The organism is Bacterioplanoides sp., assembly GCF_965219715.1.
Lineage (GTDB): Bacteria > Pseudomonadota > Gammaproteobacteria > Pseudomonadales > Oceanobacteraceae > Bacterioplanoides.
In genome coordinates this window covers 4,588,765-4,646,435 of record NZ_OZ244785.1, presented here as the reverse complement: position 1 = coordinate 4,646,435, position 57,671 = coordinate 4,588,765, and the positions used below count along the sequence as shown (strand labels likewise).

General features: G+C 48.7%; 50 protein-coding genes (2 of these 50 only partly in view). 22 read left to right on the top strand and 28 right to left on the bottom strand.

Going from position 1 to position 57,671, the window contains the following annotated elements; all coding sequences use genetic code 11:
- A protein-coding gene (gene clpB, locus ACOQOZ_RS21450; protein WP_420590196.1) for an ATP-dependent chaperone ClpB crosses the window boundary here: on the bottom strand, nt 1-615 show its 5' portion. Its footprint begins 1,989 nt before the window's first position; 615 of the gene's 2,604 nt are visible here — the first part of the coding sequence; the start codon lies at nt 613-615; the stop codon falls past the left edge of the window.
- A gap of 408 nt (nt 616-1,023) precedes the next feature.
- Between clpB and ACOQOZ_RS21445 the strand changes: the two genes are divergently transcribed.
- The gene (locus ACOQOZ_RS21445) at nt 1,024-1,920 is read left to right on the top strand and encodes a DMT family transporter (RefSeq protein ID WP_420590195.1); all 897 of its coding nucleotides are present in this window, start codon (nt 1,024-1,026) and stop codon (nt 1,918-1,920) included.
- 145 nt (nt 1,921-2,065) lie between these two features.
- Nucleotides 2,066-2,959 carry a LysR family transcriptional regulator gene (locus ACOQOZ_RS21440; RefSeq protein ID WP_420590194.1) on the top strand — a complete coding sequence of 298 codons (894 nt, stop codon included), beginning with the start codon at nt 2,066-2,068 and terminating at the stop codon, nt 2,957-2,959.
- A 64-nt stretch (nt 2,960-3,023) separates the two neighbouring features.
- Here ACOQOZ_RS21440 and ACOQOZ_RS21435 read toward each other — a convergent pair whose 3' ends face one another.
- Nucleotides 3,024-3,488, bottom strand: a complete 465-nt coding sequence (locus ACOQOZ_RS21435; RefSeq protein ID WP_420590193.1) for an acyl-CoA thioesterase — start codon at nt 3,486-3,488, stop codon at nt 3,024-3,026.
- Between the two features lie 241 nt (nt 3,489-3,729).
- Here ACOQOZ_RS21435 and ACOQOZ_RS21430 point away from each other — a divergent pair, with 241 nt between their 5' ends.
- The 4 genes from ACOQOZ_RS21430 (at nt 3,730) to ACOQOZ_RS21415 (ending at nt 8,685) form a co-directional block, all read left to right on the top strand.
- Nucleotides 3,730-5,958 carry a carboxy terminal-processing peptidase gene (locus ACOQOZ_RS21430; protein WP_420590192.1) on the top strand — a complete coding sequence of 743 codons (2,229 nt, stop codon included), beginning with the start codon at nt 3,730-3,732 and terminating at the stop codon, nt 5,956-5,958.
- A gap of 165 nt (nt 5,959-6,123) precedes the next feature.
- Nucleotides 6,124-6,879, top strand: a complete 756-nt coding sequence (locus ACOQOZ_RS21425; RefSeq protein WP_420590191.1) for an enoyl-CoA hydratase/isomerase family protein — start codon at nt 6,124-6,126, stop codon at nt 6,877-6,879.
- Nucleotides 6,880-7,161: 282 nt separating this feature from the next.
- Nucleotides 7,162-7,500, top strand: coding sequence for an HPF/RaiA family ribosome-associated protein (locus tag ACOQOZ_RS21420; protein WP_420590190.1), 339 nt, complete (start codon nt 7,162-7,164; stop codon nt 7,498-7,500).
- A gap of 144 nt (nt 7,501-7,644) precedes the next feature.
- Entirely contained in the window at nt 7,645-8,685 is a 1,041-nt protein-coding gene (locus ACOQOZ_RS21415) for a CNNM domain-containing protein (protein ID WP_420590189.1), read from the top strand.
- A gap of 24 nt (nt 8,686-8,709) precedes the next feature.
- Here ACOQOZ_RS21415 and ACOQOZ_RS21410 read toward each other — a convergent pair whose 3' ends face one another.
- From ACOQOZ_RS21410 to yaaA, 3 genes are read right to left on the bottom strand one after another with little or no spacing between them, the layout of a single operon-like run.
- Complete coding sequence (locus tag ACOQOZ_RS21410; protein WP_420590188.1) at nt 8,710-9,123, bottom strand: hypothetical protein; 414 nt, start codon at nt 9,121-9,123, stop codon at nt 8,710-8,712.
- A gap of 41 nt (nt 9,124-9,164) precedes the next feature.
- Nucleotides 9,165-9,743 (bottom strand): YajG family lipoprotein, encoded by a 579-nt coding sequence (locus ACOQOZ_RS21405; protein WP_420590187.1) that lies wholly within the window; start codon nt 9,741-9,743, stop codon nt 9,165-9,167.
- Complete coding sequence (gene yaaA / locus ACOQOZ_RS21400; RefSeq protein WP_420590186.1) at nt 9,736-10,524, bottom strand: peroxide stress protein YaaA; 789 nt, start codon at nt 10,522-10,524, stop codon at nt 9,736-9,738. The genes ACOQOZ_RS21405 and yaaA overlap by 8 nt, the downstream gene beginning before the upstream one ends.
- A gap of 106 nt (nt 10,525-10,630) precedes the next feature.
- Here yaaA and ACOQOZ_RS21395 point away from each other — a divergent pair, with 106 nt between their 5' ends.
- The 4 genes from ACOQOZ_RS21395 (at nt 10,631) to ACOQOZ_RS21380 (ending at nt 16,092) form a co-directional block, all read left to right on the top strand.
- Nucleotides 10,631-11,317, top strand: coding sequence for an adenosylcobinamide amidohydrolase (locus tag ACOQOZ_RS21395; protein ID WP_420590185.1), 687 nt, complete (start codon nt 10,631-10,633; stop codon nt 11,315-11,317).
- A 257-nt stretch (nt 11,318-11,574) separates the two neighbouring features.
- A complete protein-coding gene (locus tag ACOQOZ_RS21390; protein WP_420590184.1) occupies nt 11,575-12,882 on the top strand; it encodes an acyl-CoA dehydrogenase family protein in 1,308 nt (435 codons plus the stop codon).
- Between the two features lie 12 nt (nt 12,883-12,894).
- On the top strand, nt 12,895-14,115 hold the full coding sequence (locus tag ACOQOZ_RS21385; RefSeq protein WP_420590183.1) for an acyl-CoA dehydrogenase family protein: 1,221 nt from the start codon (nt 12,895-12,897) through the stop codon (nt 14,113-14,115).
- A gap of 153 nt (nt 14,116-14,268) precedes the next feature.
- The gene (locus tag ACOQOZ_RS21380; RefSeq protein WP_420590182.1) at nt 14,269-16,092 is read left to right on the top strand and encodes a long-chain-acyl-CoA synthetase; all 1,824 of its coding nucleotides are present in this window, start codon (nt 14,269-14,271) and stop codon (nt 16,090-16,092) included.
- Nucleotides 16,093-16,265: 173 nt separating this feature from the next.
- Here the strand turns inward: ACOQOZ_RS21380 and ACOQOZ_RS21375 are convergent, their stop codons facing one another.
- Nucleotides 16,266-18,527: a PAS domain-containing hybrid sensor histidine kinase/response regulator gene (locus ACOQOZ_RS21375; RefSeq protein ID WP_420590181.1), complete on the bottom strand. Its 2,262-nt coding sequence runs from the start codon at nt 18,525-18,527 to the stop codon at nt 16,266-16,268.
- A gap of 574 nt (nt 18,528-19,101) precedes the next feature.
- On the opposite strand from ACOQOZ_RS21375, the gene purE reads away from it, so the two are divergent.
- The 4 genes from purE to sufT all read left to right on the top strand — a co-directional run bounded on the left by purE (nt 19,102) and on the right by sufT (nt 21,917).
- On the top strand, nt 19,102-19,596 hold the full coding sequence (gene purE, locus ACOQOZ_RS21370) for a 5-(carboxyamino)imidazole ribonucleotide mutase (RefSeq protein ID WP_420590180.1): 495 nt from the start codon (nt 19,102-19,104) through the stop codon (nt 19,594-19,596).
- A gap of 101 nt (nt 19,597-19,697) precedes the next feature.
- Nucleotides 19,698-20,771, top strand: a complete 1,074-nt coding sequence (locus ACOQOZ_RS21365) for a 5-(carboxyamino)imidazole ribonucleotide synthase (protein ID WP_420590179.1) — start codon at nt 19,698-19,700, stop codon at nt 20,769-20,771.
- Nucleotides 20,772-20,830: 59 nt separating this feature from the next.
- Entirely contained in the window at nt 20,831-21,376 is a 546-nt protein-coding gene (locus ACOQOZ_RS21360) for a DUF2058 domain-containing protein (protein ID WP_420590178.1), read from the top strand.
- 13 nt (nt 21,377-21,389) lie between these two features.
- Nucleotides 21,390-21,917, top strand: coding sequence for a putative Fe-S cluster assembly protein SufT (sufT, locus tag ACOQOZ_RS21355; RefSeq protein ID WP_420590177.1), 528 nt, complete (start codon nt 21,390-21,392; stop codon nt 21,915-21,917).
- A 31-nt stretch (nt 21,918-21,948) separates the two neighbouring features.
- On the opposite strand, the gene ACOQOZ_RS21350 is transcribed toward sufT, so the two are convergent.
- Both ACOQOZ_RS21350 and ACOQOZ_RS21345 read right to left on the bottom strand, forming a co-directional pair.
- Nucleotides 21,949-22,821 carry a hypothetical protein gene (locus ACOQOZ_RS21350; RefSeq protein ID WP_420590176.1) on the bottom strand — a complete coding sequence of 291 codons (873 nt, stop codon included), beginning with the start codon at nt 22,819-22,821 and terminating at the stop codon, nt 21,949-21,951.
- A gap of 111 nt (nt 22,822-22,932) precedes the next feature.
- On the bottom strand, nt 22,933-23,889 hold the full coding sequence (locus tag ACOQOZ_RS21345) for a fatty acid desaturase family protein (protein ID WP_420590175.1): 957 nt from the start codon (nt 23,887-23,889) through the stop codon (nt 22,933-22,935).
- A 147-nt stretch (nt 23,890-24,036) separates the two neighbouring features.
- Between ACOQOZ_RS21345 and ACOQOZ_RS21340 the strand changes: the two genes are divergently transcribed.
- Entirely contained in the window at nt 24,037-25,158 is a 1,122-nt protein-coding gene (locus tag ACOQOZ_RS21340; RefSeq protein WP_420590174.1) for a GlxA family transcriptional regulator, read from the top strand.
- A 68-nt stretch (nt 25,159-25,226) separates the two neighbouring features.
- Nucleotides 25,227-26,252, top strand: a complete 1,026-nt coding sequence (locus ACOQOZ_RS21335) for an AraC family transcriptional regulator (protein ID WP_420590173.1) — start codon at nt 25,227-25,229, stop codon at nt 26,250-26,252.
- Between the two features lie 39 nt (nt 26,253-26,291).
- Here ACOQOZ_RS21335 and ACOQOZ_RS21330 read toward each other — a convergent pair whose 3' ends face one another.
- The 10 genes from ACOQOZ_RS21330 to ACOQOZ_RS21285 all read right to left on the bottom strand — a co-directional run bounded on the left by ACOQOZ_RS21330 (nt 26,292) and on the right by ACOQOZ_RS21285 (nt 35,536).
- Nucleotides 26,292-27,116, bottom strand: a complete 825-nt coding sequence (locus tag ACOQOZ_RS21330) for a hypothetical protein (protein WP_420590172.1) — start codon at nt 27,114-27,116, stop codon at nt 26,292-26,294.
- A gap of 80 nt (nt 27,117-27,196) precedes the next feature.
- Nucleotides 27,197-27,412 carry a TIGR02450 family Trp-rich protein gene (locus ACOQOZ_RS21325; protein ID WP_420590171.1) on the bottom strand — a complete coding sequence of 72 codons (216 nt, stop codon included), beginning with the start codon at nt 27,410-27,412 and terminating at the stop codon, nt 27,197-27,199.
- 53 nt (nt 27,413-27,465) lie between these two features.
- The gene (locus ACOQOZ_RS21320; protein WP_420590170.1) at nt 27,466-27,729 is read right to left on the bottom strand and encodes a Txe/YoeB family addiction module toxin; all 264 of its coding nucleotides are present in this window, start codon (nt 27,727-27,729) and stop codon (nt 27,466-27,468) included.
- Nucleotides 27,722-27,976, bottom strand: coding sequence for a type II toxin-antitoxin system Phd/YefM family antitoxin (locus ACOQOZ_RS21315; protein ID WP_420590169.1), 255 nt, complete (start codon nt 27,974-27,976; stop codon nt 27,722-27,724). The genes ACOQOZ_RS21320 and ACOQOZ_RS21315 overlap by 8 nt, the downstream gene beginning before the upstream one ends.
- A gap of 392 nt (nt 27,977-28,368) precedes the next feature.
- Nucleotides 28,369-30,438 carry a phosphatidylinositol-specific phospholipase C domain-containing protein gene (locus ACOQOZ_RS21310; RefSeq protein ID WP_420590168.1) on the bottom strand — a complete coding sequence of 690 codons (2,070 nt, stop codon included), beginning with the start codon at nt 30,436-30,438 and terminating at the stop codon, nt 28,369-28,371.
- 233 nt (nt 30,439-30,671) lie between these two features.
- Nucleotides 30,672-31,205 carry a ClbS/DfsB family four-helix bundle protein gene (locus ACOQOZ_RS21305; RefSeq protein ID WP_420590167.1) on the bottom strand — a complete coding sequence of 178 codons (534 nt, stop codon included), beginning with the start codon at nt 31,203-31,205 and terminating at the stop codon, nt 30,672-30,674.
- Nucleotides 31,206-31,344: 139 nt separating this feature from the next.
- A complete protein-coding gene (locus tag ACOQOZ_RS21300) occupies nt 31,345-31,782 on the bottom strand; it encodes a hypothetical protein (protein ID WP_420590166.1) in 438 nt (145 codons plus the stop codon).
- A 588-nt stretch (nt 31,783-32,370) separates the two neighbouring features.
- The gene (locus ACOQOZ_RS21295; RefSeq protein ID WP_420590165.1) at nt 32,371-32,646 is read right to left on the bottom strand and encodes a hypothetical protein; all 276 of its coding nucleotides are present in this window, start codon (nt 32,644-32,646) and stop codon (nt 32,371-32,373) included.
- Nucleotides 32,647-32,725: 79 nt separating this feature from the next.
- The gene (locus ACOQOZ_RS21290) at nt 32,726-33,472 is read right to left on the bottom strand and encodes a hypothetical protein (RefSeq protein ID WP_420590164.1); all 747 of its coding nucleotides are present in this window, start codon (nt 33,470-33,472) and stop codon (nt 32,726-32,728) included.
- A 90-nt stretch (nt 33,473-33,562) separates the two neighbouring features.
- Nucleotides 33,563-35,536 carry an AAA family ATPase gene (locus ACOQOZ_RS21285; protein WP_420590163.1) on the bottom strand — a complete coding sequence of 658 codons (1,974 nt, stop codon included), beginning with the start codon at nt 35,534-35,536 and terminating at the stop codon, nt 33,563-33,565.
- Between the two features lie 460 nt (nt 35,537-35,996).
- On the opposite strand from ACOQOZ_RS21285, the gene ACOQOZ_RS21280 reads away from it, so the two are divergent.
- On the top strand, nt 35,997-37,316 hold the full coding sequence (locus ACOQOZ_RS21280) for an aspartate aminotransferase family protein (RefSeq protein ID WP_420590162.1): 1,320 nt from the start codon (nt 35,997-35,999) through the stop codon (nt 37,314-37,316).
- A 107-nt stretch (nt 37,317-37,423) separates the two neighbouring features.
- On the opposite strand, the gene ACOQOZ_RS21275 is transcribed toward ACOQOZ_RS21280, so the two are convergent.
- Nucleotides 37,424-38,101 (bottom strand): glycine-rich domain-containing protein, encoded by a 678-nt coding sequence (locus ACOQOZ_RS21275; RefSeq protein ID WP_420590161.1) that lies wholly within the window; start codon nt 38,099-38,101, stop codon nt 37,424-37,426.
- Nucleotides 38,102-38,182: 81 nt separating this feature from the next.
- Here ACOQOZ_RS21275 and ACOQOZ_RS21270 point away from each other — a divergent pair, with 81 nt between their 5' ends.
- On the top strand, nt 38,183-38,836 hold the full coding sequence (locus tag ACOQOZ_RS21270; RefSeq protein WP_420590160.1) for a cyclic nucleotide-binding domain-containing protein: 654 nt from the start codon (nt 38,183-38,185) through the stop codon (nt 38,834-38,836).
- Between the two features lie 190 nt (nt 38,837-39,026).
- On the top strand, nt 39,027-40,886 hold the full coding sequence (locus ACOQOZ_RS21265; protein ID WP_420590159.1) for a hypothetical protein: 1,860 nt from the start codon (nt 39,027-39,029) through the stop codon (nt 40,884-40,886).
- A gap of 80 nt (nt 40,887-40,966) precedes the next feature.
- On the opposite strand, the gene ACOQOZ_RS21260 is transcribed toward ACOQOZ_RS21265, so the two are convergent.
- The 3 genes from ACOQOZ_RS21260 to ACOQOZ_RS21250 all read right to left on the bottom strand — a co-directional run bounded on the left by ACOQOZ_RS21260 (nt 40,967) and on the right by ACOQOZ_RS21250 (nt 48,649).
- A complete protein-coding gene (locus ACOQOZ_RS21260) occupies nt 40,967-46,015 on the bottom strand; it encodes a ricin-type beta-trefoil lectin domain protein (protein WP_420590158.1) in 5,049 nt (1,682 codons plus the stop codon).
- A 293-nt stretch (nt 46,016-46,308) separates the two neighbouring features.
- Nucleotides 46,309-47,475, bottom strand: a complete 1,167-nt coding sequence (locus ACOQOZ_RS21255; RefSeq protein ID WP_420590157.1) for a fatty acid desaturase family protein — start codon at nt 47,473-47,475, stop codon at nt 46,309-46,311.
- A 22-nt stretch (nt 47,476-47,497) separates the two neighbouring features.
- The gene (locus tag ACOQOZ_RS21250) at nt 47,498-48,649 is read right to left on the bottom strand and encodes a flavin reductase family protein (protein ID WP_420590156.1); all 1,152 of its coding nucleotides are present in this window, start codon (nt 48,647-48,649) and stop codon (nt 47,498-47,500) included.
- Between the two features lie 397 nt (nt 48,650-49,046).
- Between ACOQOZ_RS21250 and ACOQOZ_RS21245 the strand changes: the two genes are divergently transcribed.
- Nucleotides 49,047-49,949, top strand: coding sequence for an alpha/beta fold hydrolase (locus ACOQOZ_RS21245; RefSeq protein ID WP_420590155.1), 903 nt, complete (start codon nt 49,047-49,049; stop codon nt 49,947-49,949).
- Between the two features lie 399 nt (nt 49,950-50,348).
- A complete protein-coding gene (locus tag ACOQOZ_RS21240) occupies nt 50,349-51,281 on the top strand; it encodes a fructosamine kinase family protein (protein WP_420590154.1) in 933 nt (310 codons plus the stop codon).
- A 5-nt stretch (nt 51,282-51,286) separates the two neighbouring features.
- Here ACOQOZ_RS21240 and ACOQOZ_RS21235 read toward each other — a convergent pair whose 3' ends face one another.
- From ACOQOZ_RS21235 to ACOQOZ_RS21225, 3 genes are all read right to left on the bottom strand, one after another.
- Complete coding sequence (locus tag ACOQOZ_RS21235; protein ID WP_420590153.1) at nt 51,287-51,823, bottom strand: isochorismatase family protein; 537 nt, start codon at nt 51,821-51,823, stop codon at nt 51,287-51,289.
- Nucleotides 51,824-51,941: 118 nt separating this feature from the next.
- On the bottom strand, nt 51,942-52,892 hold the full coding sequence (locus ACOQOZ_RS21230; RefSeq protein WP_420590152.1) for a Dyp-type peroxidase: 951 nt from the start codon (nt 52,890-52,892) through the stop codon (nt 51,942-51,944).
- Nucleotides 52,893-53,057: 165 nt separating this feature from the next.
- On the bottom strand, nt 53,058-53,453 hold the full coding sequence (locus tag ACOQOZ_RS21225) for a helix-turn-helix domain-containing protein (RefSeq protein ID WP_420590151.1): 396 nt from the start codon (nt 53,451-53,453) through the stop codon (nt 53,058-53,060).
- A gap of 126 nt (nt 53,454-53,579) precedes the next feature.
- Here ACOQOZ_RS21225 and tmpT point away from each other — a divergent pair, with 126 nt between their 5' ends.
- Nucleotides 53,580-54,227, top strand: coding sequence for a thiopurine S-methyltransferase (gene tmpT, locus ACOQOZ_RS21220; protein WP_420590150.1), 648 nt, complete (start codon nt 53,580-53,582; stop codon nt 54,225-54,227).
- 166 nt (nt 54,228-54,393) lie between these two features.
- On the opposite strand, the gene dld is transcribed toward tmpT, so the two are convergent.
- From dld to ACOQOZ_RS21205, 3 genes are all read right to left on the bottom strand, one after another.
- Nucleotides 54,394-56,088: a D-lactate dehydrogenase gene (gene dld, locus ACOQOZ_RS21215; protein ID WP_420590149.1), complete on the bottom strand. Its 1,695-nt coding sequence runs from the start codon at nt 56,086-56,088 to the stop codon at nt 54,394-54,396.
- A 64-nt stretch (nt 56,089-56,152) separates the two neighbouring features.
- Nucleotides 56,153-56,827: a LutC/YkgG family protein gene (locus ACOQOZ_RS21210; RefSeq protein WP_420590148.1), complete on the bottom strand. Its 675-nt coding sequence runs from the start codon at nt 56,825-56,827 to the stop codon at nt 56,153-56,155.
- On the bottom strand, nt 56,824-57,671 hold the 3' portion of the coding sequence (locus ACOQOZ_RS21205; protein ID WP_420590147.1) for a LutB/LldF family L-lactate oxidation iron-sulfur protein. 784 nt of this gene lie beyond the right edge of the window; only the last 848 of its 1,632 coding nucleotides appear in the window; the start codon falls outside the window, past its right edge; it ends in the stop codon at nt 56,824-56,826. Before ACOQOZ_RS21205 ends, ACOQOZ_RS21210 begins: the two co-directional genes overlap by 4 nt.

Below are 57,671 nucleotides of genomic sequence, written 5' to 3'. Positions count from 1 at the left end.
AATGAGCACCGGGTTATTTTTGGTACGACGCTGCAGAACCTGCACGGTACGACGGATCTCATCATCCCGGCCAATCACCGGGTCGAGTTTGCCCTGCTCGGCTCGTTCGGTCAGATCAATGCAATATTTATCCAGCGACTGGCGGTTATCTTCAGCATTGGCATCGTTTACCGCTTCGCCGCCACGCATGTCTTTAATCGCGTTTTCCAGAGCGTCAGCTTTCAGGCCAACATCAGCCAGCGCTTTACCCGCCGCACCTTTGTCCTGCAGCGCAACCAACAAGAAAATTTCACTGGAAACAAACTGATCACCGCGTTTCTGCGCATCTTTATCGGCCAGGTTTAATAACCGACCCAACTCCTGTGCCAGCTGCACATTACCATCCGGCGAGCTGACGGTTGGCTGGTCGGTTAATACCGCGCGCAGCGCACGTTCCAGTTCCGATACATTAACGCCGGCGCGACGAATCACGTCTTTAATTGAGCTGTTGGTTTGCTCCAGCAGCGCCAGCAGCACGTGTACCGTATCAATCTGATTGTGGTCCTGGCCCAACGCCAGGCTCTGACTCTCGGCCAGGGCATTCTGTAAACTGGTAGTCAAACGATCCATACGCATAATTCACACACTCCTCTTATCGATCGACTCAATCGTTATCTCAATCTCTGATACGTATCTGCGGCTTGATTAATTTATTTCAAGTCTTTTTATGAAAACTTTATTTTTTTTAATCCATGAAGAAAAATTGATGAATTGTGAGGCGTTAAAAGCAGCAACAGGATCATTCAGCACATCCCTGTGCTTCTCCCTTCGGGCAGCTAGGTTGTGCAAAATTGCTCCTGCATTTTGTGTTGCTGCTATTGAAAGTATTCCATTCCACAAACACGGCCGACACAGATTTAATCGGGCCCTGGATGTTTTATAATCCCGGCTCTTTATTCTTTACCTACCTCTTATATAGTCCCGCTTTAGTGAATTTAAAGACCCAACGGCCGTATTCAAGAGGTAAATCATCCGGAGTCCTCTGTGTCCGCCAACCCAGCCAGCCATTCCATCATCAACGCCCAGGCAATGTCCCGCCGCGATGCTATACGCACCGGTGCTTTGTTTCTGATTGGTGGTGAAGCCTTACTGGCCATTATGGGCGCGCTGATCAAATACGTATCGGATGAACTGTCGACTGAGCAAATCGTTTTTTTCCGCAATCTGGCCGGGCTGATCATTCTGATTCCGATGATTCTGCGCCAGGGACCATCACTATTAAAAACCAGCGTCTGGCACTGGCACCTGATGCGTGGTCTGGTCGGCGTAACCGCGATGTATTGCTACTTCTGGGCGATTGGCAATATGCCGCTGACCGAAGCGTTTCTGGTGAAACTCTCCAGTCCGCTGTTTATGCCTTTAATCGCCTGGGTATGGTTGTCGGAAAAGTCCGGTAAGAACAGTCTGCTCGCCCTGCTTGTGGGTTTTACCGGAGTTGCGTTTATCCTGCGCCCCGGCGGTGATGAAGCCTTCACCTATGTTGCCCTGGTGGGCTTGTTAGGCGCCTTTCTCGCCGCTCTGGCCAAGGTCACCATCCGCAAGTTGTCGGTGACCCAGGAGCCCAGCCAACGAATTGTGTTTTATTTTGGTGTGATTGCCGCCACGGTGTCCTTCCCCGCGGCACTGGCGAATTGGAATCCGGTGCCGCCATCCTACTGGGGATTGCTATTACTGCTTGGCGCGGTTGCCACCTTTGGCCAGCTGGCACTGACCAAAGCCTATAAGATTGCACCAACCGGCAGTGTTGGTGTCTATGCCTACAGCGCAGTGGTCTACGGCGCGTTAATGGGTTGGCTGTTCTGGGATGAAATTCCGCTATGGAGTACCTGGGTTGGCGCGGCGCTGATCATCAGTTCGGGCTTTATTAACCTGCGAAAATAGCGGCAATTTCGCGCGATTGTTGCCTTTAAATTAATACTGAATTGTTAGACATAAGTCGGTAATTAACAAAAAACAACGTCATTGTTTCCTGGAAATACAATATAGTAGGGCTAATCACAACTTTTATTTGAATGAGTCAATAATCATGTCTCGTATCGATTCCCTGCAAACCTTCGTCTCCGTCGTGCGTTCGCGCAACTTTACTTCGGCGGCCGATTCACTGGGTGTAACCCCATCTGCCGTCAGTAAGCAGATCAGCGGCCTGGAAGAACGCCTGGGGGTTCGCTTGCTGAACCGTACCACCCGCTCGGTCAGCCCGACGGAAGCGGGTCAGATGTTTTATCAGCATTGTGAAAACATTCTTGAGTCCATTACCGAAGCTGAAAAGCTGGTCACCGACTTTGATGTGACGCCACGAGGCCGACTGCGGATTACCGCTATGTCGAACTTCGGCCGCCGCGAACTGGCGCGTATCTTCAATGACTTCTCCGAGCAGTATCCGGATATCAGCTTTGAGCTGCATATCTCTGACCGCCCGCTGGATATTGTTAAAGAAGGTTATGACTTCGCTTTACGGATCGGCACGCTGGAAGATTCACGCTTAATCGCCAAACCTGTGGCAGAGCAGAAGATTGCCGTGTGTGCGTCGCCGGAATACCTGAAACGCTGGGGAACACCTCAGAGCTTCGAAGACATTAATAACCACCGCATTCTGGTGGTGGCGAATGCCGAATACGCACGTATTAACTGGTTACGCCAGTTCGAGAAAGATCACGGTTTTACCCTGCAGAACATCGAGCGTAAGTTAACCGTGAACGATATCGACCTGGTTTATGAGGCCTGCCTGAAAGGTATGGGCATTACCGCCCTGCCGACCTACATTGCCGAACGTCATCTGGAAAACGGTGAACTGGTGCAGCTGTTTACCGAAGTGGATATTCCGGTAAGAACCATCAAGGTGGTGTTCCCGCAAAACCGCTATCTGGCGAATAAGAGCCGGGCATTTCTGGACTTTATTACCAATTACTTCAGCGATTAATCGCAACCATAAAAAAACCCGCCAGCGTTTTTCAACGGGCGGGTTTATTTATATTCATTGTCAGTTATTCAGCTTCACTGACCTGCTCTAACAAATCCAGCTGCTCCGGTGCACAACGCTCCAGGAAGATCTTCGGAATACGGGCGATCTTACGTTCGTCGTAATCAAAGAAAACAATACCGGTTTTTGCTTTAGCGACAATTTTGTCTTCGGCGTGATTCTCAACCTGATAAGCCACATCACAACCGTATTTGTTGAAATCGTGCAGACCCACACGGATCGTCAGATGTTCGCCAACAAAGGATTCCGCCATAAAGGAAACCACGACGTCCGTTACCATGATTCCCAAACCGGCAATATTAAACTCGCCGAAATCATGCTCACGCATAAAGCGCAGACGTGCCTCGTGTAACAAAGACACCATCCGGTCATTACCGACATGATTTCCATAATTGATATCTGACACCCGAACATCCAGCTCTGTACTGAAGCTGAAACAATCCGGTAAATCGAGTTTAACTCGCGCCACAAGCTACTCCGCTATTTGAATTAATCTTTCTGATGCCGGTCAAAGCTGGGCTACTCTATCTTTATTCGGTGATTTGTCTGCAGGACCTAAGTCAATACGATGTGTAAGGCTTTGTAAAAGGCCTGACAGTAACATGAAGCAAAGATGACAGCCCTGTCGAGATACCGTAGCATCAAGGGGCGGCATGATACCCGTGCTCAGGTGTCAGCACAAACAACAATAAGGAATTATGGCGACAACTATGCGTTTTACTTTTACCAGCAAAGCATCAGCCTTTTTACTGACAAGTCTTTTGTCACTGAGTGCATCAGCCACCATTGAAACCATCGAACCCGGAACGCCGTTCCAGGATCTCGAACCGAGTCGCAATCATTCCCTGACCAGCCAGCAAATCATGCAGAACCTGTTGCGCAACCATTACGCGCATCAGCGTCTGGACGACAAAATGTCATCCAAGGTTCTGGATATTCTGCTTGAAGACATCGACAGCACCCGCAGTTATTTTCTCGCCAGCGATGTGCAGGAATTCGAAAAATACCGTAAAGAACTGGACGATGCCCTCGCCCGCAGTGATATGAGCCCGGGCTTTTTGATTTTTAACCGTTTTCAGCAACGCGTTTCCGAGCGTTTATCGTTTTTACTGACGGAATTAAAAGCCAACGCCAAAGATTACAAATTTGATCAGGACGAATCGCTGGAGCTTGATCGGGAAGAAGCTCAATGGGCAACCAGCCAGTCAGAACTCAACGAGTTATGGCGCAAGCGTCTTAAAAACTCCATGCTGAATTTAAAGCTGGCCGGCAAAGAAAAAGACAACATTATTGAACTGCTGACCAAGCGTTATCAGAATCAGCTGAACCGGGTACACCAATCCAAACCGGAAGACGCTTATCAAACCTTTATGAACGCAGTCACCCGTTCATTCGATCCACACACACAGTATTTTTCCCCACGTAATACCGAAAACTTTAATATCAATATGAGCCTGTCATTACAGGGCATTGGTGCGGTATTACAAACCGAAGACGAACACACCAAAGTGGTGCGTCTGGTTCCGGCAGGCCCGGCTGATAAAGCAGGAAATCTGGAACCTGCGGATAAAATTGTTGGTGTCGGCCAGAATGCCGATGGCGAAATTGTTGATGTTATTGGCTGGCGTCTGGATGAAGTGGTGGATTTAATTCGCGGCACCAAAGGCACCACAGTACGACTGGAAATCCTACCATCCAGTGGCAACGGCAGTGAAAGCAAAGTCATTTCCATTGTCCGTGATGAAGTAAAACTGGAAGAACAGTCGGCTCAGAAAGATATTATTGAATTACAGGATGGCGACCCGGCCAATCCAACCATACGCAAAGTTGGCGTGATTGATATTCCGACTTTCTATATCGACTTCCAGGGCCGTATGGAAAACAAGCCGGATTATCGCTCTACCACACGTGATGTCGCCAAACTGATTCAGGAATTAAAACTGGAAGGTGTTGAAGGTCTGATTATCGACCTGCGTAACAACGGTGGCGGCTCTCTGGAAGAAGCCATTCATCTGACCGGCTTATTTATTCCTACCGGCCCGGTGGTTCAGGTTCGCAGTATTCGTGGTCATGTTGAAGTGCTGAAAGATCAGGACCCGGGCGTATTATACGACGGCCCTATCACCGTTCTGGTGAATCGCTTAAGTGCATCCGCATCTGAGATTTTTGCTGGCGCCATTCAGGATTATGGTCGTGGCATCGTTGTTGGTGGCCAGACCTTTGGTAAAGGTACGGTGCAATCCCTGCGTCGCTTACACCACGGCCAGTTAAAAATTACCCAGGCTAAGTTCTACCGCGTTTCCGGCGACAGTACTCAGCACCAGGGGGTGATTCCGGACATCCTGTTCCCGTCACTGTTTGATAAAGACAAAATCGGTGAAAGCGCTCTCGACGAAGCACTGGCCTGGGACACTATCCGCCCGGCTGAGCATCAGAAAAGTGGTGAAGTAAATCGCCTGGTACCGTCATTGCGTCATAAGCACCAACAGCGTATTGCCGACAACCCGGACTTCCAGTTTATGCGGGCACAAAAGGCATTAATTACCGAGCTGCGTGATAAAACTCAGGTTTCTCTGAACGAAAAAGTCCGTCAGGAAGAACGTGAAGCCAACGACGATCGTCGCCTGGCACTGGAAAATACCCGCCGTAAAGCCAAAGGGCTGGAACTGCTGGATAGCCTTGAAGACGACGAGGAAGAAGATAACAAGCAATCCGGGGATGATAAAAAATCCACCGATAAAGCTGACAACAAACAAGCCAGCACATCCAATGGCAAGGATGAAGCCGCTAGCGAAGACAAGGCAAACAGCGACGCGGAAGAAGAAAAGGACGACGAAGAAGAGGATGCAGTACTGGTGGAAGCCGGTCAGATCCTGCTCGACTATATTCAGATGAGCAACCCGAAACAGAATGCTGCGGTTGCCCAGCGTCTGAATTAATTTCGTCCACACTGCCTTCGATTAAAAGCGCTCATTTCTGAGCGCTTTTTTTATGCCTGCTGCTTTTCCGGATACAAGCAGTTTCAAACACTTGTTTGAAATCTACCTTATGCTCTGCCATCATCGGCTAATCAAAACTAAGCGCAGACAACAAGAGATCAGCTTATGTATCAGGATATCGAATACAGCCTGGAAAACGGCATTGCTTTAATCACCATCAACCGTCCAAAAGTACTGAACGCGATCCGCGTCCAGACATACAAAGATGTGATTGCCGCATTACAGGACAGCGAACAAAACAATGACGTAAAAGTGATTGTGATGACAGGTGCCGAAGGCAAATTCACCGCCGGTAACGACCTGCGTGATCTGCTGCCAGACGGCGATCTGCGAGGTGTTCAGCAAGGTGTTGCCGGTATTTTTGATACCCTGGCCGCGATGGAAAAGCCACTGATTCTGGCTCAGGAAGGTGTTGCTGTTGGTATTGGCGCCAACCTGCTGTTACACGCTGATCTGGCCTACGCGGGCAACAGCATCCGTTACAGCCTGCCATTCGCCAAAATTGGTGTTGCCGCAGAAGGTGCATCTTCCGTGATGCTGAAAGAAGCCATTGGCGCCAAAAACGCTGCGGACCTGCTGTTAACAGGCCGTTTCTTCAAAGCTGCTGAAGCGGAGAAATGGGGACTGATCAATGCCGCTGTTGAAGATGGCAGTGCATTGGAACATGCCATGAAGGCTGCACAGGAATTACTGAAAAACTCTCAGGATTCTTTACGTGCGATTAAAAAGCTGGGTAAAGCCGAAGGTCACCGCGAGCGCGTAAACGCGGCGGTTGAAGCGGAAATGATCGCATTCTCCGAGTTACTGCAAACTCCGGAAACTCAGATGCGCATCAACCACGTTCTGAAAGGCGGCAAATAATCATTGTTGCTCATGTAAAAAGGCGCTGATTTTCAGCGCCTTTTTATTGCCCGCGTTCAACAGCAATCTCTGTAACACTCTCTATAACACTCGGCTTCCCTCTCCTGTTTATCCTTACCATCCCTTTTCAACACTAAAACCAGGGTTATAAATCAATAACTTTTTAGTGTCATAAATTGTCGAAAAAATTTGCAAAAGTTTGCGAATTTCTCGTAAAAACAGACTTTTCTCCGCACTGTTCTGCGCGTAATCTGGATATCGAAACGTTAAGGAGGAATACCGATGAATATTGAAATTCAATCTCGCAACGTTAAATTAACCAGCGAACTGCGTCAGTTATTAAATAAACGGGTTGAGTTTGCGTTCAGCCGTTTTAAAGACAGGATTCAGAAAGTAAAAATTCAACTCAGTGACATCAATGGCCCAAAGGGCGGCATTGATAAAGAATGTCAGTTCCACCTGACGTTACCGGATCAACCAGACGTTGTTGTTAAAGGCACTTCAGATAAACTGGAAAGTGCTATTTCCAGAACAGCAACCCGCAGTGCCAAAACACTGGCACGTAAACTGAAACGTAAACCATCATTCACGGCATTAAAGTACAGCACTGCCGATGCCTGACTCCCACAGTAAGCGCGCCATTGGAACACCTCTGTTCCAATGGCCATTAATACCTGCAGATGCAGCCACTGAGTTGCAGCCGCCCAGCCAAACCTCTACTGTTAAACCATACCTGCTATCAAGCAACCAGGATGGTGACCATCAATGACATTGTTAATTATTTATCTGAGCATAGCCATTGGTGTGTCATTCCTGTGCTCAATTCTCGAAGCGGTACTTCTGTCTATCACACCCAGTTACAATCAAAAACTGTTATTGGAAAATCCGGGGGCTGGCCAAAAGATTGCTAAGGTGCGCGACAACCTGGATCAGTCGTTATCGAGCATTCTTATTCTCAATACCTTTGCTCATACCATGGGTGCTGCGGGCGTGGGTGCCCAGGCAATTCAGGTATTTGGTAAACAGTGGGAAACCGCCATTGCCGTTGCTCTGACCCTGGCGATCCTCTACTTCTCTGAGATTATTCCCAAGACCCTGGGAGCAACGTTCTGGAAACAATTGGCAACTCCGGCGGCTTACATCATTTCCTGGCTGGTAAAACTGGTTTACCCACTGGTCTGGTTATCCACCCGGCTGACCAAACTTTTCAGTGACAATAAAGAGAACGAAATTACCCGGGAAGAGATTATTGCTCTGGCATCCTTAAGCCATAAAGACGGTAATTTGTTTGCGCAGGAAAATGAATATTTATCCAATCTGCTCAGCCTGCGTGAAATTAAAACAGAACAGATTCTGACGCCACGCAGTGTGGTGCATATGTTGCCAGCCGACATGACTATTTCGGCAGCACTGGATGATCCGGATACCCAGCAATTTACCCGCATTCCGGTATATCAGGGAAATACCGATACCATTCTCGGTAAAGTCATAAGAGCCGACCTCTATCGCGCAGAGCGTCAGGGTAAAGGTCAAAGTCCGTTAACCGAGCTGATCAAACCCATGGTCAGTGTCTCCGAAAAAATGTCGGTCCAGAGTTTATTGGATGTATTTATCAAAAAGCGTAAACACCTCTGCCTGGTTACCGATGAGTTTGGTCAGACGGCCGGTGTGGTGTCACTTGAGGATGCAATCGAAACCCTGTTGGGCCGGGAAATTATTGATGAAACCGATCAGGTCGAAGATATGCAGGCATTAGCGCGCGCGAATTACCGCAAAAAATTACGCGCGGGTAAGAAAAACCTTTAGGACTTTATTAAAAGAGGTCGAACTTTAAGGCTGAAATTCAGTTAACAGCTGCTTAAGCGCTTCAGGGTCTTTGCGTTGCAGCTCTCCCAGGCCCGACTTTACCTGAGCCAACAATTGCTGCTGATGTTGTTGCTTCAGCTGCTCAATATCAGCCTGCATTTGTTGCAACTTCTTCAGCGCTTCACCCTGCTCTCCCTGCGCCAGCTCAACCAGTGCGTCAGTCACAACACCCAATTGTTTGCCGTAACTGGCCACCTGTGACACCACTTTACTTTCCAGCTGGCGATTACCGGCAAAGTTAAATTCAAACTGCGGGGATAACCAACTGGTCACCGGATTAATATCCTGCGTGACGTCACCACTCAGCGGGGCACGGTACAAGTTGATCATCTGCTGCCAGGGTTGCAGCATGGTGGCGTACATATCGAAAGGGGTCATAAAAACATCCTTGTTTATTGAATAATCCTTGTGAGGAATGGTTATGGCTGCACGCCAAGCACCGAACGCAACTGCTCATCGGCGAACATGTAGCTCCAGAGTTTATCCAGCACTTCATTTACCCATTGCTGGTTGTAGTCAGCGTTAGGCGACGCTGCTAAACGGCGACTTTCGTTAATCGCATACGGTTTGGTGAATTTTTGCGTCGCTGTGATCACGGTTAACTGCAGCTTCATTTCCATGCCACATTGATTGACCAGTACACCCTCGTTACAGCTGAATTCAAATTGATTGATGTCGAGCTGAACCTTAACCGGATCCAGCGGGCTGGAACCACCAAAACCCAACTGCGCCAACGAACCCTGCAAACGCCTGGTGAGAATGCCAGACAAATCCTGCTTTACTAATAACGGTGAATTTTCCGGCAGACGCCCACCACGGTGACCAATGATCTCACCCTGCTGCGCTCGCTGATCAACCACACGAACCAGAGCATCACGCTGTGGGCTGATTGTTCCTGCAGTAATCTGATAGTTTTCGTTCAGTTCAATGGTTTGTGGCGCCAGCACACAACCGGTTAACGACAGAAGCGCGGCTGTCGTTGCAATCAATTTATGCATTGGGAATATCCTTTTCTGCACGTTTAAATACCCAGGTATCTGCATTGGAGTCTTCTTCACTGAAGCGATACCCGGCAACATCAAACGCTTTAATATCTTCGGCTTTATCGATGCCGTTTTGCATAATGTACGCAGCCATCATGCCTCGCGCTTTTTTCGCATAGAAGCTGATGATTTTATACTGACCATTTTTTTCGTCTTTAAACACCGGCGTAATTAACTCACCATTTAATTGCTTGTGTTTAACCGACTTAAAATATTCGTTGGAGGCAAGGTTAACGATGGTTTTGCTGCTGTGGTTTTCCAGCTCTACGTTCAGCGCATCGGTAATAATTGTGCCCCAGAACTCATACAGGTTTTTACCACGAGGATTCTCAAGCTTGGTACCCATTTCCAGACGGTATGGCTGGATTAAATCCAACGGGCGTAACAAACCGTACAAACCACTGAGAATGCGCAGATGCTGCTGCGAGAATTCCAGCTCTTTCTGGCTGAAGGTTTCCGCTTCTAAACCGGTATACACGTCACCTTTAAACGCCAGCACTGCGGCTTTAGCATTATCCGCCGTAAACGGCAGCACCCAGTCGTGGTAACGTTGCACGTTCAATTCCGACAACGCCGGGCTGAGCTTCATTAACGCGCCAACTTCGTCCGGTGAGTAAGGCTTTAACACATCCACCAACGCGGCGGAGTGATCGAGGAAATCCGCCTGCGTCGCAGTTTTGGTGGTTGGTGGTGTATCAAAATCCAGCGTTTTAGCAGGCGACAACAGAGTCAGCATGGCAACATATCCTTCTTAATACCCGAGTCGGGCAGTAATTCGTTAAGATGGTCGCTATCATACCAGCCCTGTCGCTTTGCCTGAATCCGTCAACCGGCGAAAAACCATGAAGTGTATTAATCGACCCGATTACATCAGCCTATGTTTCGATCAACCGCAGCAGATACTCAGCTCGGCGGTATTAAATGGCGGCCTGTGCCAGGCCCGCTCTCTGCTGAACCTGAAGGTGGACCAATATGCCAAACCGCCGTTTGCACCACCGGCACAAACATTGGCCGCCAAAGCCAGCGAGCTGGAGTTACCCCAGCCAGTAACCGCAATGATGACTGCCGCATCGATGAAATCGTTGCGTCACCAACAAATACAGATCGCCAGTCACACCGTTCAGGCCTGGGTTACCTGCGGCCTGAGTAATCTGTTACGGCCGGGGGACCCGGCGACTGTCAGCCAACAACCCGGCCAGCAATCCATTCCCGAACCCGGCACCATTAATATCTGGCTGCACAGTTCGACGGCATTAACACCGGCAGCGATGGCCGAAGCACTGATTTTACTGACGGAAGCTAAAACCACGGCGGTGCGCGACTTTCAACTGAAGAGCCGTGAAACCGGTCGTGATGCCAGCGGCACCGGTACCGACAGCCATGCCGTCATATGCCCCAGCGCAGAAAAAGATACCCACGCCAGTGAGTACTGCGGAAAACACACACCATTGGGAGAAGCGATTGGCCTGGCAGTGTATCAGGCTGTCAGCGAGTCCATTCAGGCCTGCATAAACAGTGGTCAGGCCTGATACAACCTGCTGTTATTTTCACCTTGATCCGATTGGATAACCCAATGGCAGTTCAGGCCATTTCAAAATGCCTCTTGTGCCAATGAGGCATTCCCCAAGCCTTGCGACACTGTGATACCACTCCTCAAAAAAGGAGTGACGCTTCAGGTGCTACAGGCAGGTTTCAAAGGCGTTATGCCGGGCACAGATAACACGAGCAATCTCAGCACAATAAAATCTAAAACAATAAAACCCATAACAACAAAAAGGGTGTTTTCATGGCAAAAGATATTCAGGGTCTGGGCCTGGGCTTAGCCAGCAAATTTGCTGGCAGCCAGTTCGCGGAAAAATACAAACTGCGTAAGCCCGCAGAAAAGATGGCTTACCTGTCGACTAAAACCGGTTTTAAGGTTGCTGGCGAAGTATTAAAACGCACCGCCAAAAAGAGAAAAGTCGACAACAATATGTTGTTGCCAGCACCGGAAAAGAAAAACGTCCTGTTCGATCTGAGCCTTAGTGAAGAACAACAAATGATTAAAGACACGGTGCGTGCTTACGCTACCGATGTTGTTCGCGACCAGGCTCTGGACGCCGATGAAAACAAAGCGTTGCCACAAGACTTTCTCGCCAATCTGATGGACATTGGCCTGAACTATTTTTCGGTACCGGAAGCATTAGGTGGCGCCGCACAAAGTTACAGCCCAACCACCAGCGCCATTATTGCCGAAGAGCTGGCCTGGGGTGATATGAGCCTGGCTTATGCCGCTCTGGCACCAACGGCAGTCGCCAATGCCATTGTTCGCTGGGGCACAGCGGCACAAAAGAAAAACTACCTGCCACGTTATATAGAAGAAACACCGGTGAAAGCCGCTATTGCAGTACAGGAAGCGCACCCGTTATTTGATGCAAATAAACTGAGCTGCACAGCAAAGAAAACCAAAACCGGTTATCTGATCAATGGTCAGAAAACCCTGGTGCCGTTTGCCGGCGACGCCGATTTATATCTGGTTGCAGCCATGTTGAAAGGCAAACCGGCGGTATTTCTTGTGCCGGGAAAAAGCGTCGGCATTAGCTTTAAAAAAGCACCGGCCATGGGTTTACGTGCAGCGACCACCGGCCAATTAACCCTGAAAAATGTTGAACTGGCATCCGATGCATTATTAGGCACCGAAGGTTTTAACTACCAGGAATTTATCGACCTTGGGCAATTACACTGGTGTGCCCTGGCCATTGGTGCTGCCCAGGCTGCACTCGACTACGTTATTATCTACTGTAATGAGCGTGAGGCCTTTGGCGAGCCGATCAGTCACCGCCAATCGGTTGCGTTTTTAATTGCCGATATTGGTATCGAACTGGATTCAATGCGTCTGCTGACCTGGCGCGCGGCGGCGTTAGCGGAAGAAGGTAAATCATTCCATCGTGAGGCCTTCCTGGCACACACTTTATGTGCGGAAAAAGCGATGAAAATTGGTACCGATGCGGTGCAATTATTAGGTGGCCATGGCTTTACCAAAGAACACCCGGCAGAACGTTGGTATCGTGATTTACGAGTGCTGGCCTGTAATACCAGTGGCATGCATTTATAAGGAATAAAAATAATGATTAATTTAGAAGTTCCAAAGAAATTTCAGCCGCTGGTGAATCAGGCGCGTCAGGTTGCAGAAAATGTCTTCCGCCCGATTTCCCGTAAATACGATGCCAGCGAACACGCCTACCCGGTTGAGCTGGATATGCTCGCCGCCATTATGGATGGCATGAACGACGCCGTGGCACAAACCGGCATGGGTGAAGGTGCCGGCGCCGGAAAGTTAAAACAGGACGCAAAAAAATCCGAGGGTATCCAGAACGGCACCAACCTGTCGACCGTACTGGGCCTGCAAGAGCTGTGCTGGGGTGATGTCGGTTTATCCCTGACATTACCGCGCCAGGGATTGGGAAATGCCGCGATTGCCGCTGTCGCTAACGATGAGCAAATGGCTCGCTTTGGTCATAAGTGGGCAGCAATGGCAATTACCGAACCTGGCTTTGGCTCTGACTCCGCCGCAGTGCGTACCACGGCCGTCAAAGACGGTGATGACTACATCATTAACGGTGAAAAAATCTACGTTACCTCCGGTGAACGTGCTGAGGCTGTGGTGGTCTGGGCCAGTGTTGATCGTTCGTTAGGCCGCGCGGCGATTAAATCGTTTGTGGTGGAAAAAGGCACTCCCGGTATGGAAGTGGTGCGACTGGAGAAGAAGCTGGGTATTAAGGCATCGGATACCGCTGCCATTGTATTCAGCGACTGTCGTGTCCCCGCAGCCAACCTGCTGGGATCACCGGAAGTTAACGTCGAAAAAGGTTTTGCCGGTGTTATGCAAACCTTCGATAACACCCGTCCGGTGGTTGCCGCCATGGCCGTAGGCGTTGCCAAAGCATCGATTGACCGCACACGTGAAATCCTCAGCAAAATGGGTGTAAACGCCGATTATAAAACGCCGGTGAAAAATGCCAGCCAGATCGAAGCAAAGTTATATCGTTACGAAGCCGACTGGGAAGCGTCGCGGTTATTAACCCTGAAAGCCGCCTGGATGGCAGACAACGGCATGCCGAATTCGAAAGAAGCATCGATGGCAAAAGCCAAAGCCGGCCGGGTAGCCAATGAAATCACCCTCGGCTGTGTCGAATTACTCGGCACACTGGGCTATTGCGAAGATGAGTTGCTGGAGAAATGGGCACGCGATTCAAAGATTCTGGATATTTTTGAGGGCACTCAACAGATTCAGCAGTTAATTGTTGCACGCCGACTGTTAAATAAATCGTCTGCTGAACTGAAATAAACTGAAAGAACCAGCCGTTGCCAGTCTTGCCAACGGCTTTACACAGTTCTGCCATAGGTTTTCACAAAAGCCTGTGGCAGACTGGTTTTTATACTAAAAATATTGATCGCTTCGCCACAATAACAAAGCAAAACAAGAATAAAAGGACCTGCTATGTCTGATGCTGCAAAAACCGTTTCTTTAGGGAATATTGTTGGCCAGTTAGTGCGCCAGCTTCCGGATATGCCAACCACCATTAAAGGTGTGGCCGCTCTGGCAGGTACCAAACCGCATAAAAACAAGTCCATTGGATTATTGCTGGAAAAGCACGCTAAAAACCAGCCGGATCATGTTGCCATTCGTTATCAGTCAATCACTTATACCTACGCCGAAGTCAATGAACAGGCCAACCGCCTGGCACATTTAATCGCCAGTCAGGGTGTAGGCACGGGTGACACCGTTGGTATTTTGCTGGAAAACCGCCCGGAAACCTTAATTGCAGTATTGGCCACGGTAAAGCTGGGTGCCATAGCCAGCATGATGAATACTTCACAACGTGGTGAAGTGTTGCTGCACAGCATCACTCTGGTATCGCCAAAACTGATGCTGGTTGGCGAAGAAATGTTAGAAAACATGGCCACGGTAGAACAGCAGCTGCCGGTTGAATTATCGACCCAGCTTTATTACATCAGAGACACTGGCCACCGCGAGGCTCCGGCACATTATCAGGATATTGAACCACTTTGTGCTCAGCAATCAGCCGACAACCCAGATACCACCAAGCAGGTGAAAATGCACCAGCCGTGTTATTACATTTTTACCTCCGGTACCACGGGCCTGCCAAAAGCCTCTGTGATGAGTCATTACCGCTGGCATAAATCCATGGCGGGTATGGGCCTGGCATCAATGAAGCTGAAAAAAGACGACGTGTTATACGTGTCTCTGCCGCTCTATCACAACAACGCCCTGACCGTTTCCCTGGCGGCCGTTCTCGGCGCTGGCGCCTGCATTGCGATATCGCGTAAATTCAGTGTCAGTCGTTTCTGGGATGAAGTCCGTGATTACGGTGCAACGGCATTTTGTTATATCGGTGAATTATGCCGTTATCTGTTAAACAAAGAGCCGGCCGCTAACGACCAGGATCATAAAATCCGGGTAATTATTGGTAACGGTTTGCGGCCGGATATCTGGATGGAATTCAAACAACGCTTTGGCATTAAACACATCAACGAATTTTACGGCGCCAGTGAATGTAATCTGGTGTTTACCAACGTATTTAATCTGGATAAAACGGCCGGTTTCTGCCCACTGCCTTATAACATTGTTGAATACGATATCGACGAAGATGCACCAGTACGTAACAACAAGAACTTTATGAACCCGGTCAAAAAAGGCGGTACGGGTTTATTAATCACGGAAGTTAACGACAAACAGCCGTTTGAAGGTTACACCGACGAAGAAGCCAGTAATAAAAAACTGTTTCGCGATGTATTCAAAAAAGGCGACTGCTGGTTTAACACCGGAGACATGGTGTTAAATCAGGGGTATGGCCATATTGCGTTTGCCGATCGTTTAGGTGATACCTTCCGCTGGAAAGGCGAAAACGTTGCCACTACCGAAGTCGAATCGGTATTAATGGACTATCCGGACATTGAACACGCCGTCGCTTATGGTGTGGAAGTACCCTTCACCGATGGCCGCGCCGGTATGGCAGCCCTGACTCTGACCAAGTCTGCAGACGACGTTAACTGGGGCGCTGTTACACGCCACCTGCGGGAGAAGCTACCGGCCTATGCCATTCCGTTATTTTTGCGCATTCGTGAGCAGGAAGAAATCACCGGTACCTTTAAATACCGTAAGGTTGAGCTGAAGAAGGAAGCCTATCATCTTGATCAGGTGTCCGAACCGGTTCTGGTATTGGCCAACAAAGCACCTAGTTATGAAGCCTTGCAGGCAGATGCGGAAAGCCAGATTAACAGCGGTGAGTTTGCGCTCTGACCAGAGCACCTGACGGTTTATCCACGACGGCCTTGCAGAAAAAAGTCCGTACACAAAAAACCGATACAAAGCCCTTGAAATAAAAAAAGCACAAACCAATTGGTTTGTGCTTTTTTTATTTCTGAATTGTATTTCTCTGAACGCTATTCTTTGCTTTTGTATCAGACTCTTAGTCAGTGACAGATCATGTCATTCAGCTCATTCAGATCCAGTGGTTTGGTCATATAGCCATCGAGGCCCGCATCTTCTGCCGCGTCAATATGATCGGGTAATGCATCAGCACTAACACCATAAATGCGGGCGTTTTTCAGCTCAGGAATATCACGTAGCTTTTTCAGTAAATCGAGACCATGAATATCCGGCAAACGCATATCCAGTAAAATCACGTCCGGTGATTGCTGCAACGCGATATCCATTCCTTCTTTACCGGAGTGCGCAATGGTAACGTCAACGTTTTCACGCGATTTAAAACCCAGCTCAACAAAGCGGGCATTAATCAGATTATCCTCGATGTACAAAACCCGGCGTGATGCATCCAATTCAAAGTCACGCTCGCTTTGCTGGCGATATGCCTGACCGGCCGAATACAAAGGTTGCGCGGTCGGCAGCTCCAGCCAGAAAGAACTGCCCTGACCTTCCACCGATATAAAATCGAGCGCGCCATTCATGCGCTCGGCCAGCTGACGACAAATCGCCAACCCTAATCCATTACCTTCGATTGCACTGTGCTCAGCCCCTAAGCGCTCAAACGGAACAAAAATTTTGTCCTGACGTTTCTCCGCAATACCAATGCCTTCGTCATTCACACAAACCCGCAAATGCCCCTCAGCCATGGTCATCACTTCCACCACCACAACGCGGTTATCGCGGTTGTACTTTAAAGCGTTGGTAATCAGGTTAAGAATAATCTGCTTCACCCGGATACGATCACCAATTGCCCAGGGGTTACTATTGTCGTTATCCAGCTGAATCTGAATCCGATGCTGCTGCTCCAGCGAAGAAGCCAGCTCAACACATTCTTCAATCACCGGCAGCAATGAAAACGGTTCATTTTGTAATTCAGCGACTGCACCTTCGAGCTTAATCAGATCCAATACCTGATCAACCAGTGCCACCAGATGCTTGCCAGCGCGTTCAATCATATCGACCGCTTCTAACTGATCGGATTTCAGCGTATCGGATTTAAGAATCTGGCTGAAACCAATCACCGAATTTAACGGGGTGCGTAGTTCATGGCTTAAGCTGGCAATAAACTGGGCGTTATCGGTTAACGATGTGCTGCCGGGTTCCAGCGGGTCACGTGCTTCACTGCTGAAACTACTGGGCGGAATATCCGAACTCAGCAGCACCACTTCCTCACCATCAAGCCGATATTGCTGCAATGTCAGGCCCGGCAAACCTTTCTGCTCCACCTGAATTTCCCGCATATCGGACGATAATAATTTATGAAATGCCTGAATAACGGTTTCGGTTTCCACCACTTTCAGGTTGCAATCCTGCACCGCCGTAACGTTCATGCCAAATCGCTGGGAATACGCCTGATTGGCCTGAAGAATATCGCCGTCCGTTGAAATCAGCGCTAATGCCTGGGGCAATAAATTAAGGAAGCTGCTGTCGTTATTTTTTTCTTTAACTTTTAATGCCGATAACGAACTGATGTCGATGCATAAACTGACAATCCCCATCGGCTGGCCTTCTCCATCCGCCAACAGGTTTTTACTCATTAACAGATTACGCGACACACCTTGCTGCAAAATCGGCTGAACAAATACCCGCGGCATGCCACTGGTCAGCACTTCATTATCGGTGCGGGCTTCAACACTGGCCCAATGTGGGTCGAATAATTCACGATCGGTATGACCCACCGCCTGTTCTGCGCGGGTTAAAAATAAATCTTCAGCACGGCGGTTTAATAACAGGTAACGCCCGTCAATGTCTTTTACCAGAACCGCGGCCGGTGTCTGATCCAAGACATTACCCAGCCAGGCCTGATCACGGTAACGTTGCTGGTTCTGTTCAATCGACGCCGATAAATCGTGTACCACACCGGTAAAACAGCGGGTGCCGGCGAACGTCATTTCACTGACCGACAGGTGAACCATAAACTCGTCACCATTTTTACGCATCGCCATCACTTCACGACCACGGCCCACCACCGTCGCCTGGCCGGTTTTGATGTAGTCATCGATCTGCTTCTGATGATTGCGGGCATAGGCAGATGGCATCAGCAACTCGATACTCTGACCCAGCAGCTCTTCGCTGCGATAACCAAAAATCTGGCACAACGCCGGGTTACAAGCCTGGATACAGCCCCGACTATCAATCGTCACCATGCCTGCGACAGCCGTATCAAACATTACCTGATAAAGCTCGTTGTCATTTTTTCCGTTGAGTCCGGTAACTAATTCCCGGACCTTCGAGTATAGATTTGCCATATTTGTCCTTAGCCTGTAACCGGAGCGACTTCCAAGCACTCCCCTGGTTGATGCTCTGCCAGCAATGCATCACACAAAGAAAATTCCCACTGGGTTATACAGCCCAGTTTGCCTCAGAAAGACCGCACTATCTTTGTGCATTACGGCCACATCACGTCATACCAGACCGCCAATACTGATCAAATTTTCTACATATTTTGACAAAGTGATAAAGAATATAACAAAGCACAACCACACAATCTATATGGTTATTTGATTATTAGAGAAAAGAATATGCTTATTACCAAAAGAACTATGACAAGGCAGAAATTGCCATTCCTTAAATAGTCAACAATGGCAATACCACTATAGTGGTACTCATTTGCAGGAATATCAACAAAATTATCATTTTTGTTAATAGCTGAAAATCCTGACCAAATGGTTACCTGAAAACCGAGAAAATTTGCCATCCAGCCTCAGTATTTCGGTGCTTTATGCTAGAATGCGCGCCTTTCAAATCTCAGTAGCGGTATCTGCAGATTGTCAGCCACCCAGCCTGAGTCAAATAAGCGTTAAACAGCAAAAAGGTGTCACCATGACTGCACCCGTCGGAATTATTATGGGCTCCAAGAGCGATTGGCCAACCATGCAACACGCGGCCGATATGCTGGATAAACTGGGCGTTGCCTACGAAGTAAAAGTGGTTTCTGCTCACCGTACTCCGGATCTGCTGTTTGACTACGCCAAAGAAGCCCAGGGTCGTGGCATTAAAGTGATCATCGCCGGTGCTGGCGGTGCCGCTCACCTGCCGGGTATGGCCGCATCACAAACCTCTTTACCGGTATTAGGTGTGCCGGTTAAAAGCCGCGCGTTAAATGGTATCGACTCATTACTGTCGATTGCACAAATGCCGGGTGGTGTTGCTGTAGGTACACTGGCCATTGGTGATGCCGGTGCTAAAAATGCCGGTCTGCTGGCGGCACAGATTCTGGCGACCTCAGACGACGCACTACTGAAACGGGTTGACGCTTTCCGCGCCGAACAAACCGAGACCGTATTGTCACAACCGGATCCACGCGAAGCCGAGTAACAACAAGAGAGTTACCTGTCATTCCCGATCAGACAGGCTGTTTTGATGAGACACAGCCAGTCTAACCTCCCTATTCCATTGATGAGCAAACGAGACACCCGATGAAAATTGGTATCTTAGGAAACGGCCAGTTAGGCCAGATGTTAGAGTCCAGCGTTACCGACCTGAGTGATCTGGAAATCTCCCTGTACGATCTGCGCGCCCATGAAGAAGGCAAGCTGAACGCCTTTATCAATGAGGTCGATATCGTTTCCTACGAAACCGAAAACATTCCGGCGCACATCGTGGAACTGCTGGAACCGGTTGAAGACAAGGTATTCCCAAGCCTGAAAGCACTCAAAGTGTTCCAGAACCGCTTACTGGAAAAGAATGCGTTACGCGCTGCCGGTATCGATACGGCTGATTTCTGTGCGGTCAATTCGCTGGAAGATGTACATACCGCGATTGAAACCCTCGGCCTGCCGATTGTGATGAAAACCACCACCGAAGGTTACGACGGCAAAGGCCAGTTTGTATTACGCACTGCGGAAGATGCCGAACCTGCCTGGAACACCATTGGCAACCGCGAACTCATCGCCGAAGCGTTTGTCCCGTTCCTGCGTGAGACCTCCGTAATCGCCAGCCGCGATCGCGACGGTAACGTTAACGTCTGGCCAATGACCGAAAACGTACACCACGAAGGCATCCTGCGTTATTCCCTGTATCCGGCGACGGGTCTGTCTGACGAAAAGGCACAGATTGCCGAACGTTATATACGCGACCTAGCCAACAGCCTGGATTACGTTGGCACCATTACCTTGGAGCTGTTTGAAACCGAACAGGGGTTGGTTGCCAACGAAGTAGCACCTCGCGTTCATAACTCCGGCCACTGGTCGATTGAAGGCGCCGAAGCCAGCCAGTTCCGTAACCATATGCTGGCGTTAAGTGGCAAACCACTGGGCAATACCGATTCCAAATACCCGGCGGTGGCGATGTTAAATGTGATTGGCGAAGAAGATTCTTCATTAAAAGCCGACAGCCTGAGCAACGCTTATCGTCACTCTTATGGTAAAGAAGCACGTCCAGCACGTAAGCTGGGTCACATCACAGTCGTTGCCGACAGCGTTGAAGAACGTGACCTGACGATTGATGCGTTAGTCGACGTTATGCCGGAAGGTGTGTGGAATAAAGGGTAACTGAGGTAACATAACACCCGGTTAACCCCGTTATTTTAAGATTATTAGAGACAGTTGAGATGGCAAAATCTCTGCAAGAACAGCTTTTAGCGGCTGGCCTGGTCGACAAGAAAAAGGCCAAAAAGAACGCCAAAGCAATGAAGAAGCAGGAACACCTGCAACGTACCGGCCAGGAGAATGAGCTGGACGTTGCCAAGCAAAAAGCGGAACAAGCACGCCAGAAAAAGGCCGAGCAGGATCGCGAGCTGAACCTGAAGCGTGAAGAAGAAGCGCAACAAAAAGCCATTCTGGCACAGATCAAACAGCTGATTGATACCAACGCCATCCGCAGTGAAAAAGGCGACATCAAATACCAGTTTGTTGGTGCCGATAACAAGATCAAACAACTGTACGTTGATCAGGCCATCTGGGATCGCCTGAGTCGCGGCCAGCTGGCAATTATTGCCCAGGGCAAAAGCCACGCAGTGATTCCCGTGCCGGTGACGGAAAAAATCCGTCAGCGTGATGAAAAACTCTTTATCTATATCGCAGAAAACCAAAGTGCCGAACTGGAAGAAGACGATCCGTACGCGGCGTATCAGATTCCAGACGACCTGATGTGGTAACAGGAGCGAGCTCATGGAAAAACGAATGGTCGTGGCACAACAAGAGTGCCCTGCCCGCCAGGTACCTTCCGGCGTTCCGACTCTGATCCCGGCTGGCACTTTTGTCACCATCAATCAGGCGCTGGGCGGTAACTACACGGTAACGGTTAACGGCAATATGATGCGCGTTGACGGTACCGACGCTGCCGCACTGGGCCTGGAAGCGGAAGACATTCAGTTTGAAGACCGTGGTGATAACGCCGTTCATAAAGATCAGATTGAACAGGCATTACGCACGATTTTTGATCCGGAAATTCCGATTAACCTGCTCGACCTGGGTTTAATTTACGGCATTGATATCGACGGCAACAAAGCGCATATCCGTATGACGTTAACTGCTCCGACCTGCGGCATGGGCCCGGTGTTAATTTCCGATGTGAAATACCGTGTGGCGAAAGTGCCGAATGTATCCGAGGTGGAAGTTGAACTGGTGTTTGATCCTCCCTGGAGCAAAGACATGATGACGGAAGAAGCCCAGCTTGAAGCGGGTTTGTTCTTCTGAGGCAAGCAAGTCTTTGATAAAAAAACAGCGGCTAATTTGCCGCTGTTTTTTTATCATACGTAGCATACATAGTTCTCAGCCAGCGGATATCTTCAGGCCCTAAGCAGGCTTCCTCATATCTTGATGAATCGTTAAAAATATCTTCATAAACATGGCATATTGCAGCTTCCGTTAATTGGCGCCAGCGTTCATTCGTTAACTCAGGAACACTGCCGGAAGCCAGATTCGGATCGATAAGCGGATCATGCTCATCCTCTGTTGTTCGGAGTGCCAGATCCAGTTCCTGTAATATGGGGTTAACAACCCTGAGACTATCGACACCCTCGAATTGCTTAGTCACATTTTCTTCTGCTTTACGAATATTTCGCGCTTGCCGAAAAGAATCTAATTTTTTACCAAGAGCTCTGACACCGTATTTATTAATCAGCTTATATGGCCCGGGAAGAATTGCCTTGGCGGCTATAAGCAAACCAGCAACGGGATTAACGATTGTTGCCAAGCCTCCGACAACCAGCATGCCAACCGTTAATTTCTTCTCGAATTCATCGATATCATCAGCCAGTTTAGTGAGCGTACCCGGCTCATTCATCGAATAATCACTAGCAAGTTCACCAGCACTCTGAACCATATATTCCTTTAACAGGAACTCGGCATGCTGATGAGCAAAGTGAAAAATACGCCTTTTGGGTAACTGATTAATATCTGGAACAGAAGGTGGTAGACAACGAGTGGTGTGAAGAGAAAAACCGTATTCAGATGTCCTCAGAGGCACAACAAAATAATGTTTTTCGTCATACAGCGTCTCATCATTAACAGAACCTAAATGGATACTGGAGAAAAACACAGTCAAGCCATCAGCTTTTTCCTTTATAAGCTTTGCACCGCTGGCAATAAATTCCTTCATCCAATTCCTATACTTTTCGGATCGATTACGACAATTTCCAAAGAAATCATGCTCGTGATAGCCAACTTCTCACTGGCCTTCACGAACATTATGACAATCCTGAAAAAGCAATCAACAAGTAGTCGTCGCCTTACGAATCACCTCTCCATAGCCATGGGCTAACGCATCGGGATACTCCTGATAAAACCCACGCGCTTTCACCAGCTGATGCAACCGACCCAGGTTATACGACGGTACCGTTGGTACCAGATGATGCTCACAATGGTAATTCACATAGTGCGGAGCAAATAACAGCCGCTCCCACCAACGAGCAACGGTAGTGCGGGTCGTCAGGCGTACATCATCGCCCGACAGCTGTGGCATCGCACCATGCTCACCCACCTGACGAATACGACTGATCCACTGATACGGAATTAAAAAAGCCACCCACCACAACAGGTATAACAGTGGTTGACCGAGGCTCCACAACAAAACAAAGAAAAAGCCATGCACTATTAAAATATCGCGATAGTTTTTCAGTGTGGTTTTCAGCATATCTTTTTTACTTAATTGCCTGGTTTGTTTACCCATTGCCCGGGCATTACCGACCCGGCCAGTGTTAACAAAGAACAAAACCGCCAGTAATGTTTTAATGCCGGATTGACCGGTAAAATCGCGCAATAATTTCCGCCGGAAACTGTTTTTCGATACCGGATAGTGACGAATGTTATCGACATCCGGATCATCATCTGTACCGGTTTTAGTATGGTGAGCGAAGTGATATGGACGGTAAAAGTCCATCGGCACCAACATCGGAATACCCGCCAACCAATGTCCGACCCAATCATTCATTGCCTGGGAGCAAAACCAGGAACGGTGAGAACATTCATGCAGCAGAATTCCCAACGCCAACTGCCGCCCGCCAATAATCACTAATGCCAAAATGATGGTTAGCGGATTGCTCCACATCGCCACCATGGCCATCGCTGCGGCAATCAGCCCCCAACTGGTGGCAAAGCCTGCCCAGGCTTTCAAGTCATTGGCTTTCCTGAGTTCAGCCTTCTCTTCTTTTGTCAGGTAAGTTTCCACGCGCCACTCCTTCTTATTGTTTGTCTATCGCGCCCCGATGACGGGTATCGCTCCACTATAACAAGGTAAAAACGTACAAAGATTGCAATATGAGACAGATACAACCAAGATAAAGACAAATAGAATGAGTTATAAGCGATCACCGACATGACCATACGAGTCGCCATTATCAGCCAGGACGATGTCTGGTCCGGCAGCATCTGCCTGCTGATGGATTTCCTGCACGCCGCCGGCAAAATTAACGCTCTGGATATCAGCACCGGCCAGGCTTTGTTTGAATGCCACTTTGTCTCTGTCAGTGATCATCAAGATCCAACGGTACACTGCTTTAACGGCTTACAACTTAAACCCGGTTCAACACCGCAGAGCATAAAAGACCAACTGACAGCAGGCCTGAACACTGACACCTTATACGACGCAATTATCCTGCCCGCAGTGTGGGGCGCTCACACCAATACTCAGCAACATAACTCTGAATTAATTCAATGGTTGCAGGCTCATCATAATAACGGTGCGATTATTTCCGGTTTAGTAACGGGACCGTTTTTAATGGCGGCGGCTGGATTACTGGATTTTAAGCAAGCGACGGTTCATTGGTCGTTTGCCGAACAATTTCGTTTTCATTTTCCCGAGGTCAACCTGACCACAGACCAGGCCATTACCCAGGCAGACAACTGCTGGTGTACCGCGGATATTAATGCCTCACTGGAAATTGGTATTCGGTTATTGGCGCATTTTTATGGCGATAAAGTAGCGAATCAAAGTCGCCGCTATTTTCTCACAAATCCGTTTTATGATTCTTCTTTTACTCAGCCTAATGGCTCTTCTGCTCGGCTTGATAGCTCTTTGCAGACAGCGAATAACCCAGATGGAAAAACAACGCCGACGACGATTAAGAAACCCAATTTCCCTGCAGAATTAACATTGCCACAGGCAAACAGCCAGTTGGTAAAAGCAGCGTTTGAAATTATTCAGCAGGACTTTCAAACCGAATTAGGTTTGCCGCTATTAGCACAGCGATTAAACGTTACTACGCGGACCCTGAACCGGCACTTCAGTCGGGATATCAGTATGTCGCCGTTAGAAGTGTTAACCATCACCCGCTTACGGCAAGCCTGCCGGTTATTAGCCGACACCGATTTACCGATTAACTTAATTGCTTATAAAAGTGGTTTTCAGACGGTTAACAGCTTTAGCCGGGTATTTAAGAAAATAATGCAGAAATCAGCCCGCCAGTGGCGAAACGATGATGGTTTACACTCGGAATAATAAATAAGACACTAAAAATATGTCTAAATCATATTTTATCGTTAGCCAATGGAAATGGAAGCAGACCGATGAGCGACAATCACACTGTGGGAAAATGTCTGGGCAATCACCGCGAAGTTCCGCCGGTATCCGATACACTGGGCGAAACCTTATATTCCTTACGACTTAATGGTGTGGTGTACGCCGGTTCAGAATTAACCTCTCCCTGGGGCATGGCCATGCCCGCACTGAGTGGCAAAATGATGTTCCATATCGTTACCGAAGGTGGCTGCTGGTTACGCTTTGATGATGGTGAGCGCCATTATTTAAAACCCGGTGAACTGGCGTTAATTCCACGCGGAGAAGGCCATTATATTTCTGATACTGCCGGGCAAAGCTGCACGCCTTTTTTTGATATTCCGGTGATTCAATTATCTGAACGGTTTGAATTAATTCGCCACGGCGGTCCTTGTCAGGCCGATAAAACACATTTAAATAACAATCAGCCCGACACTCGCCTGACCTGTGGCGTATTAAGTTTTGATCATATTGTCGGGCAGAAATTAATCTCTCAGCTGCCGCAAATTATTCACATCAGCAAGGAAGACGGCGCGCTGTCGTTGCAATTGCAATCGCTGCTGAAATTAATGGAACAGGAAGCCCGCACTCTGTCTCCCGGTGGCGAAACGGTGATTTCTCACCTGGCCGATATTATTGTGATTCAGGCGTTGCGACACTGGCTTAACCATTCGCCACAAGCCAGCATGGGTTGGCTGGGAGCACTGAAAGACCCAAAACTGGGCAAAGCCCTGACGGCAATTCACAATCATCCGGAAACCAGCTGGACGGTAGATCAGCTGGCACAACAAGCGGGCATGTCGCGCTCTGGCTTTTCCGCGCGTTTTACCGAAGTGATTGGTACTTCGGTAAAACAGTACGTCACCGACTGGCGCATGAATTTAGCCCGGCTGCGCATTAAACAATCGGACGTTACTCTGGCGCAGTTAGCGGATGAACTGGGTTATCAATCGGAAGCGGCGTTTTCACGCGCGTATAAACGGGTGGTTGGAGAACCGCCGCTGCGAGCGCGAGCGACGGCGGAAGAAACACAGTAGCGTGACCTGATAATCACAGGAAAGTTAGCGCGTTAATTCTCAGTTAAACGACACCGGTACTTCGGCGTAATTATCTAAACAAGTTTGGATATCGTCTTTATCGCTGCAGAAGGTCGCCATAATAAAGCCCGATTGCGGCAAACTCTGTGTATCAAACGTCAGCCCCAACGGGAAGGTCACGTTAATTTTCAGCGTCATAATACGGGCACCCACATCTTTGGTTTCGGTGACGGCCAGAGTGTCACACTTTACCGCCAGTGAAGTCAGGTACTTACAGCCAAACACATAAGAGATATCACCTCTCATGGGTGGTAATGGAAAGCTGAATTTTGTCAGTGCAAACAGCGGGTCTTTCAAAACCTCACGCTTAATTGGCTCATCATCAAAATACAGTTTTAAACGCTCATCCGACGAGCGCCCCTCAAGTGAGCGGCTGTTGGAATCCACCTTCAGGCTGATATTAAAGTTGCCCTGCTCCATATTGGTGTGCAACTGCGCCTTGCCATCTGACACTTCGGCGTTACCGGTTACCCGCATGGAATTGATTTTACTGAGGCTGTTATTGCCATTAGTACCCGTTACTTCAATACGGGTCGCGTTATTCTTGGCTATTTGCTCGGCCGCCCGGGTAGCGACGCGGTATTCAAAGTCGGATAAACAACCGTCTTTATTACGATCAAAAACGGCCAGGGTCAGCTCAATACCATTAATTTCGAAGGTATCACCCGTTGGGCAAAGCTTAGAATCGCTGGCCTGGCTCTGATTGCTTTTGCCAGATGGGGAAGAAGAAGATCCGGAGCCGCCACCACAGCTGGCTATAAAAAGGCAGGCTACAAGCGTAACCAGAAATTGAAATCTGAGCATAAACGTTCCCTGTTATAACAGTACTGCTGATCGAACGCTGCATTATTCAGTAAAGACTCACTAAGTCAAGCTGAGGCGGGTTACTTCCAGCCCTGCTGCCATTGGCTGTCGTCTTTCAGGTCTTGCCAATCAATAGCGCGTTCGTTCTTGGTCATCACGGCTTCGATTAAGCAGTGAATAACGTCGCCCTCTTCGTCGAACTCGACTTCGGTGATCATAAAGTGCTTTTCTTTGTTTTGCGGCTTAACGGCAGTCCATTTGCTGTTGAGGAGTTTTTTCGGATTGATTCTATTCACGGATATTTCCTGGAGTTTTAGCAAGATTTACGGCGTCAACGGATTGCTTATTGTTAATAATGGTAGCGACAAGAAATAATTGTAATAGCCGCCTCATCTACGGCATAAACCAGCCTGTTGGTATCATCGATCCGTCTGGACCAAAAACCGGATAAGTTTTCTTTCAGAGGCTCGGGTTTGCCGATCCCCTCAAATGGCGACCGTTTTACATCAGTAATGAGTTTATTGATTCGCTTCAGTGTCTTTTTGTCCTGAGTTTGCCAATAGAGATAATCGCCGCAGGCTTCGTCCGTCCAGCTCAACAAGCGATTACTCATCGATCAGATCTCGCGGCCTGGTTTTACCCGCTTTGTATTGAGCAATGGAACGATTCAGATGGTCAGCATTGGCCGGAGAGCGCAGCAAATGGACGGTTTCCATCAAGCTGTTGTAGTGGTCCAGCGACATAACCACCGCATCTTCGGCGTCGCGGCGGGTTATCACCGTAGTGTCGACGTCATTGACCACACCATCCAATACGGCTTTCAGGCCATTTCGGGCTTCTGTGAAAGAGACAATCTTCATAAGCGGAATCTCACATGTACAACTAATAAGACAAGTATAGGAAGATCAATCGAGTTGTACAATATAGAAGACAGGTTAGACGCTGAAGTATTACTCCTCTGATAGGTTTCCAGAGCAGGCCTCTGCAGCCTGTGTTGTTCGCTTTTGCCTTTGTCGGCTGAGAGATTGAACTCCTCTATTTATTCCACTTGCCATCTCCTGATTAGATGGAGCGCTGTGTTACACAAGCAATAACCAGACTGGCCTCAGAAATCCAGCCCACTCAGATTTCTCCATAACTTGCTCCAGCGCTCCAGCTTTTCGGCTGCACTCCGTCGTCTTTGCATTTTGCTCGGCCACCCAGGGTAGCAACGCGCTATTCGAAGTCGGATAAGCAGCCAAAGATTCTGATCTCAATCTCCCCAGTACCATTGCTGATTTTCACGACCATGGAACGTCCATTGCCCTATCACCGATTCCGCTGCAGTACCAAAGGCATCCACAGCAATCTGATCACTCTGGATGTTCTTCAGATAGGTGCCATCCCAGTTAAATAACAGGTTTTCAATATTAGGATCATCACAACGCCAGATTCCCAGGCCACCACCATTATGCGTTTGGCCACGATTATCCAGACAGCGGTCATGAGCAATTTTACTGTACATACGTTTGGTCAGAGAGTTGTAATACCATAACTGGGCAATGCCGCCATCACATGGCCACTGCCAGACATCCGTGCCCGGATTGCTGTTGCCCCCTTTTACATCCATACATAAACCACTGGCTTTATTAATCAGAGTTTTAAACTCCGGCTTTTCGCTGACGCTGATATAAGCACAACGCTTTGCGTAACCAGGTTTAGGATCTCCGAGCGTTCTGTTATTACACATCACCTTACCGGAGGCGGTACGACGATATTCGAAACTGGCGGTCGCGGCATGACCATAACGAACAATAATATCGGCGTCAGAACCTGAATCGCATAATTGATTTTCAGCGGCACAGTCTTTCCACGGTGCAGCGTATAACTCAGTCGCATCAGCATCCGCAGTAGTTTGATAAATACGGCTCCAGCGCTGGGCATAACCACCATTGGTCTGCCATTGGCGAACACTGGTGCCGACGCGATCCTCAGTGCTGTCGAAAGAAACATCGGAATAGCGGTGGTCAATAATATTTTCACGGAAATCAAAGGTCATTGCCTGCTTCAGGGTTTCGTTGCTGGCCGAACATTCGAATAATGACAGTTCATTGCCACTGCTGCTGGCTAACCCTGGCAGATGGACACATTTATTCAGGTCAGCACGATTTCTCAGAAATCCATTCGTATGATCGTAATCCCACTGCTGGGTTATTGTATGCTGATTACATTGTTGCAATTCAATACGCGCGTCGTTAACGGCCTGGTCGCCACGTACCCCGATGCACAAACCACTGCGTACACTTTGCAGAGCAAAGAAGTATTTTTGCCTGTCATTAATATCCATACAGGCTTCAAACGCAGGCTGATCTTCCATAAAGTCGCCAGAAACAATATTCACCCGTTTACCAACGGCTTTGGCACTGCGGTCTTTGGCGTATATCAATGCTGGCTTATTAACATGTTGTGCCAGCTTTTTAATTGAAAATGCACCACCTTTAAATAAGCCATTAAAAAACTCTTCTGCACCGGCATTTAGTGTTGGCGTCAGATTCAGGCCGGAAACAAAAAATTTATTCGGATCCCGCTGCTTAATCTGAGCGACCTGATGATCAAAATACTTCTTCGGTAATGAGGTTGATAAATAAACCGGCGTTCCGGATGCATGACCCCAGTTCGGGTAGGCATCTACACCGCCATAATCCCAGACAATAAACGATTTATCCTGCTCCCACATGCGCTGGAAGGTCACATCAGCATCCTGACCGTTTAATGCTGCGACACGTGGCTCGATGGTGTCGCGGAAAATACTGTCCATAAAATCCTGACGCTGTTGTGCACTGATTTCATGATCCAGTCGTAACATAATAATCACGATTTCTTTTGGGTTTTCGGCTGCAAACGCTTTTAAATCGTTAAACATATCGATGGCTTTGGCACCGATGGTTGGGCCGTGATACGCCATATATTCACCGTTAAATAAGGTGACACGAATATCCAGCTGGCGCATACCACCATCAAGCTGCTGGCGAATACTGGCCTGGGTGGTTTGCGAAATATTTTTATCAACATTAATAAAGCGCGGTTGCACCACATAGGTTCCGGAATCATGGGTACCTGGAATACAGATATCACGCAGATAGGTCTGCGGTGCATCGTGATAGCTTTCATACATCCAGCGCGACGGCGCGGTCTGTGAAGGCACCGTTTCCACCCCGGTATGAGGGAAACCCTTTCCATCGCGGATTTCATATGGAGCCTCAGTAGGAACTTTTGAAGCGGCAACGCTGGTCAGCGACGTTAACAGCGCAACAGACGCAGCCAGTAGAGCGGCATTTTTCATAATTTCACCCTGTATTTATTGTTGTGGGTAGCGGAGTTGTTTGGTGAATCGCCATCAAATATGAATATACGCTCGCCTTTAAGCAAGCTTTTACTCGCATTAAATTCATATTGGTCGCTATTGATGCCTGATTGGCTCAGATGGTGGTAACAGCTGGGTCTGCTTGTCGTCGAGTGAAAAGGCTTGCAATTAGGTGCAGAGCCAGTGAATAACCAGGGAGTTACTCACCGGATTCAGAATTTTTTGATATGAGCTTTTAACTTCTTAATTGCCCAATCGTAATGGCTGGAGGTGGCGGAAATACAGTAACTGCCGACGGAGGTGGTTCCGGTCCAGTCGAAGTACTTTTTGGTGAACAGTGCTTCGTCGGAGAAGCCTGCTATCAGGTCGATGCACTGTTGGTGGCTTTGGTTAAGTAACTCCTGCGCTTTATCGAGTGTGGTTGTCTGGTGTTTGCTCCAGATCTCGCGATTCATATCAGCGTAGTTTTTCCAGGTGTACGGCGCTGGCAGAAAGTCAGCTTTATTGCCCGCGCTGTTGGCGCTGATCCAGTTGATCAGTAACTGGTGCCATTCATAGAGGTGAACCAGCACATCGCGCAGGTTTTTATCACGGCTCCAGTGTTGTTCGGTTTTGCCTTTATCGGCTGAGAAGTCGAACTCGGTGTTCAGAGTGGTTTCTGGCATTGAGTCGATTAGCTCAAATAGCTGGTCGAAGTTTGAGCTGGCGGCCTGGAGTAGTTCGGTTTTGGTTTTAGGTCTGGGCATGAGGGACGTCTTGTTCTCTTGAGTGTTGATTCTTAGCAATCACCGCCAGCGTTACAGCACCCATCACCAGTGCAAGCTGTCCGGCCAGCGGCGCTACTATCGCTCTGGTTAAAGTGAGCACCCTTTAGCTATAAGCTACTTACTCGCAACTATCTCTGTTTTCAACATGCACCAATTTGGTTTTATCTAACTTCCATACTCCACAACGCTCCACTGGTACAAACAATTTTTTTTTATCGATACCAATTTTTTGGTCGAAATGTAGATGAGGTGAGTTAACGGTTTGGCATGTATCGCCTTTATTAACAAATAGTTGAGTGGTACAACCTAGAGATCCACAATAGCCAAATACTCCAGCCCAAATCAGGTAATCAATCTGAGAGTCCTGATTGACGTCTAACTTCCAGACCTGAAAATGGTTGTCTTTTCGCGCCTCAAAAGAGTCAATGTAATTTTCAATCTCTGGGCAGAGCTCCTCCCCTTCAATATTCAGCTCTTCTGGCTGATACCAGGCGATGGATTCCGCATAACCCAGATGGCTAAAAATCGATAAAATCAGAAGCAATGAATATTTCATGGTGATTCTCTACATACCAATGATTTAAAGAAAAACGGTTTGTTTGTTATTTTAATGTTTATCAACACCTGTACAAGCGTTGCTGTAGAGCGGTTTCAGGAGCAATACAGATACATACTAAGTATCATCAACTTCAGAAATCCAACCCACTCAGATTTCCCCACAACCTCCCCCAGCGCTCTAGCTTTTCTACTGCGCTCAGTAGTCTTGGTTGTATTTTCACAGGTTCACCAAGTTGACTCTTGTCCTGTAGCAATGTGGAGTTAATTGCTCCTCGAAGTTGGCTATCGATTAGGCAGCCTACAGCGAGTAAATCATTGCAGTGTTCGCAGTAGTATAAGTTAGCGAGCTGATCGCCGTTCTTTTTGATTAAGACGTCGTTACCGGTGAATACCGCGGACATATCCGGGTCGCTGATGATCTGTGATGGATTAGCCTGGCAATAGTCACAATCACAAATACGGGGATTCAGGTTAGTGAGAGGCCCGGCTAAGCGGACCTCTACTTTCCAGTGGTTGCAGGAGCATATTCCTTTGTGGGGCATAAGAATTGGTATCAAATAACTCCCAAATGAGTCTTAGTTACTCTCTACGTGTTTTCACTTCGCTTGATTACAACTTCATAATCGCCGAAACCACCCGACATAAGATACTTGAGAGCCGCAGCAACACTTAGCCAGATCGCTCCAAGGTTCAAGCAGCCCATCACCAGCAATGAAGTAATCGCACTGGTTTCCAGCAGAGCTGAGTAGATGACTAAGTTTATGAAGAGTAATGGAATTACTACTAGTAGTGAGCTAATTCCGATCAACCGCAGTGCGAAACTACGGCATGCGGAGAAGCTGATTTCTTGTTTGTCTGTCATTTAGTATTAGTGCCTAGTTTTTAACGCTGAGCCAAGATGCACCGGTTTTTGGCATAATTCCTCAGTGATTTGTTAGAAATTATGACTGTTCATATCTCAAAGATGCCGTTGGAACCCAGCCTGTCTTATCCTTGCATGCTCCATGTAAAACACGAATTCTACTTTTTTCGTAGGGTACTCCACGTTCATCTTCAATTATTTCAACTGGGGTTCCTTCTAACAACGAATTTTCGCATTTGTTCGAGTGAATAGCTCCATTCATTATTTCTAGATACTCAAACATACCGGCTTTTACTGATGTTCTTTGGGTTTTCTTGTAGGTACTCCTAATTTTCTCTAGATCATCTTTGGTAAATACGTCACCCAGACTTTCAAAGCCAACCTCAGATAATGCTTGTATCAGTTCTAAATCAGGAATAAATACTGAATTCCTATCGGATATGAAAAGCCTCGACAAGTACGAGGCTGATTTAATTTTCGTATTTAGAGTCTTTTTATTTGATAATGTAGCTTCTTCAATCATCAAATTAAGTATTTTATCAACATGAGGCTCAATACACTTCCTGATTGAGTCTAGTTCCTTCAACTTCAAATCATCTTGTTTGATGTCCGTTATGCCATTTATATTGCGCTTAGAGAAAGTTAATTCACCTTCAGCACCTTTTTTCATAATAGATAATGAAGCATCCCCTTCAATCTTAATTTGATACTCATCTCCTGCAAGACACAATGACCTAATCGCAGCAACAAGATTTTCAGAAGTAACCTCTGAAAAACATGCATTACTAAAGATGATAGTTAATATAAATAGTGAAAATTTTTTCATTAAACACTTCCTTTTTATAACTCTTCTACAACCAGCTCATATTAACCGCTTCCGGCACCGAGGGTTCGAAATTCATTGACTTTTAGCATCTTATGATTCGCCTTCTAGCAACCTCATAAATGTTTGTATTATGTCTGCGGGCATAATATCTGGAATATCTCTAAGTACGGCATCTGCAAAGTGGTTCATCAATCCGCCTGCACGTCTATTGTTTGTAGCAAAGAAACCAAAAGCTTTAACAATAGCTTGCTCTAGGGCGTGATCATCAAGATGCAAATACTCCTTCCTTATTCCTAGCGCCATCGAGTTCAAATATGTTACTTCTATATTTTCAGAATTTTCAGTTTTAGGTCCTATCACAAGCTCTTGAACTTTATCTACTGCCTTTTGCCACCTATTAGTATCCCATGAAGATAGATGCATATATGTTTCGCCTTGGTCGACAATCCCTCGCTGAATACAATTATTAATATTATCTCGAATAGCTGCAGCAGCAACAATTACCGGATCAAATATTGCTGATTCCAGTCCGTTTCTAAGTTCCGGGGAAAGAACTTTAACTCTTTTTGATTCATCGACATTACCGTCCCAGTCAACCAAACCAAAGGCACTTTCATTCCCATTCTCAGATAGTGCTGCCACGATTCTTTGGACTTGTGCGCAACCGGCATTAGCTTCACCACCTGATTCTGGCTTGTGCCCTACTTCGATAAATGACAATGATCTTGCTGAATCCAGCGTGCCTTTGAAGCGCTGGTATAATTTTTCATAAATTCCGGCGTCTGTTTTACTTTCAACGAATACTTGTCGCCTGCCTTCGAACGAAATAGACAACGTCGGTACGCCAGTGGTTAGTATTGACAAGGCTTTTCCTTTGCTACATTTTTCAACTTTAGGACCAACGGGATTCATCTCGTAAAGTGAACCTTCCGAAGCGAGCGCAACTGTAGAAGGGCTATGAGTTGTTAAGATTACAGAGATCCCCTTATCTTCAACCAAAACACTTTGAATTGTATTCAACAGCGAAACCACCATTGATGGATGTAATGGTGCATCAACTTCATCAAGCAAGAGGAGTCGAGGAAATCTCTTTTTTTGTCGTGCATCGCTTGCATTGTATAAGCATAATGCAAAGGACATTAACACTTTCTCTCCCGATGAAAGATCTCCGAACCTCATTTCAACATCAGATGATATTTTATTTAACTTTGGTTCAAATGATGATGTTTCATGCAAAGGGGGAGAGTTAACACGAAAGTCTAGCTCGCAAACGCCCAGTATTTTGTTGACAAAGTCCCATGGGGGCTCTCCATGTTCCGCAACAAACTGGGCTGAATCTAAATGAACTAGATCACTGTCCTCAGGCGGGTATTTCTGTAACCTATCGTTCTGATGAATTAAATCTCTATAGGTAGAAAAAAGTCGGCCAAATGCTTGTTGGAATGGGTCAACTTCCCCCCAGAGTAGTTTTTTTTCACCGAAAAACTTTGACTCTGATGTCTCCAAGAATAATTCTGGCTTCTCCCTAGCAACTTCGGGAACTATTTTTTTCCAATTTTCATCACCAATGTGGCGCTGTGTTTGCGAGAACACACTTTGGCCGTTTTGCTTCAATATCTGTTTTACTTGTGCATGTATTTGATCAACTGTCTCATCGGTTGAAAACTCGGATATTTTTGTTTTTGACAGGTTTCGAATTTTATATATGGAAGAACAATATTCTTCAGGCACTCCCAGTGCCATAACTTGTTGCTGAATATGGGGAAGCAATTGATCTTGTTGCTGTCTAATCTGGGTAAACCAGTTGGAACGCTGCGTTAAATGCTGATGGGTGTGAAAGATTCCAGTATCTTTTGGAATTATGCTATTCCAATCATAAAGAATGACATCCGTCTGAGTATTACTCACTAAACTAGATTTAACTTTCCCATCTCTCAATGCTTCGAGTAGGTGGGTTTTTCCTGACCCATTCCGTCCTGTTAGTACTACAAAAGAGGGCAATTCAATAGAAGGTAGGCTTTTTATAGATTTATAAATAGAGCCGAAAGATAATCTGTTCGTCATATATCTTAGATATCCCGTATTTTGAATGCTAGCATTTTAATAGTGCTCTCTTGCAAGTCCGCCTGCCTTTCAAGCTACAACACCTTAAAAACTAAAGAGACTCTTCCCACACTCGGATACAAACTGATTTCAAACTGAAACCTTCCCTGGCAGACATTCCCTTCGACAGATGTGCTTAGCCGCACATCCCGGCCACCGAGTTCAAACCCAGCAGCCAATAAATTTATCTATTACGAAAAATATCACCAACTTAACCATCAGACAACACCCGCCAGACAGCTACCCAGCGGCTCGGCGGCCAAGACAGCCCTTCCGCATGGCCACAGCCCAGCAAATCAGGCCGCTGAAACCACCTGACAGCTAGGACACCAGCGAAAGCCTGATTAGCCCTTATATTTCCCCAATCCCACGTTATAATCGCGCCTTTTCATCCTTTAGACCGAGATTTCAGGATCTGATCATGAGCAATAAACCCAATCGCGATGCCCTGCTGGCTACCGCTCACACTCATATGCCGATGGGCGTTGCCGACAGCTACCGCTATTGGGGCGACGAAAACACCGTATTCGTGAAGAACATGAAAGGTTGCACCATCACTGATGAAGATGAGCAAACCTTCGTTGATTTCCGTCTGGCTTATGGCCCTATCATCCTGGGTTACCGCGATGAGCGTATCGACAACGCGGTCATCAACAGCATCCAGAACATCGGTACCATGACTGGTTTCTCGACCAAGATGGATTCCGAAGTGATCGAGCTGGTGAAGTCCATGTGCCCACAAATCGAGAAGATGCGTTTCGCCAACTCAGGTACCGAAGCGGTACTGGGTGCGATCCGTACCGCACGTGGCTACACCGGCCGTAATAAGGTGGTTGTGGTCGAAGGTGGCTTCCACGGTTTGTACGATGAAATGATGTGGAAACCCGACGTCGACAGCTGGGACCCGGAATCAGGCACCATTCCGGAAATCAAATCCTTCGGAGGTGGTATTCCGGAAGCCAGCCGTGAGCATCTGGAAACCGTTTCTCTGAACGATGCAGAAGCGTTAGACGAAGTATTCGCCCGCGTTGGTGACGATATTGCCGCTATCGTGATTGAGCCAATCATGGGTAACTGTGGTTCCATCGCTTCCACTCAGGAATACATGCAGAAGCTGCGTGATATCTGTGACCAAAATGGCTCGCTGTTAATCATCGACGAAGTAAAAACCGGTTTCCGTGTCGCCAAAGGTGGCGCCCAGGAGCTGTACGGTATTTACGCCGACCTGACTACGTACGCCAAAGCCATGGGTAACGGTTACCCGGTGGCGGCCTTTGGTGGTAAAGCCGCCATTATGGATAAAATCAGCTTTGGAAAAGGTGGCGTGACCCACGGCGGTACTTACACCGCTAACCTGATTGCCCTGAGCGCCGCTAAGGCGACCCTGAGCACCTTACGTGACACAAATGCGTTAGACAGCATCAACGCCACCGGCAAAAAGATTCAGGGCATTCTGGCGAAAGTATTCGATAAGTTTGGTGTCGATCACCGCTTTGCTGGTCCGGATTCCATGTTTGGTATTCACCTGGGCACCATCGTGCCGCAGAACTACCGCGACTGGAAACAAACCAACAGCGACCTGTACACCGAGTTTGCTCACAATCTGATCAAACACGGCGTGATGCTGGAGCCGGATTCCCGCGAGCCATGGTTTATCTGTGAAGCGCACAAAGATATGGATTTTGATTGGCTGGAAAAAGTTGCTGAGCAATCCATGCAGGAAGCGCTGGACGCTCAGTAATTGTCGGTGTTTTTCGACAAGCTTCTGATCAGTTCATTGAGTGGCTGATCAGACAAATAAAAAACGGCCTGCGGGCCGTTTTTTATATCTGCAATTCAGTTACCTATTTAGTCACCACCACAACCGCTACCACAACCCGAACCGCCATCAGAATCACCACCAAAGAAACCACCGGAATCCGACGCCGAGCCTGAATCACCAGCACAGCCGGAAGAACAACCGATATGTCCAGCACAATAGTCTGCTGCTGTACCACCTGAACCACTGCCCTGTTTGCAATTACGCGAATAATAAAAACCGTCTTTAATTTGCAGCTGGCTATCCATAGCGAATAACAAGGGCAAACGTTCCGGTCCTTTAGGATTTATACTTTCCTGCCAGCAACTTAAGCGCCAGGCGCGCTTAATACCTTCCGAGGCAATCGTGCGGCTCGACATAGCTTCCGTTGGCGTATGGTGTAAAAACCGACCAAGTCCCTGCTGACAGAATTTCTGATACGCGCGGGTGTATAAAATAAACTCGTGCCAGGCTACATCCACCACCTGTGATGGCATCGCCACCGGCTTTTTACCAGCCTGTAAACAGATCAGAAAATATTGAGTTAAGCCTTTAAACACCAGCCGCACCTGATCGTCGTCCAGGTGAGGATACTTTTCCAGCACCTTGGCTTTGAGTGCATCGCGATACTGAAATTGTTCAATAAAACGCCGACGTTTATTCCGTTTGACGCGACGCAGCAGCCAGATCACGACAACCATCAACAAAAATACAACAATCCATCCCATAGAGGCTTTTCCTGAACGCTTTATTACTGTGTCCGGCGTGCTATATTGCAGCCAGTTTTAAAAATTGAGTAAGGGCAGATTATGCGCCGTGTGACCCGCGAAGAATACCCTCTGGAAACTTTGCAGCGTGCTGTGAACAGCGTCACATTTTTTAAAGATCTGATTCATAACGACAGCGCGCAGTTTGAGCTGTTGATGAGTGTCACTCAGTTTGTCACCGCCGACAGCGAAGAAGTCATCATCAAAAAAGGCGAAAACGCCAATATTCTCTATTTCCTGTTAAAAGGTCAGCTAACGGTATTGTCCGGCGACGAACACAGCGAAGTGATTGGTGAAATTAATCCCGGTGAAATGTTTGGCGTCATGGCCATGCTGCTGAACTTTAAACGTTCCGCCTCGATTAAAGTAAACAGCAAAAACGCCCTACTGGCGGGTATCGATTTCCAGCACTTCTCAGATATCGAAGACTTCAGCCTGTTTTCGATGGAAACCAAAATCAGTTTCTTCCGTATGCTGGCGAACAACCTGCGCTGGACCTTAGAACGCAATAAGATGCAGATGCCTGATCATCCACTGGTTGCCAGCCTGCGCAAAATCCCACTGATCAGCGCGCCGAAAAATACCGAAGAAGAATTACAGGCGTTACATCAGCAAACCCATGCTCTGGCCGATCTGGTACGGGAATGGAATGAGTCGATGTCTGATGATGCCGATGGCGAGTGGCTGAAGTTTTAAGCGCTCGCCTTTTATTAGCCGTCATACACGGCGCATTGCTCGCTGTACTTCTCTATTCAATCTCTTCTTCAAACAGCCTGGCCGCAGCAATAAACGTGTTAAGCCAGCGCTGTTTCTATTAAAATCCGCACCTGCCATCCGCCGTGCCGATGGCGCTTTATGTTCCCTGCTGTTCACAAGGATTGTCTCCGTGCGAGTTTCCCTATTCCGCTGCTGCGTTATCGCTCTGACCCTGTTACTGCCAGCCACCAGCCAGGCAATACACTGGCAACACAGCCAACCTCAACCCCACGGCAAAAGTTATTACGGCTATTTATCCGGACTTGGAGTGGAGAACGTGTTTTATAACAGCAAGTGCTCATCCGACAACGCCTGCAGTTACTGGATTCGTATTGGCGAACGCAAGCTATCACTGGGCAAAGATTCATCGTTAATTGGTCATGGCCGTTATCTGTCTGGCTCGTACGCTTTTTATAAAAGTGGCGAGCAATATTACGTCGCCGCCAGCCACGGTCGTCCACGTAAACTGGGCGACAGCTTATCCAAACTGTGTGGCTTCGGCCTGCTGCCGGAGGTGATTGTCAGCCCGCGTGGCGAAGTGGTGTGTCACAACAATGAGAAGTTGTTTATTAACGGCAAAAGCCAGCCGCTGCCACAATCGGCGATTTATGCCAGCTTCGGGGTGTCTTACAAGGGTCATTGGGCGCTGGCGTTTATTGATGAAGATTACAACCTGCATGTTGGTAACCAACAGGGATTTCGCCAGATCCGCACTGGTCTGCACGGTCGCAGCGATCTGAAAGATATTCTCAGCGTGTTCCCGACCGGTACTAACAGCGCCTGGGTGGCGGTGTATGAATACCGCAGCAAACGCAATAAAAGCCTGATGTTGTATCGCCTCAGTGAGCAACAGCAACGAGGTTATCAGGTGTTAAACAGCATCGTCGATGACGCCGGTATTAATCCGCAGCTGTACCTGACCCGGGACAACCAGATCCGCTTACATTCCAACGCTTTGCGCCAGGATTATTATTACCAGTTTTCACCCGCCAGCCTGAGTAAACAGCAGCCCCTGCACAACCCGTTTCCCGAGCCGGATCTGGCGGAATTCTCGTTGTCGCTGGGTACCCGATTAACCGCCTGGAGCGTTGATCAGGAAGTTAAAGAGCCAAAAAGTATCGACGATGAAGGCGACGGTAAAACCCTGGCGAAAACCCGGTACAACATGAATAACTCGCTGCTGACCGAAGTGCGTTTTTCCGGCCGTATTCTTAACACCCAACTGGCACTGAGTTACCTGGAAAGCAAGGCCGAAGAAGGGGCCAGCCAGTTAGAAAAAGCCGCCAGCCGTAAACTGTTTGGCACGCTTGGGTTTGATCAGTTTTTCAGTGGTGCGTCCAGCCTGGTGATTGAATACGCCAAGGAAGATGTGGGTGGTATCGCCACCTTCCGCAGTGGTGACAGCCCAAGCGAAAGCACGGCATTCACCAACCGCTATGAACGCTACGCCCTGTTAAAAACCGAAGAAAAAGGCATCTACAAAGGTGTGAGTTATTCGCGCAATAATGTCCCCACCGCCATCGCCTTTTTTGAGTCTGGCCTGCGTCAGCCAAAGATTTATTTTGACCGCGATTTTGAGCTGGAAAAATTGCTGTTTGTGATTGGCTACAACACCGCACAATACACCGCCCGTTATATGTTTAACCACAGCAGTTTTTATCTGAATGGTCGGGTGGGCGCCGGTTTATTCAGCTTCCGCATCGGCGATCGTGTTGTGCGTGAAGCGGAGCAGCATTTCGGAAAATCCTACGAGGAAGAAATCAGCCTGGCGCTGGATGCCAATATCGAGTTTGGTTATTTGTGGCAGAACCGCTCGCTGAAACATGCCGGTCTCGGCAGCACGGTACAGTTAGGTTTCAGCACCGATGTGGAATTTTATATCAACACGGTTGATAAAGAGACAACGGTCGACAGCGATGAAATTATTACCTCCTTCGAACGTACCGACTGGCGTTACGGTCCGTTTTTACGCGCCAGCCTGATTTTTTAATCCAGGTCACAAGCACAATAAAAAAAACGCTTACTGAAAATCCAGTAAGCGGTTTTTTAACTTCTGCTATTCAGTTTTGGTTATTCAGCCGTCCAGCTCTGATTAGCCCCACCGTTAACGCTCCAGATGCCAACGTTGCTGCCCGGCGTTGAGCCAAAGGCATCCACAGCGAAGTTATTATCGCGACGGGTACGAATGGTTTGTCCTTCCAGCACGAAGTACTGGTTCCAGTCGTTATTACATTCCCACACCACCAGCGCACCGTTGTTATTGGTTTCGCCTTTGTAGTCGAGACAGAAGTTCGGATCACGTAATAAGTGATAACGCCCTTCACCATCACGCCACCATTGTTGCAAATCGCTGTTGCGGCAATTTTCCAGTACCACATTGGCTTCGCGACTGACCGCCGTTGCCGTCAGGCATAAGCCGTTGGCATTTTTCAGGTGATTAAAATCGCTGAAGTTTTTCAACCAGAACTGATTATTCTGACCATTATTGGAGTACATGGTCACCTGACGTTTCTGGCTCTGGTGCGCGTCCATCACAAAGTTGGTGTTTTGCTTCAGACGGAAATGGAAGTTGTTAATATCCCATTGCTGGTCGCTGTTGTTATTACACTTCCACACGGATAACCAGCCACCGTCACGAGCCTGGCCTTTGGCGCAATAACTTTCGTCACGCTTGCTGTGCAGACGACCGCTGATATCAGCGTACCACCACTGGTCATTCCAACTGCCGCAGTTATAACGACCAATATTGGCATCCGGACCGGAACCTTCCGCCACCAGGCACTCATCCCAGTCGCGCATTTTCACGCGGAAATAGCGTTTATCTTCACCATCAAGGGATTTTACGTACGCCACCAGCTGAGATTGCTGCTGTGCATTTAACGCCGATGCACCACCGTGGCCAGACGCCACAACCCCTTCCAGCGTTGGCTGTTGACCATTGTGGAAATACGGCGCCGTACGCCACACGCCGTATAAGGTAGGTGTATCAAAACCCACACCGGCCAATGGCTGGCCGATGCCCTGACCGGAGTTTGCCTGAATAGTGCCCACATCATGGCGCACACCATCACGCTTGGTATTAATGCCGTTTACCTCACCGGAGTGACAACCAGCACAACCCGTGCTGTTAAACAGAGTTTCACCGGCCTGGGCAGCGGCGGTTAATTTACCATTGGCGGTTTTAAACGGGCTGCGTTCGTAATCTTCCAATGATGAGACATACGCCACCAGTGCATCAAGGTCGGCGCTTTTTCCTTTTTTCGGCGCACCTAATGGATTTTTAGTCGCTTCAAAATCGGCGTTGGCCATAAAGCCGGTGCCACCAAAGCCAAAACGGATATCGTTTTCGAAATCGTGAATTTCGTCGAAGTTGGCGGTCCAGTGCACATTGCCGTGTTTATCACCCATCCGGCCTTTGAGGCTGATGGTATTACGCAGGCCTTCACCACGATCGGTAAAGTCCCACACCATGCCGTCATCCAGACCTTCCAGGTGGCAGCTGGCACAGGCCATATAACCATCGCGGCTCATTCGTGTATCGCGGGCGTTATAGAAAATCTGCTTACCACGAAGGACGTTGGCTTCGAGTGTTTCATTCGCCACAACGTTCACCGTGCGTATTTTTTCCGGCGCAAAACTGACACTGGCCAGCGTATCTTTAATATCAAAAATACTGACGCTGCGACTGGTGAAGTTGTACACATAAGCGCGCTGATTTAATTCGTCGATATACACGCCCTGTGGCGCTAAACCGGAATTATCCAGTGCACCACGAACGGCACCGGAATAAGCATCAACAATTTCCACATTGTTGGAACCCTGCAACGCCACAAAGGCATAATCACCCGCTGGAGAAAACGCCATGGCGTGGGCAGAATCCCGATCGTTAAAATCAATCTGATCGTCAAAACGTTCCTGTTTGCTGATCAGATCAATCTGATTCACCACGGTACGTACACTGGTTTCATGGGTCAGGGCTTTGCCATCCCGTGCCACACCACGATTAATATTAACCTTGGTGGTTGGCAACCAGGCGCGACGACCGTCCGGGCTGATGACAATCTGATTGAGGTAATTCGGCACACCACGAGCGCGGTCTTCGGCATCCACCGTGGTGGTGTCGTTAGCCAGACGAATACGCTGGTCGATGGTCATGGTTAGCAAATCAACCAACGTGATTTCAGCGCCATCGGTTGTGTTGGTGTCGCCATTCTCTAACGACATAGAAGTACGGAACTGGCTGATGTAAGCCAGGCCGCTGTCGCTATCGACGGCGATAGCGCGCGGCTCAATATTCACTGCGAGGCGATTTAATTCATTGCCGTTCGCCGGATCAAACACCAGTAACTCACCGGCGTTCTGCAAGGTCACCAGTCCTTTTAAACCGTCCGGGGTAAAGGTAATGCCATACGGACCAGAACCATAAGCCAATTCAATTCGTTTAGTGATATTACCGCTGCGGTTCACTGCGATTAACAAGTCGTCGGCCTGCACTGCCACCCAGATCAGACCATCCGGACCAACCGCCAGGGTTTTTGGATCTTTGCCCACCGCAACTTCCCAGGCTTTGTTCATCGTACTGCGATTAATCGCCGTGACCGTGCCGTTATCCGGGTTAACGTTATAAACCTGATTGGCATCGGCAACGATAGGCCCGGACGCTGCTGGAGCGGTTCGGGTAAGCGGATAGCTGACGGTGTGTTCGAAGCTCAGCGTTTGTTCTCCAGCGTCGGTTCGAATGGTGACAATCACGCGGTAATGGCCAGGCTGGCTGTATCTATGAGTGAGTGTGTGGCTGTGGCTGGTTTGGGTTGAAAAGTCGCTGACGGTGCCATCACCAAAGTTCCAGCTGACCTGTGCAGCGCCCCCCTGATAACGGGCATTTTTCAGATCCACCCGGAACTGACCATCCTCACCCACCAACTGTTGCTGGTTTTGCGTGGCAGCGCTGATGCTGGCCACTGGTGCGGCAAATAATTCAGCAATTTCGGCGTTATTTAATACGCGGTTATACACCCGCACATCATCTAGATTCCCCTGCAACGTTTTGCCTTTATGCAGAATACGGCCCAGCGTCTGATACTCGTTGTATGAAGCACCACCAAAAACACCACTGCGGGCCGAACCCATTGCAACACGCTGGCCATCCTGCCAGATGGTTAAAGCGCCATCGGCGGAATTACGAGTCATCACATAATGATGCCACTGGCCGTCGTTAACAGCGGCCGGAGTGGCGATACCACCATCGTTAGCGGCAGATACCCGCATGCGACCCTGATCATCAAGCCAGCCCCAGAACACATCGTTGGTGCCGTTGTTATCATCACGGCCAAACAGTCCCGGCGCGTACCATGCTTCTGTTGCGCCGGTTTGTGTGGTTTTAAGGTAAAACGACACCGTCGCCGAACCACCCAACACGCCGGAAACGTCAGTCGCCAGCGCCAGCTGATCGCCATTGCTGTCAAATACCAGGCCACCTTCGGCAAAGGTACCGCCCTGGTTTTGTCCCTGGTTGCCTGACTTTAATTCGCGACCGTCTACATCCAGTGGCCAGTGATACGTTAACGACGCCGACGCCGCTGAGCCGGTGGTAAAACGACTGCTGTAAGCGACATCGGTGGCGTTACCAACGCTGTCTTTTACCCCGTCGACCAGCACACGGATTTCATATTGGGTATTGGCTTTTAAGGGCTGCGCCGGAGAGAAATTCACGATGCCCAATTGCGCGCTATACATACCGGCAATCTGGCTACCGCTGCTGAGGTCGATGATCTTCAAGGTATTTTCGTTCACCGATTCGTAATCCACGGTGTCGGAAAAGGCGATACCAATACGGCTGGTGAGTGCCTGATTGTTTGCATCCGGTCGTGGGCTGACCTGTTTCACCCACGGTGCTTTGGTATCCGGATTTACATCATGCACCATAAAGGCCGAGCCGGTACCGTGGTCGTTACCAATAAACACCAGGTTGCCCAACGGTGCGACCTGACCGTGATCCGGGTTGGAAACACCCAGTGAACCCCCACCCAGATTCTGATAACTGAACGGGTTGCTCACATCGACTTTATAAACCGCGTTCTGCAACCCCTGGAATACATAATTATCTTGCACGCCGCAGTAGAGTTGCTCATCTAACACGACCTGATTATTTTCAAACACAAAGCGCGCCGGATCAGATAAATCGTAACTCACCATACGGGCGCCACCACCACGGGTCGAGGCGTGGACTTTGGTGCCGTCAAAACAAGTGGCGTAATAGGTTTGCGCCAGATCCGGAGTACGATCGAGCAATACCGGGTTTAACGGATCGGAAATATCCAGACTCGACCAGCCGTCCTGCTGATCCATCGAGGTCACCAGTAACTGGTTACCCATGGTAAAAATCGGGCCGACTCGGGTGCCACCCAGTTCCGCTGGAGGCACCGGGTTCGGACGGCCGTTACCACGATTGGCAATCACCGGATTGGCCGGGTCTGAAGTATCAACAATAAATACCCCCTGGTTAGAACCGGCAACGTATAAATACGGCGCCTGCCACCATAATTGCCAGGCTACCGAGGTGTAGTCACCGGCATTCACACCCGGCAGATTCAGTTTGGAAGTTTGTTGCGGATTATTCAGATCGGTGAAATCCCAGATCTCAATGCCCTGGGTAGTATGAATACTGATGTAGCGGCGGTTATTCATTTTCGCTATACCAACGGCATGAACTTCGCGGAATTCCGAAGTGCGGCCGTCCGGCTCATAAATACGTTTTACGTTTTTAATATTGCGTGGGTCGGAGACATCAAACAGTAAAAAGCCACCCGGGCCTAAACCACTGTCGGGCGCAAACGGCGCTAAAAAATAACCGTCGATCATAATGCCAACGTTAATACCAAAGGCTTTACGAAATGCCCGTGTTGGTGGTACGCCATTATCGCGGTTAATCCAGGACACCGGTTTAAATAATTCGTTGCTGTTGTAACTGATGTTCCCCAGGCCCGGGCCGGGTTGAGTTAACGCGCCATTATCCGGCGGAGGTGGCGGTGGCGTATCACTCATTGAATAACTGGTGGCGGAGACCGACAAAGCCAACAACCCGGCCAGCGGATGGGCCAGGGATTTTAAAGATTGCATGGTGAGCTCTCGATTGCTTTTTGTATTTTTATTATTGGCTGCCGGACAGCGTTAACTGAAAGGCCGCCATTTCGACAGTAAGCTAGCAGACTGACGATGACAGCAATATGTCGCTTTGGGTCAGCGCGCCACAATCACTGCGCAAAACTCACCAAAGCACTGTGCAATTTTTAAAATCCTTTTAAATTCATAGATTTAAAACAGAAGTGGAGCAACCGAAGCGATAAAAAAACGGGCGTCCCGCAGGCCGCCCGTAATGATAATTGAATTAATTGATACAAGCAGGTCGGTTATTAACCCGCCGCCAGCGAATCGCGGGTATGGCCTTTTTTATCGGGCCAGGAATATTTCCATACCCGTTTCACCACAGTCAGATACTGATGGCCAAAGCTGCCGGTGTTGTAAGGAATGCCATATTTCTCACACACTTTTTCTACGCGTTTAGCCATCCAGACATAATGTGGTGCCGGTACGTCGGGGAATAAGTGGTGTTCAATCTGACAGCTTAAATGGCCGGTAAGAATATGAAACCAGCGCTTACCTTCGAGGTTGGATGAACCAAGAATCTGGCGGTAGTACCACTGCCCGCGGGTTTCGTTCTGACATTCTTTTTCGTCGAAGGTGTGTACTTCTTCGGTAAAGTGACCACAGAAAATAATGGTGGAGGTCCATAAATTACGAATCAGATTGGCAATCAGGTTGGCCAGTAATACCCAGCCAAAGATGGCCCAACCAGCACCTGCAAGCAAGCCAACCGGCAGCGCCAGTAACGGGTAAAAGATATAGTCTTTAAATACCTGTTTATTAATTTTGGCAAAAAAGTCTTTTTTCAGTTGCTGACGGCTGATCGGCAATGAGCTGTCTTTACGGCGTTTGCCCATAAAAATACGTTCAGCCGCAACTTCGTGGTACGCCACTCCCCACTGGAACAACAGGCTCAGCAATACATAGGTAATAAACTGAAAACGGTTTTTCGGGCGCCACGGCAGGTCATCACTCAGGCGCAGCAGGCCATAACCAAAGTCGCGGTCTTTGCCGATGATATTGGTGTAGGTGTGATGTTCATGGTTGTGATAACGCTTCCAGGAATCGCTGTCGGCGGCAATGTCCCAGTTAAAGTTGCGCGAATTAATATGAGGATCGTTCATCCAGTCGTATTGGCCATGCATCACGTTGTGGCCAATTTCCATATTATCGAGAATTTTTGCCAGCGATAATAACGCGATGCCTGCCAGCAAAAATAACCACCAGACGGATAACAACGGCGGAATAAATCCAGCCACCAACACCACACGACCAGCGATTTCGCAGCCGCGCTGAATGCGGATGATGTTACGGATGTAATTTGCATCCTGCTGGCCACGGCGTGCCAGCGCTTCGTCACGAATGGCGTCCAGATCCTGCTGAAAAGCGTTTAATGTTTCCTGATCGGGACGTGCAGAAGAAAGAGAAGTTGTCATAGTAATATCCTTAAGAACGTCCTTATAAATCCAGTGCCACGTCTGACACAGCGACCGACACACACAGTTGAATTTCGCCCGGGCCGGTATCCGAAGTTTGTCCGGTTTTGGTGTTGTACACCACACCACTTTGCTTCTTGCAGATACATTGATGACAAACACCAATGCGACAACCACTTACCGGTTTTAATCCGGCTTGTTCAGCCAGATCCAGCAAGGTTTGTGGTTGTTCCGAGTCGCTGATAAATTGCTTGCCGCTGCTCTGGCAGGAAATATATTGGCTGCCTTCGGCACCTTCGACCTGATCAATCGGTGCGGCGCCAAAATACTCAAACATCACCCGATCTTCACTGGCACCAGCGGCAGCAACCACTTCACGCGCGGCTTGAATCATGGGGGTCGGGCCACAGATCATCACCCGGGTATCGTCATCGCTGAGGTCAAAATCGCAACGCGATAAATGACTACTGTCGATAAAGCCCAACTGTGAGCTGTCCATCAGGCTGACGCGGAAATCCACCAGCTCTTTTTGCAAACGCAGAAATTCCTGCGGGAATAAAAACTGTTCGTTATCGCGGGCGTAATACAGCAGGTGGACGGTACGATCAGACTGACGGCTGCGCAGTTGCTGCAACATCGAGCGAAACGGCGTAATACCGCTGCCACCGGCGATCATCAATAAAGGCTTATCGTCATCACTGGCGGATAAATGAAAGTCGCCTTTGGCCGCAGAAATATTCGCCAGACCGCCTTCGGCAAAATGCTCACGTAACCAGGGAGTGACAGCACCCTGCTCCTGCACCCGGATGGTCAGTTCAATCAGACCGGTTTTGCGGAAATATTCCGGCGATGAAGAAATACTGAAGGTACGGTGCTGACGAGCGCCATCTCTCTCGGTAATTAACTCCAGATGTTGTCCGGCAACAAACGGCTGTTTCCCCCAGCTTTTTTGCGGACGAATCACCAGCGAAAATACATCATCGGATTCGTGACGCAGCATCAGAATACGGGCGCGGCTGTAAACGCTACTCCAGTTCGGCGTAATCATCTGCATCAGGGGTTCGGCGTAATCGCTGAACTGTTGCTGCTGGGTCAGGCTGTCAGCCAGCCAGCGCCAGGCGCGACTGCGACGAAATGAACTGCGGCCACTCACGGCAACATCGGATAAGCTCATGGTATTCCTGGGTCATCAAACGGTTGAGAATGTTTTTTGCGTTTTGTACCCAGTGATCCGACTTAAGTCCAATCGGTATTATTGAATCAAAGGTAAGGAGTTTGCTTTAATTCACACTCAGGCATGAACATTTAGTTAGTAAACACATACCCCAAAACCATTTATCTAGATAGCCAAGTCACAAAAAACACCGGATCTGTCCTGATTCGCCCGCCATAGAAAACGGCCACATTATTTCCATTATGGAAATTATATCTTGCCATTTTATGTATTATTTTGAGCCTTTTTGTAACCAATTGAGCCATACAAAATGTCATACAAATGTACCATTCGGGCCATTGATAAATACCCCAATATCCCTACACTTAACGCCCGTTTTTCAGGCCGGTAGCTTTTTGTGCGCTTTCAATCCGTTTTTCTCGATGTCGACAATGATCATAAATTGCACCTGATGCATATCAGTCAGCCGGGCCACCAGGGCATTCCGGTACTGATGATCCATGGCATGGTTGAGGACGGCCGGATTTTTTACCACCGCAGTGGCAAAGGCCTGGGCTGCTACCTGGCGCAGCAAGGTTACGACGTGTATGTCGCGGATCTGCGTGGCATTGGTGCAAGCACACCAAAGATTCACAAAGGCAGCGAACATGGCCAGACCGAAACCATTCGTGATGATCTGCCGGCGCTGATCAAATTTGTGCTGCAACATAGTGATCAGCCACGTTTGCATCTGGTGGCCCACTCCTGGGGTGGCGTCTACCTGAATTCAGCACTGCTGCGTTCGCCGGGGTTAGTGCCGTCGGTTATTTCGTCGGTGTATTTTGGTTCCAAACGCAGCGTGCGGGCCAATACCCTGGATCGTTATTTCCGCATCGAAATTGTCTGGAATCGTTTGTCGCCATTTCTGACCCGCCGCAATGGCTACTTACCGGCGGTCCGATACAAACTGGGCTCGGATAACGAAACCCGTAAAACCCATCAGCAATGTGTCGACTGGGTGGTGAGTGACGACTGGATCGACACCGATGATGGTTTTGATTATGGCGCCGCAGCGGAATACACCCGCTTGCCGAATACCCTGTATTACGCTGGCCAGCGCGACTACAGCCTGGGACATCGTTACGACGTCAGACGCTTCCGGGCGGAATCGGGGCCACATCACAGTGAATATCGATTATTGTCGCAGGATACCGGCCATGCGCTGGATTACGATCACATCAATATGCTGACCGCCCCCGAGTGTGTGGATGATCACTTTCCACAATTGGCTCACTGGATGCAGTTGCAGCAAAATCTGTAATTCGGCTTTCCGGAAGAAGTTTGATACTGGCGAAGTTTTATTCCAACGAAGCTTTATACCGGCGAAGTTTTTGGCGGCAAATTTTTATAAAAAACTCCTGATTAGATTCAGCCATCGCGCCTGAACGCGTAACCGTCTGTTAGCAAAGCGCAGTTACCTGTTAACGAAGCGCTGCCGCGTGTTACCACGCAATTTTTTCTGGTAAACACTGGCGGACTAAACTGGCCTGCCTGCATTAACTGTTAAACAGCCCTCACTTTTGCCATCCCGGCTGCTCTACTATGGAGCGATGTACGTTTAAAACTTTTGTACGTTTAAAACTGAGTACTTGAAAACCTTCGTGCTTTTAAAAGCCCGCGCTTTTAAACGTCCGGATTTTCCGTTTCCTGTGAGGTAACTATGAACGCAGCCGCCGCTCTGGATCAGCAACATTCTCCTGCCGCTCTGGCCACCATTCTTAACCACGCCATTGCCGAAGGAAAATTATTGCCCAATGCCTGCGATATTCAGGGATTCAGTCATCATCACAATAAAGACCAGATGCAATACAGCGTACAAACCGCTGCCGGGGCATTCTTTATTAAATGCCAGCAAAGTGAATACGCCGATCATTTTCAGGCTGAGGAAACCAGCCTGGAAACTCTGATGGCGACCCAGACCATTGCCACCTGCGCACCGCTGGCCGTGGGTGAATGTGACGACTTCAGCTACATCATCCTGCAACACCTGCCACTGGCGGTACACGGCGATTGGTTCAGTGCTGGTCAGCAGCTGGCACAGATGCATCAACATCATTCCGATCAGGGCTATGGCTTCCCCCGCACAACTTATTGTGGTGAAACGGCCCAGGATAATCGCTGGAACCATAACTGGAGCGACTTTTTTATTCAGCAACGATTACAGCCATTAATCGATCAGCTGGCGGCAAAAGGCACACGCTTTAACATCAGCCGTTTATGCCTGATTCGGTGTGGTGCAATTCTCGCAGAACATCAACCTGAAGCGTCGTTATTACACGGTGATTTATGGTCGGGCAATATTGGTTTTAATCCCGATCGCAATTTGTCGTATCCGATGATTTTTGATCCGGCCAGTTATTACGGTGATGCCGAAAGTGATCTGGCGATGACGGAGTTATTCGGTCGTTTTCCGAAGAAGTTTTATGATGGTTATCAAAGTGTGAGCGCGCTGAGCGAAGGTTATCAGCAACGATCACGGGTGTATCAGCTGTATCACCTGCTGAACCATGCGCTGTTATTCGGGCACAATTATATTCAGCAAAGTGAAGCGCTGATGATGGAGATTCTGCAACACGATGGCACAGACGATTAAACGTTTTATTTAATCAATTTAATTAACTGTTTAAAGCGTTCGCCCTCGGCCACTTGCTGTAATTCAAACAACGCCATTTCAATCGAGGTTAACCGGGCACCCAGTTGTTCCAGTTTGTTAATGGCGAGGTTTTTATTCGCTTCGGTACGGGAGCTGACTGCATCGGTGACCAAGTGTACCTGATAATTCTGCTCCAACAGCTGAGCCGCCGTCTGGTAAACACAGATGTGGGTTTCAATCCCCGCAATTAGCCAGTTCTGGCGTCCGTGTTGTTCGATACAGGTGGCGATTTCAGCGTTATTCAAACCGGAAAAGGTCTGTTTAATCAGCGGTTTTCCGGTTAATAAATCGCGGATTTCTTCCCGGGTTTCACCCAGTTTTTCCGGTAGTTGCTCAAGCCAGACAATCGGTAGCTGCAATAAATTGGCACCGGCAATCAAAGTACGTAAACGCTGAAATAATTGTGGTGCATCCACCATCTGGTCGGCCAGCTTGCCCTGGACATCCACCAGAATTAGACCTGTATTATTTATTTCCAACATATCACTTCCTCCGCTTCCGGCGCTTCTGATGTGTATCGCAAAGCTGTTGCTGCTTACGTTGCTGCTTACGTTGTTGCTGTCAGTTATACGCCGTCAGCAGACCTGACAACAGTAGCCGTTAGTCGTCCGCCTCAGCGACACCAGCGCCCTGCTCTTTCAGCAATTGCATCAGATCCGCCTGGGCTGGCATAAACCAGTAGCTACCGGTGAGTGGCTGGGAATACCCCATTAACTGATCGGCAATGCCATCATCGCTCGCCCCAACCATACGTTCCAGCTGAATACTGATCCGTTTCAGCTCACAGGCGAACGAAATAAAATACAGGCCACGATCTTCAGCGCTGCTGTAGTACGGTGTGCTGCGGCGATAAATTTTCATACCAACACCGTCCACTTTGACATCGGTACGACTGACGTGAGAATCCACCGGCATGGCATCACCTTCGAGCTCAATATTGTCGCGTTTGGTACGGCCAATCACCGCTTCCTGTTGCTCGGTGGTTAACTGCTGGAAACTCTGCAGATTGTGACGCCATTGCTGACTGAAAACATAAGACCCACCCGCTCCTGGCTGACCCGCCGGGATTTGTGCCGCATCGATGCGCTTTTCTTCTTTTGGATTGGCCGTGCCATCAACAAAGCCGGTTAAGTCGCGGGATTCGTGATTTTTAAAGCCACTGATGTCGAGCTGAACATCAGCTACAGCAGCCATACTCTGGCCAATATGAATCGCAGCGGCCATCACTTCGCCACGGTCTTCGCCATGAATCCAAAACAACAGATCGGCCTGGGTGGCAGGCATCTGATGCTTCGCCGCTAACGTCGTAAACGGCTGCAGATCCGCCGGACGCCAGTCGGGTTGTAACCGATCCCAGCCCTGGCTACCAAACGCCAGGGCGATATGGGTATCGAGATCCTGCAGCAGCGCCAGCGCCAGAGCGTGTTTGATATCTTCAGCCGCAATGCCGTCACGGAGTGTCATTTCCAGGTAATGGGCATGATTGCCCGGTTCGCGGTACAGGCCAGCCTGTGGTGCAGGTAATGGCTGACTGGATGCAGTGTTGGTCATCGGTGTTCTCTCAATCAGAATCTTTAAATAATAAGGTGTCAGGAAGCCGTAAAACGGCTTCGCCAATGTGTAATTATGCGATCAAGCGGTCTGGCAACAGTGTTGGCGAAATCGGCACAAAAGGAAATGGCCAAATCAGGCTAATCCGTTCCGGCTTGAGGCGGGTCAAGCTGATGGCAGCGGACGCTTACCCACCAACTGCAGGATGCGCAGAAATTTCGGGCATTCAAAATGACTCGGTGCCGGGCAATCGGCGGCATGGCGTAAACCATCACGCATACGTACCAGCTGACGAATCTGCTCATCCAGCTCATCGGCCTTATCACGCAGCAACTGGCGGTCGATGGCTCCTTCATTGTCATCAAACATCTGCTTCAGTTCATCAAGACTGAAACCGGCCTGACGACCCAGCTGAATCAGCGCCAGTCGTTGCACCACCAGATCACTGAACTGACGGCGTAATCCTTTACGACTGACCGATGCAATCAGTCCTTTGGCTTCGTAATAACGGATGGCCGACGCCGGTAAGCCGCTGAGCTGTGCCACTTCACCAATATCCATCGCGTTGACTCCTTATGTGCCCGCTACCACAGCATCACTCGCCATAGTAGTCGCTTGACTTAAAGTTAACTTTAAGTTGTATGGTAAGCCTGCTTTCTACAAAAAACGAGCCCTGAGGAGCAGATTATGCAGGCCGAATTCTGGCACGAGCGCTGGCAAACCAACGATATTGGTTTTCACGAGAATCAACCCAACGAGCAGCTGCTGGCTCATTTCCAACGCTTACAGCTGCAACCAGGCCAACGTATTTTTATCCCGTTGTGTGGCAAAACCTGTGATATTGACTGGCTGCTGAGCCAGGGATTACAGGTTGCCGGAGCGGAGTTACATGAAGCGGCAGTAGAAGAAATGTTCGCCCGCCTGAAGCTCACACCCGAGGTAAGTCAACAGGGCAAACTTCGTCATTACCGGGCGCAGCATATCGATATTTATGTCGGTGATATTTTTGATCTGACCCCGGCACTGCTTGGCCCGGTAGACGCTATTTACGATCGGGCGGCACTGGTGGCATTACCAGAGTCGATGCGTGGAGACTATGTGTATCAGTTGCTCACCCTGAGCAAGGCAGCACCCCAGTTGTTGTTATGTTACGAATACGACGAACAGCAATTACAAGGTCCGCCGTTTTCGATTAATCGTCAGGAAGTGCTACGCCACTACCAGGCGATTTATCAGTGCGACAATCTGCAACGCCAGTTTATTCCCGGCGGCTTAAAAGCACAGGTTGACGCCACTGCCAGCGCCTGGTTATTGAGCCCTCAGCTCGCCAAATAGCCCTCAGCTTCTCAATTAGCCTGTAGCTACCCGAATAGCTGGCAGGCCCATAAATAGCAGTCGAAAGTAAAATAAACAGGCATAAAAAAAGCAGCGGGTTAACGCCGCTGCTTTTCTGTTTTTTACTGACTGTCGCTGTGGTTTTTCGCCAGTCAGTTTTACTGGATCAGCAGCAACAACGTTTGTGCTTTTCGGTTTTACCAATACCCGGGTTAAAGCTGTTGGTTGGATCAAGCTGCTGGTAGAAGTCTTTTAATCCCTGCTCAGCTTCGTATAAATGACCCACATTATGCTCTGCCGGGTATTTGGCTTCGCGCTCTTTCAGCAACTTCAGCATCTTAGCCTTCAGTGCTTTTGGATCGACGCCTTTTTTCACGATGTAATCCTGATGGAAGACGTAACACATAAAGTGGCCATAATAGAGCGAGTGCTCGATATGCTGGCTGATTTCTTCCGGCAAAAATTCTTCCCAGCTGAGGTTATTACGCGGTAAGGCGATATCCAGTGCCAGGATATCTTCTACTTTATTTTGATGTACCGCCTGGTAACGAATGGCAGCACCGGCGGCAGCAAAGCGATGCAGGTAGGCTTTTTTACCTTCATCGGCACTGCATTCAAAATAATCACCCCGATCGTCACGACCAAAATAATCCGTCAGGTATTGTTTGGCTTCATCAATACCGTCATTACTCATCTTCAGAATCAGGTAATGATCGTATTTGTTACGGAAATCCTGCATGCGTTTTGGCAACATATTTGGCCAGAACTTGCTGGCAAACTGCATCACCCGGTCGGGGATGTCTTTTGGTAACCAGCTGATTTTGTTCAGCGTCGCGGCAACCCGTCCTTTCAGGGCAAACATTTTTGGCAGCATATCGGTGCCAAAATAGTTGATGACCATAAAGGTGTCTTTGCCGTATTTTTCCGCGATATCGTAAATATCACGGTGCATGTATTCGGCCACTTCCGGCAAGTTGTTAAATTCCGACAGAATATGACGACGCAACTCGGTCAGCTGATCCGCATCATTAGTGCCGATATAAAAGGTCTGCTCGCGCTCGGCAACAGCAAAGGTATCCAGACGAACAGCAAATACCGCCAGCTTGCCAGCGCAACCACTGGATTCGTATAAGCGCGAAGTATCGGCGTTATAACGAGCCGGGGTATTGGCATTAATATCACGGATAATTTCCGGATAGTCGCTGGCCGAGGCTTTTTCATCACCTTTCAGCACATCGCTGTCGGCAAAGGTCTGGTTTTCCAGATTGTCGAGAATGTCTTCCGGCGTGTTACCCAGGTTTATGCCAAGGTGGTTAACCAGAATTAATTCACCGCTCTCAGTAATCTGAGCGTACAGCGACAGCTCGGTATACGCCGGGCCACGTTTAATTAACGCACCACCGGAGTTATTGGCAACACCACCAACAATCGAAGCACCAATACAGGATGAACCAATCACCGAGTGTGGTGCACGTTTCAGAGGTGCCAGCATTTTTTCCAGAGTAAAGAGTGACGAACCCGGGAAGCTGATGACCTGCTTGCCTTCGTCCAGCAAAATCAGTTTATCCAGCTCACGGGTATTAATAATCACCACGTCGCGATCGTAGTCGTTACCGCTTGGGGTCGAACCTTCGGTCAGGCCGGTGTTAGCCGCCTGCATAATAATGATTTTATCCGACGCTACACAGGCCTGTAATAACTGCCATTGTTGCTTCAGTGTTTCAGGAAATAATACCGCTAAGGCATCACCTTCACCGGAGCGGAAACCGGTACGGTAATGTTCCGTTTCGGTATCACCGGTTAATACATTCCCTGCACCAACGACCTCACGGCAACGTTGTAAAAACTCTTGGTTGTTCATATCGATACTCTACATTTATCGAACCGATCAAAATTGACCGAACTTTAGCGAAATTGATCGTTGCTTATTTGCTGTCGTTAATCAGGATAACCACCAGCTCTTTTGGCCCGTGAGCACCAAATGCCAGGGTCTGCTGAATATCGGCGGTTTTACTCGGCCCGGAAACCAGTAACATATTGGTTGGCTTTTGCTCAGCGGCAAATGCCTGTTGCCACATCGGGCTCTGCACCAACTGATTAAAATCCGCCAGCAGCTGTGATTGTTTCACCAGCATAATATTCAGTGGTGGTACCAGTGACAGGCTGCGGGGTTCCTGTGGGCCGGTGTGTACCACCAGCGATCCGGTTTCTGCCAGACCGGCACAGGCGAAAGAAATTCCGGCATCCACTTCAGCAAACAGAGTTTCTTTATTCTGTTTGCGGGCATACAGCTGCACTGATAACTCGCTGTTATCGTTTTCCAGGTCCTGAGCCAGGGCTTTGCCTTCGTCGCTGTTACCAATCAGACAGTGCTTTATCTGCTTGCCGCGTAATACATCGGCAACCTGTTGCTGCCAATCGGCTTCGCTGGCTTCAATCACTTCGGCGTGGTTATCCAGCAGGTTCTGAATAAATTCAGCCTGCCATTGAGATTCCGCCAGGTTGCTGGTGCTTGCCTGAAACGCCAGTTCTGACGCTTGCGGCTGGCGTGATGTCTGGCCACTGCGCAGACGCTGTAAAATACGTTCACGACTGGTCATGATTTGTGCTCCTGAGTATCACGCGGGCTATCGTCAGAGGATGAGTCAACAGTGGTCTGCGGCGGTAAACGATCCGCCAGACCACGTTGCTTGGCCATTTCATGCAGACTTTTGGCTGCTGCCTGAGGCATCGAGCGACTGTCGGTCCAAGGGCCCAGTTTATTTGGCATTAATTTGCGACCGCGGGTGATAACCGTCGTCATCATGCGGTACAAAAACGGAACTTTATGGGCCAGCGACCAGCCCTGCCAGATCAGGCTTTCACCCAGAGTGCGTTTGCTACCACGACCTTTTACCGCATTAAAAACGGTACGAATGGATTCCGCAGTTACGTGATTAACATCGGTATTAACCGCTTCAGAACGCAACTCACGAATTAATTTAGGTAACGGAATACGTACCGGACAGGCTTCCCCACAGGCGCCGTTTAAACTACAGGCTGACAACATATCACCGTGTTTTTCGATACCACCAATCTGTGGTGTCACCACCTGACCAATCGGCCCCGGATAAGTCGAACCATAGGCATGGCCACCAATACGGGCATATACCGGACAGTGATTCATACAGGCACCACAACGGATACATTGCAGTGTTGGCTTTAACGTTTCGTGATTAAAAATACGCGAACGGCCGTTATCCACCAGCACCAGATGCACCTGCTCCGGACCGTCTTTTTCTTCCGGCTTTTTCGGCCCGGAAATCATATTAAAATAGGTGGTAATTTTCTGGCCGGTTGCCGAACGGGTTAACAGCTTGGCAACGTCCGGTACCTGAGAAAAATCTTCGACGACTTTTTCGATACCGGTTACTGCAATGTGCAGTTTAGGCGCGGTTGTGGTCA

What these genes read in the sequence shown, in the direction of transcription:
- ACOQOZ_RS21440 (WP_420590194.1), top strand. Translation starts at nt 2,066, where the DNA reads ATGTCTCGTATCGATTCCCTGCAAACCTTCGTCTCCGTCGTGCGTTCG.
- ACOQOZ_RS21430 (WP_420590192.1), top strand. Translation starts at nt 3,730, where the DNA reads ATGCGTTTTACTTTTACCAGCAAAGCATCAGCCTTTTTACTGACAAGT.
- ACOQOZ_RS21425 (WP_420590191.1), top strand. Translation starts at nt 6,124, where the DNA reads ATGTATCAGGATATCGAATACAGCCTGGAAAACGGCATTGCTTTAATC.
- ACOQOZ_RS21420 (WP_420590190.1), top strand. Translation starts at nt 7,162, where the DNA reads ATGAATATTGAAATTCAATCTCGCAACGTTAAATTAACCAGCGAACTG.
- ACOQOZ_RS21415 (WP_420590189.1), top strand. Translation starts at nt 7,645, where the DNA reads ATGACATTGTTAATTATTTATCTGAGCATAGCCATTGGTGTGTCATTC.
- ACOQOZ_RS21410 (WP_420590188.1), bottom strand. Translation starts at nt 9,123, where the DNA reads ATGACCCCTTTCGATATGTACGCCACCATGCTGCAACCCTGGCAGCAG.
- ACOQOZ_RS21405 (WP_420590187.1), bottom strand. Translation starts at nt 9,743, where the DNA reads ATGCATAAATTGATTGCAACGACAGCCGCGCTTCTGTCGTTAACCGGT.
- yaaA (WP_420590186.1), bottom strand. Translation starts at nt 10,524, where the DNA reads ATGCTGACTCTGTTGTCGCCTGCTAAAACGCTGGATTTTGATACACCA.
- ACOQOZ_RS21395 (WP_420590185.1), top strand. Translation starts at nt 10,631, where the DNA reads ATGAAGTGTATTAATCGACCCGATTACATCAGCCTATGTTTCGATCAA.
- ACOQOZ_RS21390 (WP_420590184.1), top strand. Translation starts at nt 11,575, where the DNA reads ATGGCAAAAGATATTCAGGGTCTGGGCCTGGGCTTAGCCAGCAAATTT.
- ACOQOZ_RS21385 (WP_420590183.1), top strand. Translation starts at nt 12,895, where the DNA reads ATGATTAATTTAGAAGTTCCAAAGAAATTTCAGCCGCTGGTGAATCAG.
- ACOQOZ_RS21380 (WP_420590182.1), top strand. Translation starts at nt 14,269, where the DNA reads ATGTCTGATGCTGCAAAAACCGTTTCTTTAGGGAATATTGTTGGCCAG.
- ACOQOZ_RS21375 (WP_420590181.1), bottom strand. Translation starts at nt 18,527, where the DNA reads ATGGCAAATCTATACTCGAAGGTCCGGGAATTAGTTACCGGACTCAAC.
- purE (WP_420590180.1), top strand. Translation starts at nt 19,102, where the DNA reads ATGACTGCACCCGTCGGAATTATTATGGGCTCCAAGAGCGATTGGCCA.
- ACOQOZ_RS21365 (WP_420590179.1), top strand. Translation starts at nt 19,698, where the DNA reads ATGAAAATTGGTATCTTAGGAAACGGCCAGTTAGGCCAGATGTTAGAG.
- ACOQOZ_RS21360 (WP_420590178.1), top strand. Translation starts at nt 20,831, where the DNA reads ATGGCAAAATCTCTGCAAGAACAGCTTTTAGCGGCTGGCCTGGTCGAC.
- sufT (WP_420590177.1), top strand. Translation starts at nt 21,390, where the DNA reads ATGGAAAAACGAATGGTCGTGGCACAACAAGAGTGCCCTGCCCGCCAG.
- ACOQOZ_RS21350 (WP_420590176.1), bottom strand. Translation starts at nt 22,821, where the DNA reads ATGAAGGAATTTATTGCCAGCGGTGCAAAGCTTATAAAGGAAAAAGCT.
- ACOQOZ_RS21340 (WP_420590174.1), top strand. Translation starts at nt 24,037, where the DNA reads ATGACCATACGAGTCGCCATTATCAGCCAGGACGATGTCTGGTCCGGC.
- ACOQOZ_RS21335 (WP_420590173.1), top strand. Translation starts at nt 25,227, where the DNA reads ATGAGCGACAATCACACTGTGGGAAAATGTCTGGGCAATCACCGCGAA.
- ACOQOZ_RS21330 (WP_420590172.1), bottom strand. Translation starts at nt 27,116, where the DNA reads ATGCTCAGATTTCAATTTCTGGTTACGCTTGTAGCCTGCCTTTTTATA.
- ACOQOZ_RS21320 (WP_420590170.1), bottom strand. Translation starts at nt 27,729, where the DNA reads ATGAGTAATCGCTTGTTGAGCTGGACGGACGAAGCCTGCGGCGATTAT.
- ACOQOZ_RS21315 (WP_420590169.1), bottom strand. Translation starts at nt 27,976, where the DNA reads ATGAAGATTGTCTCTTTCACAGAAGCCCGAAATGGCCTGAAAGCCGTA.
- ACOQOZ_RS21310 (WP_420590168.1), bottom strand. Translation starts at nt 30,438, where the DNA reads ATGAAAAATGCCGCTCTACTGGCTGCGTCTGTTGCGCTGTTAACGTCG.
- ACOQOZ_RS21305 (WP_420590167.1), bottom strand. Translation starts at nt 31,205, where the DNA reads ATGCCCAGACCTAAAACCAAAACCGAACTACTCCAGGCCGCCAGCTCA.
- ACOQOZ_RS21300 (WP_420590166.1), bottom strand. Translation starts at nt 31,782, where the DNA reads ATGAAATATTCATTGCTTCTGATTTTATCGATTTTTAGCCATCTGGGT.
- ACOQOZ_RS21295 (WP_420590165.1), bottom strand. Translation starts at nt 32,646, where the DNA reads ATGACAGACAAACAAGAAATCAGCTTCTCCGCATGCCGTAGTTTCGCA.
- ACOQOZ_RS21290 (WP_420590164.1), bottom strand. Translation starts at nt 33,472, where the DNA reads ATGAAAAAATTTTCACTATTTATATTAACTATCATCTTTAGTAATGCA.
- ACOQOZ_RS21285 (WP_420590163.1), bottom strand. Translation starts at nt 35,536, where the DNA reads ATGACGAACAGATTATCTTTCGGCTCTATTTATAAATCTATAAAAAGC.
- ACOQOZ_RS21280 (WP_420590162.1), top strand. Translation starts at nt 35,997, where the DNA reads ATGAGCAATAAACCCAATCGCGATGCCCTGCTGGCTACCGCTCACACT.
- ACOQOZ_RS21275 (WP_420590161.1), bottom strand. Translation starts at nt 38,101, where the DNA reads ATGGGATGGATTGTTGTATTTTTGTTGATGGTTGTCGTGATCTGGCTG.
- ACOQOZ_RS21270 (WP_420590160.1), top strand. Translation starts at nt 38,183, where the DNA reads ATGCGCCGTGTGACCCGCGAAGAATACCCTCTGGAAACTTTGCAGCGT.
- ACOQOZ_RS21260 (WP_420590158.1), bottom strand. Translation starts at nt 46,015, where the DNA reads ATGCAATCTTTAAAATCCCTGGCCCATCCGCTGGCCGGGTTGTTGGCT.
- ACOQOZ_RS21255 (WP_420590157.1), bottom strand. Translation starts at nt 47,475, where the DNA reads ATGACAACTTCTCTTTCTTCTGCACGTCCCGATCAGGAAACATTAAAC.
- ACOQOZ_RS21250 (WP_420590156.1), bottom strand. Translation starts at nt 48,649, where the DNA reads ATGAGCTTATCCGATGTTGCCGTGAGTGGCCGCAGTTCATTTCGTCGC.
- ACOQOZ_RS21240 (WP_420590154.1), top strand. Translation starts at nt 50,349, where the DNA reads ATGAACGCAGCCGCCGCTCTGGATCAGCAACATTCTCCTGCCGCTCTG.
- ACOQOZ_RS21235 (WP_420590153.1), bottom strand. Translation starts at nt 51,823, where the DNA reads ATGTTGGAAATAAATAATACAGGTCTAATTCTGGTGGATGTCCAGGGC.
- ACOQOZ_RS21230 (WP_420590152.1), bottom strand. Translation starts at nt 52,892, where the DNA reads ATGACCAACACTGCATCCAGTCAGCCATTACCTGCACCACAGGCTGGC.
- ACOQOZ_RS21225 (WP_420590151.1), bottom strand. Translation starts at nt 53,453, where the DNA reads ATGGATATTGGTGAAGTGGCACAGCTCAGCGGCTTACCGGCGTCGGCC.
- tmpT (WP_420590150.1), top strand. Translation starts at nt 53,580, where the DNA reads ATGCAGGCCGAATTCTGGCACGAGCGCTGGCAAACCAACGATATTGGT.
- dld (WP_420590149.1), bottom strand. Translation starts at nt 56,088, where the DNA reads ATGAACAACCAAGAGTTTTTACAACGTTGCCGTGAGGTCGTTGGTGCA.
- ACOQOZ_RS21210 (WP_420590148.1), bottom strand. Translation starts at nt 56,827, where the DNA reads ATGACCAGTCGTGAACGTATTTTACAGCGTCTGCGCAGTGGCCAGACA.